Origin of the sequence: Streptococcus mitis SK1080, from assembly GCF_000220085.1 — a bacterium.
In the GTDB taxonomy this organism is placed as follows: Bacteria; Bacillota; Bacilli; order Lactobacillales; family Streptococcaceae; genus Streptococcus; species Streptococcus mitis_K.
Map to the genome: position 1 here is coordinate 1 of NZ_AFQV01000019.1, position 56,687 is coordinate 56,687.

The window sequence follows — 56,687 nt, forward strand, 5'->3', positions numbered from 1 at the left end:
ATACCATCTATAGCTTTAATATTTTCAAAAATATCTTCTGTAAGTGAGTAATTATTAGATACTAAAGCTAACATATGTGAAAATTCTTCCCAATAAGCAAGAGGTGCTTCTTTAATCTTAGCATACTCTTCATTTTTTTCCTTTGAACTATTAAATAATCCGTTAATAACTTTTTTATAAAAACTCATATTTTTCTCCTTTTAAAACATAAAATATCACTGTGAATACATCACAATAATTGGGTAGTTTTAATTGTTTTTTACACTGAATCATTTACGCCTGAGTTATAAAATAAAATGAAACAATAAACAGCATTATTTTTGTTAAAATTGTTTCATCAACCTTATTTAACAAAGAGCTTGTTGAAATCTATATTTTTAAGGACGTTTTCATCTCATTTTTTATTTAAAGTGCTATTTCACGCTACTTCACAATATGGCATGCCCAGCCATCATATTCCCCGTCAAATTCTTCTGCTAGATCCATAAGATACCAGACAGTTTCATCAATATCTTCAAAAGCATCTTCCCTGCCTATGACAAGTTCATATGGATGTTCCTTATCTATAGCTTCATTGTTGCTCAGATTTTCTGATGAAAGTTTTATAAAACCTTCTTCCATCACTTTGGCTAAAAAGGCTTCTCCATTTTCTTCTGTTGTAAAGCACAGGCAATGTTCGAGTACTCTCGGCACCATACTATCACCATTACTTTTAATATTCTCAATAAGCCTCATATTCATAATGCTTTGATATTCATATCTGTCAGGATACAGTCCATGAAAATACATGACCCAGTCCTTATCTTCAAATACTGCCAATGTATAGGCATAATCAGGGAAGTTTTCTGACATCATCTCAGAAATTTCATCGTAGTACCCCAACTCATTCTTAACATACGCAAAAATATGTGCCCGCTCATCGCATTTCACAACGCCTGCTAACATGTCTCCATGTTGTTCAATAATCTCTACTACAGCGTCTTCTATATCATATAAATATTCCCCTTCTTCTTTTGTGGGAAACCCGTTGTCATTAGCATTCTTATATAATATTTGTAAATGTAATCTTTTTGGGTAGTTTACAGTGAATTCAAAATCCCTAAGAGCTAAATTGGTTCGAACCACAGCCGGCAAGTCGTAAGCAAATGCATTGCATAGATAAATGCACCAGTCTTCGTCAATTTCGGCAGTTTCTTGATTGATTACTTTATCAGTAGCCACATTGGCTCTGAATGCTCTTTTTTCAATTTCTTCTTTACACTCTTTTACTACTTCCAACGCATTCTGTTCCTCAGGATCTAACTCCGCCCAACGCAAGGCATAAGGAATAGCTCTTTCTTCCTCATGAGTCAAATATTGATAGGCATACGCCATACGCATATTCCATTCAGCCTTATCTTTCCCCTCTTCTCTAACCGAATTCAAAATATCTATAGATTTTAATAAAAATTTATCGCCAATAAAACTAGGTGTTCCTTTATCATCATTGCCGACAATCACAAAGTTTTGATAGGCACGAGCAAGCTGATACCATACTTTGTAATCCCGTTCTTCCATAGGGATGTTTTCCAACGCTGTGATACATTCTGTATATTTATCTTCATCTATAAGCTTTTCTATATACGCAAAAAATTCTTTCCTGTTTTCTTTTTGATATTTCATAATTTACTCCTTATTTATCTTATTTTTACCAATTTCCTCAGTTTTCAAAAATATATTTTAACTCGTTAAAAATTAACGCATTTATGAACTGTCCATTGCTGTTTCTATTCTAGATTTTAAATATTTTTTGAGTTCTTGCATGTATTCTTTATAATTCTTTTCGGTAAAAATTAAAACTTATTTTTCTATTTCAATACCATTCAAATATGCAAATTTAATCATAATAGCTCCGGAAAATTCTGAATAATTCAAGTTAATGTTTTCTGGAGGTAGCATTTTCAATGATTCATAAAAGCTGATATACCTATTTCTTAATTTATTTTCCTTAAGAATTTTATTAAAATATTGCTGTGCTTTATTTTTTCCGCCAAAATAAAATATATAGTATAGCAAACTATCTGACATATAACTTCCCGATATAATTCTATCAATATTTACTTGGGTGTCCTCGAAATAATCAAATATTGGAATAATGTGTATTTTGATAAGCTCGCTTACTTCTTCCACAGTATATTTATAGCTTGCACCTGCAAGTTGCCACCACTCATACGGTTTTCTTGAGCTTAGTGAGCCTAAATCTCCACCATAGATAAAACCATTATTGATACCGGCCTTTTTCATTGATTTGGAGTAAATACCAATATGTGGAATAAATTCTACGCTGCACTTATAATTACGTCTGTTTGCTTGAAAAGATATTTCAAAGAAAATATCTTTATCTTTCGTAACTCTCTTTAATTTTTGACCTTTTGAAAGCACCTTAAAATCTGGGAAATGACTTGCTATTTCTTGCCAAGCCTCTTGACATAATTTTCTAGGATCCATAATTCTCTTTAACCTCTATCCTATCGTTTATCCAACATTAAAAATACAACACCACAAATTACAAGTAACAGTCCACATATTCCTATAAAGACTCTATATCCTTTCTCACCCCACACTTCAAAAATAAATGCGTGTCTTGCTTTATCTCCGCCTGTAGCTTGATACACCCATTTCCAATCTCTTATTGCACCGATTAAAAATATTAATCCGCCTGCTATCAGCACATACTGATAATATGCTTTTAACCATTCAAATACTTCATCCATATCGTTTGTCTATTTCCTCCATCAAGCATTTCTCTAATGATTTCTCTTTTTCACATGCTAAAGATTCTTCACTTAAGCACCTCTCAATTTTTTAGAATATTTTTTCTTTTTTAGCGCCGATTGTAAAAGCTCTCGTATTCTCCTTCAAATACAAACTTTTCAGGATGAGATTTGATGTAGTTTAGTTCGTTTTCTTCACCTTCATAATCGTAAATGAAATCATCGGCTTCACCTAAAATCTTAAAAAATTCCTCTCCGTATTTTTCTTCCAATATTTCTAGCATATGGTATCTTTCTTCTTTACCAAAAGATATTGTCCCACCACAATAGTCTACAACTTTTTGAAAATTACCTGCATATTCGTTCATTCCAAAATGTTTGAAACCTTTTATCGCATCTTCCCAAACTATCCCTGTAGGATTATATAAAAACTGGTAATGACCTCCATTACTTACTTCTGCAAAATACCAAGTAATGGCTAATAAATATCTTTGCTCTAAAGTGAAAGTCTGAGCTGATTGAATATACTCATCATATCCATCATAAATATTAATTGTTTCCCACATTGGATCAACAACATCAAAATAAAAGTTTTCATCTAAACTTTTAATATTTTCTATGGTAATCTTTACGTATGTTAATTTCTTTTCTGTTTCACCCATTTCAGTTGTCTCCTCTATATTTTCAAAATTCTTCTTTCGTTGGTTTCATATTTTACCTCTCGTAATTAATAAAATTATGCAAGTTCTAAGTCACAGATAACTCTTTTGGTATCCAGTTCGTCTATAGCAGTAATTTTTATATAATCAAATCCATTTCTCTTCACTTCTTCAAAAGAAACTTTTTCTTCGTTAATAGTTTCTGTGAAGTCATCTTCATCAAATTCAAAATCTTCTTTCTCTTCATCAAAATCAATGCTATAGGCAAAATCTATTTCAATTTTAGAGTTTGGAATTTCTAATTTAGAAAGTGGACGTTTTTTGATATCTTCTAAATTTATCTCATCACAGAACATAGGGTTGTATCCATATTTAGCTTCATCATAGAGTAAAATTTCTTTTCCTGTATGTATACATTTTGCTACTATCATGCAAGGATTGCTAATCTCATTTTTTTCATCATACATACCACAAATCATATGTTCTTCAAAAAGTGAACCAAAAAAATAAATTTCATACAGTTCGTTGGTATCTCCACTTTCTAAGTTGTTGCAAATACTAATACTTGTGAATGTATCATCTATATTTATTATGTTATGATTTTCTTCTTTAATATAAGTTGGTACTCTCATTTTGATTTCTCTCTTAATTTTACAATCGGCATTTTCTACTATTTCAATACTATCCCATTATTACTTATTCATCTTTCTTATAGTAACTGGGGTATAGAGGGTGTTCAAATAAACCATCATCAATCATTTTTTCAATCTTCGCCGGCAAATCAACTTTATATACTTTTTTATAAATAGCTGTGCTTAAACATTCAAATCCGCCTCCCGAAGAAGCATCGCCTAAAAAATTTTGAATTGATTCTATATCGGGATAATGATCAGGATTATGTAGATAACGCATATATTCCTCTAAAACTCGTCTAATGTATAGAAAGTCTTTCAGGTTCATTGTTATTTTTTCCTTATCAGAAATAGTATCTAATCCATATTCAACGATATCTTTTATATTTGTATATTTTATCATCTTTAAATTCAATACCTCTTTTTCTCCAAATAATTATCATATAAAATTGTTGTTTTAAATCGTTTATTTTTTTTACGTTATACACCATATCTCCGCTGTTCCAAACATACATAATTGCCGTCACTGGTCGTTTCCCATCTTCCCTCAGCCATCCTGTATATGTAGTTGTGTTGCCATAATAGCCTTCAATAATGATTTCAAATTCTGAGTTTGTATAATTGGTTGAGTTTGGAATAGTACGCTGTAGCTACTAAAACGTTTCTAGAAATTAATTTGACTTTCCTAATAGAGTTGTTCATATCTTATTTCAATCTACTATATATTCATCCATAAATTGTTGTAAACCAATAGACTTTCCATTGAAAGATCCTTCACCCAAGGTTTTGTTAAATATCAATACATCGCACATGTCAATATCACATTTTTTAAAACATATTTCACCAGGGTATGATTTTCTTTCACCTTCCACAAATTCATATATTTTATTAGACTTCCTACAAAACTAAAATCCTAGTTCACAGTTGATAATAGCAGCAACTAAATTCATTCGTAATCCGAAGCGTTTACGTCGATTTCGATAGGTTGTCGAAAACATTTTAAACGTTTTTACTTTGGCAAAAATATTCTCAACCTTGATTCTTTCTTTAGATAGCACATGATTATAGGATTTATCTTCAAGAGTTAGTTGCTTAAATTTGCTTGATTTTCTCGGAGTTTGCGCTTGTGAATACATCTTCATGAGCCCTTGATAACCACTGTCAGCCAAGATTTTACCAGCTTGTCCGATATTTCTACGACTCATTTTGAACAACTTCATATCGTGGCAATAGTTCACCGCAATATCCAAAGAAACAATTCCCCCTTGGCTTGTGACAATCGCCTGAACCTTCATAGCATGGCATTTCTTTTTACCAGAATAATTCTCTAATTGTTTTTTTAGGACGATTGATTTTTACCTCTGTTGCATCCACAATCACCGTATCCTCAGCACTAAGATGAGTTTTTGAAATCGTAAAGCCACTTTGAATAAGAGTTGCTTCAACCCATTGACTCCGACGGGTTAAGTTGCTTTCGTGAATGCCAAAATCAGCCACAATTTGTTCATAAGTGCGGTATTCTCGCGTGTATTGAAGAGTGGCCATAAGAATGTCTTCTAGGCTTAATTTAGGTTTTCGTCCACCTTTTTCGTGTTTAAGTTGATAAGCTGTTTTTAACACAGCTAACATCTCTTCAAAAGTAGTACGCTGAACACCAACAAGGCGCTTAAACCGAACATCAGTTAATTGTTTACTTGCTTCATAATTCTATTGTAACATATTTTTGTTTCGCAGGAAGTCTAGTGGATGAATGCCTTTTTAGAAGAGCTTTCACAAGTTTATCCAGATGATTATCTTTTACTTGTCATGGACAATGCTATATGGCATAAATCAAGTACCTTAAAGATTCCGAGTAATATTGGCTTTGCATTTATTCCTCCATACACACCAGAGATGAACCCCATTGAACAAGTGTGGAAAGAGATTCATAAACGTGGATTTAAGAATAAAGCCTTTCGAACTTTGGAAGATGTCATGAATCAACTTCAAGATGTCATACAAGGACTGGAGAAGGAAATGATAAAGTCCATCGTTAATCGGCGATGGACTAGAATGCTTTTTGAAAACAGATGAGTATAAGTTAGAACAAGGAAAACATTACAATGTAGCCATCCATTCACCTTGCAAAAAAACTTATCAGAATGCTGTTTTATCTTCTCAAAAACGAGCTACCCTTTGACGAACAAAAAGTGATGTAACTTCTGAATTTGACACAGGATTACCTTTGAAAAAATGGATTTTTTCAAAGGATTTTTGACGTGCTCTAAAATCAGCAAATTTGAAACAAGAAATATTTTAGATAAAACTATTGACTTTTCTTATAGTTTGTCTTTTTTAATCTTATATCTAAAATTTAATATTCATTTCTGCCATTTCAGATATATCTATTGAAAATACACTCTCTTCAGCGAATTTTCTCTTATTTTCTATCCAATGTCCGAAGTGCTGCCTGATAAGTTTGCTCCATTAGCATGGTAATGGTCATAGGACCTACACCTCCAGGAACTGGCGTAATATGGCTAGCAAGTGGGGCAACTGCCTCATAATCCACATCCCCACAGAGCTTACCATTTTCATCACGATTCATCCCAACGTCAATGACTACCGCACTAGGTTTCACAAAGTCAGCAGTCACAAACTTGGCGCGGCCGATTGCTACTACAAGAATATCTGCTTTAGCAGCCACCTTGGCAAGATTATGAGTTCGTGAGTGAGTCAAGGTCACTGTTGCATTCTTGGCCAAAAGAAGCTGGGCCATGGGTTTTCCAACGATATTGGAACGACCGATAACGACCGCATTTTTACCTTCCAAGTCAATCCCATATTCATGAAACATTTCCATAATTCCTGCAGGTGTTGATGGAATCATGACTGGATGTCCAGACCAAAGGCGTCCCATATTTAGAGGATGGAAACCATCCACATCCTTTTCTGGGTCAATAGCCAATAAAACCGCCTCTTCATCGATATGTTTTGGTAATGGTAACTGAACCAAAATCCCATGCCAAGCTGGATCTTGATTGTATTTGGCAATCAAGTCTAATAATTCCGCTTGGGTAATGGTATCTGGAACTCGCACTACTTCGCTACGGAAACCAGCCGCAAGAGCTGACCTCTCCTTGTTGCGAACGTAGACTTGGCTGGCTTGATTGTCCCCAACCAAAATCACTACCAAACCAGGCACTAGACCTGTTTCTTCCTTTAATTTTGTAGTCTTTTCAGCCAGCTGTCCTTGTAACTTAGCTGCCAGAGCCTTCCCATCAATAATCTGTGTCATATCACTTCTCTTTTCTTTCAAATATCTTCCATTATACCAAAAACTGCTAGTCCCCTCTAACACTTCTTTCCTAGGCTATCCTATAGTTTCAAACTATAAGAAAAAGCTCTGGTGGAGCTTTTCACTAATCTTGTCTTGAAATTTTAAAATAGATTATAAAACCTTACTCAAGAAGTCTTTAGTCCGTTGTTCTTGGGTTTGTTCAAAAATCTGCTCAGGTGTCCCATCTTCAACAACCACACCGTCGGCCATAAAGATAACACGGTCTGCCACCTCACGCGCAAATCCCATCTCATGTGTTACGATAACCATGGTCATTCCTGATTTGGCAAGGTCTTGCATAACAGCCAGCACCTCACCTACCATTTCAGGGTCCAGGGCTGAAGTCGGCTCGTCAAAAAGCAAAACATCTGGTTCCATAGCCAACCCACGCGCGATGGCAATCCGTTGTTGCTGGCCACCTGACAAACTCTGTGGATAAGCATCTGCCTTATCTGGCAAACCAACTTTTTCCAAAAGCTCTTGGGCTCTCTTCTCAGCAACAGCCTTGCTTTCACCTTTGGTCTTGATAGGTGACAAGGTGATATTTTCCATCACAGTCATATTAGGAAAGAGATTGAATTGTTGGAAAACCATCCCCATCTTCTCACGCATGGCAAACAGGTCATTCTTCTTGTCCGTAATATCGACTCCCTCAAAGATAACCTTCCCCTTGGTTGCTTCTTCCAACAAATTCATAGAGCGAAGCAAGGTAGATTTCCCGCTCCCTGAAGGACCGATGATAACGACAACTTCTCCTCTTTTAATCTCGAGGTTGATGCCCTTCAATACTTCATTCTTTCCAAATGATTTATGTAAATTTTCAATTTTTATCAAGGTTTCTGTCATTATTTCTTATCTCCTTGTCCCATACGTTTTTCAAAAGCTTTCAAGGCTACGGTCAAAATAGAGGTCATAATCAAGTAATAAAAGGCTGCAAATAAAAGTGGTGTTAAAGGTAGATAGGTTGTTGTAGAAACTGTTGTAGCCCCGTTCCACAACTCCATAACACCAATAGCTGATAAGAGGGAACTATCCTTGATAATAGTGATAAATTCGTTCCCCAATGCTGGCAAAATATTTTTGATTGCTTGTGGCAAAATCACATATCTCATAGCATTTTTAGGACGAATCCCTAGCGAATAAGCCGCTTCTAGCTGACCTTTTGGAACCGCATTGATTCCGGCACGAACAGTCTCAGAAACATAAGCACCACTGTTCATAGAGATAATCAAAATCCCTGGAATCAGACGAGAAAGATCAACACCTAAAATTCCAACCTGAATAGTCGGAGCATTGATGTGCATAAGAGCAAAGGCAATCATAATCTGAACCATCATCGGTGTCCCACGGAAAATCCAAACGTACAAGTTGGCGAGCCAAACAAGCGGTTTAAACTTTGAACGTTGCCCAAAAGCCAAGACAACACCCAAAATAGTTCCCAAAAAGACAACACAGATAGAAATGAGAACCGTCACAACAGCCCCATAGTTAAAATAAGGTAAATACTTAGGTAAAAAAGAAAAATTCATAGTCACACTGCTTTCTAAAATAGAGTACTGTATGATTATAACATGCATTGAATTAAAATTCAAATCTTTTATCCAATTTATTTAAAAATCTTTAAACTAGCAGAATTAGCGAGAAATCTTAGTTTTTTCTAGTCAAGTTGGCATCCTTTATGGTAAAATAGTAACGATAAGAAATGAAGGAGAATCAAAATGGAATCACATTTGGTTAGAATCATCAACCGCCTTGAAGCAATGGCAAAAGACGGCGGAAATTTAAAACGTAATTTTGAACGCGAAGGAGTTGTTGTTGCAGAAGTTGCATACAGCCACGACGAAGAAAACGGCTCAATCTTTACCCTTCGTGATGTCGAAGCTCGCGAAACTTATACGTTTGACAGCATTGACTTGATTGCAATGGAGATTTACGAACTCCTTTACTAATACAAAACAAGCTGGGATTACACCCTGCATGTCTAACCAAAATCCTTTTTGTCTCACAAATAGGATTTTTTTATAGTCCAAATTCAAAAAAATTTTCATTGTAACAACTTCTCAAAGCTGCAATCTTTTTACTTGCTTTACACCCCAATCCTGTTATAATGAGAGTATAGAAATTTGACTATTTTTGACCTTTAAACAGGTCAAGCTAAAGAAAGAAATGAGGTAGATGTATGCTTTGTCAAAACTGTAAAATCAACGACTCAACAATTCATCTTTACACCAATCTCAATGGAAAACAAAAACAAATTGACCTCTGTCAAAACTGCTACAAGATTATCAAAACAGATCCTAACAATAGTCTCTTTAAAGGCATGACGGATCTGAACAATCGTGACTTTGATCCCTTTGGCGATTTCTTCAATGACCTAAACAATTTCAGACCTTCTAACAACACTCCTCCTATTCCCCCAACCCAATCAGGTGGAGGTTACGGTGGAAACGGCGGTTATGGTTCCCAAAATCGTGGATCCGCTCAAACTCCGCCACCTAGCCAAGAAAAAGGGCTGCTGGAAGAATTTGGTATCAACGTAACTGAGATTGCCCGTCGTGGCGATATCGACCCCGTTATTGGGCGCGACGATGAGATTATCCGTGTCATCGAAATTCTCAATCGCAGAACCAAGAATAATCCTGTCCTTATCGGTGAACCAGGTGTCGGAAAAACTGCTGTTGTCGAAGGCCTAGCTCAGAAAATCGTCGATGGCGATGTTCCACATAAACTCCAAGGTAAACAAGTCATCCGTCTGGATGTGGTTAGCTTGGTGCAAGGAACGGGTATTCGTGGACAATTTGAAGAACGCATGCAAAAACTCATGGAAGAAATTCGCAAACGTGAGGACATTATCCTCTTTATCGATGAAATCCATGAAATTGTTGGTGCTGGTTCTGCGAGTGATGGTAATATGGACGCAGGAAATATCCTCAAGCCAGCCCTTGCTCGTGGGGAACTGCAACTGGTCGGCGCTACTACCCTCAATGAATACCGTATCATTGAAAAGGATGCTGCCCTAGAGCGTCGTATGCAGCCTGTTAAAGTCGATGAACCAACGGTGGACGAAACAATCACTATCCTCAAAGGGATTCAAAAGAAATACGAAGACTACCACCACGTTCAATATACCGATGCTGCGATTGAAGCAGCTGCAACTCTTTCCAATCGCTATATCCAAGATCGCTTCTTACCTGACAAGGCCATTGACCTCCTAGATGAAGCTGGTTCTAAGATGAACTTGACCTTGAATTTTGTCGATCCTAAAGTGATTGATCAACGCTTGATTGAGGCTGAAAATCTCAAGTCTCAAGCTACACGAGAAGAAGATTTTGAAAAAGCCGCCTACTTCCGTGACCAGATTGCCAAGTATAAGGAAATGCAAAAGAAAAAGGTCACAGACCAGGATACTCCAATCATCAGTGAGAAAACTATTGAGCACATTATCGAGCAGAAAACCAATATCCCTGTTGGTGATTTAAAAGAGAAAGAACAATCTCAACTCATCCATCTAGCCGAAGATCTCAAGTCTCATGTTATTGGACAGGACGATGCAGTCGATAAGATAGCTAAGGCTATTCGCCGTAATCGGGTTGGACTTGGTACCCCTAACCGCCCAATCGGAAGCTTCCTCTTCGTTGGGCCAACTGGTGTCGGTAAGACAGAACTTTCCAAACAACTAGCTATCGAACTCTTTGGTTCTGCTGATAGTATGATTCGCTTTGATATGAGTGAATACATGGAAAAACACAGTGTGGCTAAGTTGGTCGGCGCTCCTCCAGGTTATGTTGGCTATGACGAGGCTGGTCAATTAACTGAAAAAGTTCGCCGCAATCCATATTCTCTCATCCTTCTCGATGAAGTGGAAAAAGCTCACCCAGATGTTATGCACATGTTCCTTCAAGTCTTGGACGATGGTCGTTTGACAGATGGGCAAGGGCGTACCGTTAGCTTCAAGGATGCCATCATCATCATGACCTCAAATGCAGGTACAGGTAAAGCAGAAGCCAGCGTTGGATTTGGGGCTGCTAGAGAAGGACGTACCAACTCTGTTCTCGGTGAACTCGGTAACTTCTTTAGCCCAGAGTTTATGAACCGTTTTGATGGTATTATCGAATTTAAGGCTCTCAGCAAAGATAACCTCCTTCAGATTGTCGAGCTCATGCTAGCTGATGTTAACAAGCGCCTCTCTAGCAATAACATTCATTTAGATGTAACTGACAAGGTCAAGGAAAAGTTAGTTGACCTCGGTTATGATCCAAAAATGGGAGCACGCCCACTTCGCCGCACTATTCAAGACTATATTGAGGACGCAATCACTGACTACTACCTTGAAAATCCAAGCGAAAAAGACCTCAAGGCAGTTATGACCAGCAAGGGCAAGATTCAAATTAAATCTGCCAAAAAAGCTGAAGTAAAGACTTCTGAAAAAGAAGTATAAATCCTATAGAAAGGGAGTAGAAAATGAAAATTTTCTGCTCCTTTTTTACTAAAATAACTGTAATTTCTTGACAGCTTGCTCTTTGTCCATTATGATAATAATAACGATACTAGATAATGAGGAAAATGCAATGGCAAACCCAACTTTCGGAGAAAAAAAAGCGAATACAGACTATGTTGCACGCTATGGAGTGTATGCAGTTATCCCTGACGCTGAACAAAAACAAATAGTTTTAGTTCAAGCTCCTAATGGTGCTTGGTTCTTACCAGGTGGCGAAATTGAATCAGGTGAAAATCATCAGGAAGCTCTAAAGCGTGAATTGATTGAAGAGCTTGGTTTCACAGCTGAAATTGGTACTTATTACGGACAAGCTGACGAATATTTCTACTCTCGTCATCGTGACACCTACTACTACAATCCTGCCTACCTCTATGAAGCGACTTCTTTCAAAGAAGTTCAAAAACCACTAGAAGACTTTAATCATATTGCTTGGTTCCCTATTGATGAGGCTATTGAAAATCTCAAACGTGGTAGCCATAAATGGGCCATCCAATCTTGGAAAAAACAGCATAAGATTGGCTAATACTCTTCGAAAATCTCTTCAAACCACGTCAGCGTCGCTTTACCGTAGATATGGTCACTGACTTCGTCAGTCTTATCTACAACCTCAAAACTGTGTTTTGAGCAGCCTACGGCTAGCTTACTAGTTTGCTCTTTGATTTTCATTGAGTATAAATCAAGCGACTTTATTCAAAAAGTGCTATAATAGAATTAGAAAATCGGAGGAAATATTATGAAGCTTATCAATACGACAAACTCACACTCGCAACTTGTAAAAAGTCAGCTAGAAAGTACCGATGCAACCCTTGTTGAGGTTTATTCTGCGGGGAATACAGATGTTATTTTTACCCAAGCGCCGCTTCACTATGAAATCCTCATCTCAAACAAACACCGTGCTATTCGTGAACCTGAAATCGAAACCATTCAAGAGTTTTTCTTGAAACGTAAAATTGATAAGGACTCTATTGATGAAGCCAATATCAAGACACTCTACTCAGAGAAATTAATTGGGATTTCTATTCCAATCAAATAAAGAAGTTGAGTAAAAACTCGATTTGAGAAAAAATCCAGTAAGTCTTTCCACAATAAAACGCATAGTATCAAGTTTTTCATGAACTGCTATTATGCGTTTTTATCATTTTGAATCCTTTTGCTCACGATATTACTATAGAAAAAGATTTGATTCTGCTTTTCACACAATCAAATCTTTTTCTTTTATTAAAAACGAATCGTTTCACGTGTTTTCTCATATGAGGTAACAAAGCGATTGGTTACACCAGGCTCTGCCACTTCTAATGCTTGAGAAATCTTGTCAAATGAAGCGTGATAATCAAATTCTTTTTCAAAAATCTCTAAAGCTTCGTTAAATGCTTCTTGAATGCGTTCATCAAATGAGCGATAGCGGTTAGAATATTGTAATAATTGCTCTGTCAAGGTTGCATATTGTACAATATTATAAGTTTCCGTTTCTAAAGCTTCCATATCATTCGTTGCAATTTCAAGAACTCGGGTAACAGATTCAATGTTAATCATTTTCTGTTCTAACTCAACCATTAAATCCTCGGTATTATTGCTTGCCGTAAAGAATAACTTCAAGAAAGTTTGTGGAATACCTGGCAGATTGCGTTTTTCCATGTATCGCTTGATAGTATGGAGACGATTGACATAAACATTTGCCTTTTGACGTGCATTGATATCATCTTTCTCAATTTGTGTCAGGCGCTCACTAACTGAAATTTGCTCATCTTCAATATCTTTTAGTTGAGTTTGTAAATCCTCAAGATTTTCTTCAAGAACTGAATAAGCTTGGGTTGGTTCTTCTTGATTTGAAGTTACCTCAACAATAGCTGCCTCAAAACTCTCTAATTCTGTCTGAATACGACGAACATGGCTTGCAGCTGTCTCAGGAAGTAAATAGGTCTTGCTCAAACGTGCAATATCTTCTCCCAATAAAGTATTATTCTCTTTCATATGTTGAAGGTAAGTTGGAAGAGTTGCAAGTAGATTCTCCACTACTTTCTGAGCAGCAATTTCTCGAGTAAAAATATCATACAAGGCATTGATTTCCTCTTGTGCCTGTCCATTCTCATATTCGGCATTATCCAATTCCAACTGACGAATATTCTCTTGGTTTTTCTTGAATGCTTCATAAAGCAAGTGGAAACGCGCTTCAATATCCGTTTCAACAAAATGATAATTAGCATCTAAGAGCTTACGATAACCATCTTCTAAATCTTCTAGTTGATCTGGTAGCTCTTTAGATAATGTTGTTACAATTGCTGGTATACGATCAACAATATGTGTCAAAGCCAAGATATGATTTTCAGCATTATCCAAAATCACAGCAGCTTCTACTGGGTCACCCGATGAATTCAAGGTTACAAATTGTGAAAATTCAGATTGGATATTTTCTAATTGTTTTTCAATTTCATCCGAGGCTTGACCATACTGTTCTGAATTTTCAGCAACTCTATGCTGAAGTTCCTCAAATAAATCCAAAGCATGAAGAACACGACCACTATTTTTAGATTCTTGCTTCTCTAAGTCTGCCAAAGCATTGCGAATTTCAGTAATATCTTCTTCAATCAAAGTAATTTGACTCTCAATTTGATCAATTTGATGACTGGCCTTGAGAAAACGAAATGAATGGTTATAGCCTTCTGCTTCAAAGAGATTATTTTCAATATCGGCAAAAGAGTTGAGAGATAAATCGACCCATTTTTGATTCCATTCACGGAAAGCCACTTGACTTTGTCCAATCAAGTGCATATTTTTTACAGCTTCTACTTCATCATTTACTGGAAGATTGTATAGTTCTTCTTTTCTTTCTTCTAGCGCCTCTAATCTTCCCTCGTTTCGCTTACGTAGAAAGATCGCCACTACATAAGCCAGAACTAAAACGACTGCAATTGCAACCATTAAATAAATTAGTTGTCCATTAGACATATCAAACTCCTTTTTTACTTGAAACAATCGTAATGATTATATCATATTTTTTAGACCAAGGGAACTACTTCTCCCGATTTTTTAGACATCAAGTGTACTATAGACGGCATTTTCTTCGATAAACTCACGACGAGGTTCTACTCGATCCCCCATCAACATGTCAAAGATTTTATCTGCTTCTGCAGCATCGTCCACAGAAACTCTAGCCATCAAGCGATGTTCGGGATCCATGGTTGTTTCCCACAACTGATGATCATCCATTTCACCTAGCCCCTTATAACGCTGAATAGTCGGTTTGGTACGACCTTCACTATAACGGGCTAAAGCTTCTTGGAGTTTGATTTCTTGATCTGCACCCGGCTGAATATATTCTTTAATCTCGCTTCCAACCTTGACACCATAGATTGGTGGTTGGGCAATATAAACATAACCAGCTTCTAGGATTGGTTTCATATAACGATAAATCAAGGTCAAAAGAAGGGTACGAATGTGGGCTCCATCGACATCGGCATCGGTCATCAAAACGAGTTTTTGGTAACGGGCTTTCGAAACATCAAATTCTGCGCCAAATCCTGTTCCCATGGCTGTGAAAAGACTACGAATTTCTTCGTTAGCAAGAATCTTATCCATGCTAGCTTTTTCAACGTTCAAAATTTTACCGCGAATTGGAAGGATAGCCTGAAACTCACGGTTACGACCAGATTTAGCTGATCCACCAGCTGAATCTCCTTCAACGATGAAGAGTTCTGTTTCAGCAGGATTGTTAGAAGAACAGTCTGCTAGTTTCCCTGGAAGGTTGGAAATTTCCAAACCAGATTTTTTACGAGTGACTTCACGCGCACGCTTGGCAGCCACACGAGCTTTGGCAGCCAAAATCCCTTTTTCCACGATACGTTTGGCAATCTGTGGATTTTCCATGAGGAAATCGGAGAAGGCATCACTGAAGAGGCGATTGGTAATCTTGACCACTTCGCTATTCCCCAGTTTGGTCTTAGTTTGTCCTTCAAACTGTGGATTTGGGTGTTTAACTGAGATAACTGCAGTTAATCCTTCGCGAACATCTTCCCCTGTCAGGTTGTCTTCATTGTCTTTTAGTAACTTATTCTTACGAGCATAATCGTTGATAACACGTGTCAAGGCTGTACGGAAACCTTGTTCATGCGTTCCACCTTCATGAGTATGAATATTGTTAGCGAAACTCATGACATTTTCATGGTAACCAGTTGTGTACTGCATGGCTACCTCAACTGTGATATCATCCATCTCACCATCTGTATAGATTGGTGTATCAAAGATAACATCCTTATTCTCATTGATATATTCAACGTAACTAGCAATCCCACCTTCATAGTGATAGTGTTTGGTTTGTTCCAAACCTTGGCGCTTATCAGTGATAGAAATTTGAAGACCGCGATTTAGAAAGGCCAACTCTTGAATGCGTTTATTTAATTTATCGAAATCAAAGGTTGTTGTTTCGGTGAAGATTTCTGGATCTGGTGTGAAATGAACCGTTGTTCCAGTTCTATCTGTATCCCCAACCACCTCAAGGTCTGCGACAACATGACCACGACGGTATTCTTGGTAATGAATCTTACCGTTTTTGTGGACATGGACGTCTAATTGAGTGGAAAGAGCATTAACGACTGATGATCCTACTCCGTGAAGACCACCTGAAACCTTGTATCCGCCACCGCCGAACTTTCCTCCAGCGTGAAGGACTGTAAAGACGGTCTCAACAGCAGGACGGCCTGTTTTTTCCTGAATATCGACTGGGATACCACGCCCATCATCGACAACAGTAATCGAATCATCTGGCTCAATAAAAACTTGAATATGGCTGGCAAATCCTGCCAGGGCCTCATCAATTGAGTTATCAACAATTTCCCAGACTAGATGGTGAAGACCTTCTTTTGAGGTTGATCCAATGTACATCCCTGGACGCATACGAACAGCCTCTAAGCCCTCTAAAACTTGAATTTGACTGGCATCATAATCCTGTGCCTGCAGATTTTTGATTTCTTCTGTCATCTTATTCCTTTTTCTTATATGTCTAATACTTGTCTTAAATTCACGATACTGGTAAACAAGTGGGTATCGAGTCTTGCAGCTTGACCTGCTTCGATATCAATCGGTCGATCACCAATGACAAGACCAGAGCCAATCTGATATTTTTCTCTTAAATAAATCATAGACTCAGGATTTGGCTTTCTCTTAAAACCTGAGCTAGAAGTCACTACTTCCGTAAAATAGGTTGCTATAGAAGTTTTTTCTAAAATTTCTAAGACCTGATTATTTCGATGAGAGACCAAAAAATGACAGCCACCTTGATTTGAAATGTCTTCCAATAATTCAGAAACTCCTTCAAACAAAATCGGGTGTTCAAGCTCTCTGGCTTCATTTTCCTTGTATTTTTCTAAAAAATTCTCTAAATTGGGAGCGAATGTCTCAATCGCAAAATCAGTAGAAACCTTTAAAGCTTGATAGACACTGTCATGGTCTTGTGTGATGCCATACAGTGCCAATGTTTCAACAAATGCAGCTGTTGACGTTTCATAATTATCCAGTAAAGTTCCACCTAAATCCCAGATATAATCGTGATATTTCATACCCTTCATTATAGCATTTTTTTATGAAAAAAGCGATGATTTCCCTGATTTTTCCACATAAAAAACGAGAGTTTGACTCCCGTTTTACTGATTTTTACAAAAGACATCTCGATAGAGCATTCCTGTTCGTAAACTCTCTGCGTCTCCTCCTAGTTGGTCCACCAACTCGTAGGCAAAGGCAAGGGCTGTAGAGGGACCTCGACTAGTTATCAATTGACCATCTACCACTACTGTTTCCTTGATATATTGACCATCAAAGATTTGCTCTTGAACACCGTCATAACAAGTGTATTCCTTGTTTTTCAATAGCCCTGCTTGATTGAGCGCAATTGGCGCCGCACAAATGGCCGCCAGTTTCTTCCCTTCTTGTTCGAAGTTTTGCAATTCTTGAATCAAGGCCTGATTATCACGTAAATGTGCAGAACCAGGCATCCCTCCAGGAAGGACAATCATGTCATAGTCTGATAAATCACCATCAAAGACACGATCTGCTCTTACTTGGATTGCGTGCGAGCCTGTCACTTGCTCTTCAAATCCTACCATATCACAAGTAATATTTGCACGACGCAAAACATCCACAACTGTCAAAGCTTCAATTTCTTCAAAGCCCTGAGCTAACATAACGGCTACTTTAACCATGATTTTCTCCTTATTTGATTCGTTTTAATACAACCTTTTTCCTCTTGAATCGGACTTTTCCACTCTTTTCTTCAGCTAGATTGGTTTGATAACTCATCGATAAAAGCAAGCCAACACCGATCAAATTACTGATAATAGCCGATCCTCCTTGCGAAATAAAAGGCAAGGGAATCCCCGTCAAAGGAAGTAGGCCAGTCACAGCACCGATATTCTCAAAGATGTGGAAGAGTAACATCATAATCAAACCAGTGGAAATATAGGTGTAGAACTGATTATTTGATTTAAGAGTAATCTTCAACATACGATAAATCAACATGAGATAAATGGCAATAACAAGGACAGAGCCAATAAAGCCAAAATCTTCTGCAATGACCGTGAAAATCATATCTGACTCACGAACTGGAATAAGCAGATTCGAAGCATTAAAACCTTGACCAAACAAGCCACCACTCCCAATGGCAATCTGTCCTTGAGCCTGTTGGTAAGTGGTTGTTTGGGCAAAATCAAAAGGATTGAGCCAAGCCAAAATACGGTTGATTTGGTAGGTCGGCATTCCCAGTTGATGGAGAAAAGCCCGGCCGTCCTTGCTGATAAAAATAGCTAAGAAACCAGCAATTCCTGTTACAGCAGTCACAAATACTGGGATAATAATTTTCCAAGAAACTCCTGATAGCAAGACGATTCCTGAGAAAATGGCTACAAAAACCAAAGCCGTCCCTAAGTCACTTTGAAGTGCCAAAAGAACTAGGACTGGAATGGTAAAGAGAATCATCCAGAAAATCAACAAGAAGTCCAGCGGAACTGTGCGTCTCCATTCCTTATGTTTTTTGGTAAACTGGACAATCACACGGGCCAACATGAGGATATAGGATATCTTCATAAATTCTGACGGCTGAAACAAGGTAACACCATTTACCGATACCCAGTTTTTGGCACCCGTTGATGCAACTAAGCTTGGATTATAAAAGACAATCGGCAAGACCATAAGTCCCAAGCCTAACATATATAGAAAAGGGGTCACTTTCCAAAGAAATTCTGTATTAAAGAGCATGACGATAAAACCAATCACAAGCCCCAAGGCTATCCAGGCTACCTGCTGCCCTAAAATGGGAAGAATATTGTTTGGATAATCATGACTAACAGCTATATAGATAGCCACCACGCCAATAACCAGTAGAAAAAATACTGGCAATAGCAAACTATAATCGACTCTAGAGTCGAGAGAACGTTTCATATACACTAACCTTATACTTTCATACAATACTATTTATCAAAGTTCATTTAAAAATTTATCAACAGCTTCATCAACTTCGGATCGAGAGACGGTTTTAACAGTCGCTTCTTTTGCTAGAGAAGTTACAATTTGTTTGCCATATCGCTTTCCGACAATTCTCCTATCCAAAATAAGAGTTAAGGAACGTTGGTGTTCACGTCTCATACTTCTTCCCAAAGCCTGTTTTAAACGAATAATAGCCATTGGCAATTGATAATCATAAAAGGCATTTTTCCCTTCTTGATTCAGTTCCTGATTGATCTTTTTCGTCAAGGGCTCTTGAGGATTTTGGAAAGGAAGTCTTGGTACAACTTGAATCACAAAAGGATGACTTGAAAAATCAACTCCCTCCCAGAAACTTGCTGCACCAAGCAGGATTTGTTGTTCACCTTTTTCAAAGCGTTTCTTTAGCTGATGAACATCACCATTTTTATACTGGGCCAAGTGACTTACAGGGAGTAAATCCGATACTGCTAGAAGCATGTCTTTAGCAGTAAAGAGAACCAAAATCGGTTGTTGGAAATCTTTAACTTCCATCAGCAATTCAGCTACCTCTTTGGCATAGACTTCTAAGGAAGTTTCTGTTACTAGAGGAAAATCTTTGACCAAGACCACTTCTTGATCCTGTTTTTTACCAGCTTCAATCTTAACAAATTTAGCTTCAGGATAACCCAAAAGGTCTGCCAAAGAAACTCTCTGACTAATCTCAAGAGTGGCCGACACTCCCAAAACTTGACATGAATTAGGTACTAAAGAAGATAGGAGAATACGTCCTGATTTCGTAGAAGAAATTTGAACTTTCTTTTGACTCGTTTCAATTGCTTCAAGCCAATAATCTCGGTCAGCTGTAAAATAGCGAACCAGCTCCTCAAAGCCTTCTACCTCGAATTCTGAAAAATACTGATGGAGATTGGTCAGAGAATCCAAGATATTTTTCCTAGATTTTCCAGACTGAAATTGTTCAATCAAGTAAAGGCACTCAAAGCGAATACTTTCTAGTATTCGTTGCTGGACCTTATTTTGCTCCTCCAGTAAAGCCTTATCAAGCAAATCGATAATAGACTGGATATCGTAGGTCTCTTGAAGCAGATTTTCTAGAGCTAACAAAATCTTTTGAACTTCATCAATAATCAATAAACGGTCACTGACAAATTCAGGATTATCTTCCAGTCTAGTTACAAGATAGGCATGATTGGTCACTAAAAGTTTGCAGGTTTGTGCCCTTTCTTGACTACGTTTCCAAAAATCTTCCGTCACAAATAAGCTTTGAGATGATAAATTCCCGTCATGACGAAGGTCTGTTAGAAAATGTTGGTAACGGTAGAGTTGCCCAATTTCATCCAAATCCCCCGTTTCTGTCTCTGTCAACCAGACCAAGAGTTGCATTTTAAAGCGTCTAAATAAGCGATTTTCATCATTTTCCTGCAAGGAACGATAAAAGGCATCCAACTTCAAATAATTGTGTGGTCCCTTTAAAGAATGAATATCTGTATGAAATACTTCCTTGAGACGTTTAGCTTCTTCTTCCATGATCTGATTTTGAAGAATCTTTGTCGGAACACTAAGAACAATCTGACGATTTTTCACTTGGGATAAAGCTGGTAAGAGATAGCCATAAGTTTTCCCAATCCCTGTCGGTGCTTGAATCAGAGATACAGACTCATCTTTTAATAGCAAGCCAACCTCTTTAGCAAAACTTTCTTGTTCCTCCCTCACTTCAAGGTTCAATAGAGAAATATTTTTAGAAAAATCTTGAGATAGTTTTCGTAGCTCCAGGGGAGCTGCAGTTTTCTTGAAATACAGTCCTTGAACTTGGACCAAGTCTGGTGAACTCAGGATAGATTGACTTCGATAAATTTCTTCAATAACCAAGTAGGACTCATATAAGAGGGCGTCAGCCATTTCCAGCAAGCGTTCCAAGAGACCTTTAGGAAGCTGAGCCATCTTTTTCCGTAGAAATAAGAGTAATTCCGCTGTAGCTTGGGCATCTGAAAGGGCTGTGTGAGCGTGTTTAAGAGGAATTCCTAATTCTCGACACAATATCGGCAAGCTATATTTTTCCAGTTCAGGGAAAAAGACCTGGGCCAATTCGACCGTATCAACACGAGGGTTTCTTAGCTCATAACCTTCAAAAAATAAGTTTTCCGCCAAGAGATTGGCATCAAACTGAACATTATGGGCTACAAAAATCCCATCCTCCACCAAGTCAAAGATTTTTCTGGCAACCTGCGAAAAATCAGGTGCTTGCGCCAGACGTTGGTCAGTCAGCCCTGTCAGTTCTTTGATATGAGCATCCAAAGGTTCGTGTGGATTGACATCTGTCGTATAGTGATCGACGATTTTCCCATCCTCAATCACGACAATTCCCACTTGGATAATTTTAGCCTTACTACCTGTGCTAGTTGCCTCTAAATCCACCACAACATAGCGATTACCAATCATTTTCATTATAAAAAATTATACCAAAAAAAGGGCCATTTGGCACCTGCAAACATGGGATAATTTTCAAACTCAAGAAGGTTACTTGTGTTAAAAATCCCAGCAAACAGAGCATCCTAGCCTACTTATTTTTTGAAAATATTGGAGAATAAGAAAAATTGAGAGAAGAAATGTTTGCGTCTTCCTTCTCTCAACGAATCATTTGCTTTATTTAACCATATCAGGATCGTAATCATAAAATCCTGTATCAAGGAAACGGTTTTTAGGGTGTAACTTGCGTACTTCCTCATCCAGCAAGAAGGCTTGGTCATGGCTAAAGTTGCCCTCTTGGATCAAGCTACGCGCTTGGATAAAGAGTTTTGCAATCTCAACAAAGTTCTGACCAGGTGTATAGAGACCTTCTAGTTTCCAGTGAGTGAAACCATGCTCTACCAATTCTATCAATTTTGTCATCAAATCAAGGTCATTGTTGGCAAAGATGTGGGTACCATGATTGTCTTCAAAAATGGAATAGTGGCTCTCTGGGTCACTCGGCTCAGCCAAGAAGAGATCACGCTTGCGCGTCTTTTCATCATCGATATGCGTAAAGTTATAATAGTTTTGCAAGAGTGGACGTTTAGAATGATGGATGACACTAGCACCGTAAACCAAAACTTCAGCAGGAATTTCCAAAATCTCTGGCATTTTAAAGAGTTCAGCAGATGGAATTTCACGCGCCAAAACAGCCTCAGATGCGCCAGCCTTTTGTCCCCAGAAGTTAATCTGACGACTGCTTGTCACCATAGTTGAAGCATCGTAGATAGTCTTAAAGGAGTAACCATCGCGGTTGACTACGTAAAAGACACCTGCATCCCCAATCGTAATGTAGTCTATCTTGATTTCTTCCAAAAAGTCTAAGAAAGGCTTGATACGGTCCATCATATCTTGGTGCATGAGGGCGTTAACCGCAACAATCAATTCCTTACCAGCATCATGAACCAGCTTAGCGATTTCACGCAATTGATCATGACTAAAGGTTGTTGGCAGACGAAGGCCAAAATCTTTCTCACCGACATAGATACGGTCTACGCCAGCTTCGAGCAGTTGTTCAACTTGTTCAATACTTTCAGCAGTTGCTGTAATGATAATCTTTTCCATAAGAAAAATTATACCACATTTCTGGAAAATCAGCTATTCTTTGAAAATGAAAAGGGACTTTATTCTTTTTGTAACCTTTCTGTAATAATTCTCTGCTGAAAAAATGATAAAATAGGTATGTACTGTTAAGGAGAGAATAATGCCCGTAAGAAAATTACAATCCTATGAGGTAGACTATCAAGAAGAATTAAACCAACAACTTCCTCATTATCAAGCTTATACACCTGAAGCACAAACTGATAGCAATCTCAAAGAAATTTTATTTTTTGTCAATATCGCTGTTTTTTGTATCTGCATTGCCATCTTTAGTTTTATCTTTTTATCATTAAAATTAACAACTGTGCTCGCCTTACCTGCAGCAATAGTATCCAGCTTACTTGTTTTAAAAATCCAACGCTCTATTATCAAACGAAAACTTAAAAAATAAACATATCGCCCCATCCGGAGCGATATGTTTATTTTTTCTTTTTCGATGGTGTGTGGATAGCAATCTTCACTTCAAAGATTGTTCCCTTGGGTTTATTATCTTTAACAGTAATGGTTCCTTTTAGGGCATCTACAATTTGCTTGGCCAGAGATAATCCTAAACCAAAACCACCTTTTTGACGGGTTCTAGCCTTGTCGACTCGATAAAAACGATCAAAAATTTTCTTCTTATCTTCTGTCGAAATACCGACTCCATTATCGGAAACTAGCAAATACAGATTACGATCGGTCGCCGAGATAAGAAAATCAATCTCACCATCCTCTTCAGTATACTTGACAGCATTATCGAAGAGAATCGTCATCAACTGCTTCAAGAGCAGTTGATCCGTCACAATCGTGCGATGGATCCGATTTTCAAAACGGAAGACACGATCATTTTCCGAAGCAATCATCTCATAGTTTGTGAAAGTTGTATTAAAAAAGCTAGTTGGAACTTCTGCAAGTTCTGGCTTAATCCCATCATCTCTACGAGCTAAGTTCAGCAAGTTTGTCGTCAAAAAACGCATATTTCGGACTTCTTCCAAGCTCGATGCAATGCTTTCACTCACATCCATAATGGTAGCTTCTGGCTTACGAAAAAGGGTCTCTAAGCGATTTTGCAAAACTGCGAGTGGAGTTCGTAACTCATGACTGGCATTTTCCACAAAGGACTGTTGCTTCTGCATGCTCTCAAGCAGGGGCCTAACACTAACCCTAGCTAGATAGAGACTGGCAAGCAAAGACAAAATCCAGAAACTTGCCATCACAATCACAATCAATTTCTCATGCTTTTGACTGGCCTGCTCTAACTGACTGGTATTTATCAAGACAGCAGCATACTTGATATTGGTTGAAACCGAACTAATATTGGTTTCCATCAAAATCATACGATAGATTTCTTCCTGCCCATAGCTATTAAAAACCTGAATCTGATAGATATGGCCTAGTTCTTTCTTTTCTAACTTAATCTTATCCAAGCCCAAAAATCGATTTCCAGAAAGAAGTTGAGTAAAGTTCTTATCAAAGAGAATGACTTCCGTATTGGAACTGACATTGGGTTTTATCTCAGTCTTGCTAGTATCTGTAGCGGCATTTTCTAAATCTTTAATCTCTTCTGTTGCCCTATTTACTGCCAGCTGAATAACTGCTTGAGGATTTTCACTCAGTCCGTGGAGCTTATCATCCACCGAAGTATAAAGACTCGAATGCATGACTTGTAAAATAATCAGAGTCATGGTAGAGAAAATCAGAGTGAAGACACCAAAGTTGCGGATAAAATAACTAAAGTCATCCGCATACCATGTTTTTTTTAGTTTACTGAACATCTTTTAAAATATACCCAACACTACGCAAGGTTTGCAAATTCTCTGCAAAAGTGGTTCCTTTTAATTTCTTACGGACTTTTGAAACATAAACTTCGACAACTGAAATCGTTGTGTCACTATCAAATCCCCATAGACGATCAAAAATCTGCGTCTTAGGCAAAATAACATTTTGATTTTGAAGGAAATAAACCAGTAAATCGAACTCTTTCCCCAGCAATTCGACAGTAGTATCTTCAACCTTAACGGTATTTGTTGATAAATTGATGAGAATATCTCCATAAGATAGCGTATTTTCATTAAACTTGCCTGAACGTTTGAGAAGGGCTTGAATCCGCATTTTGAGTTCTTCTAAATAGAAAGGTTTAGTCAGATAATCATCCGCTCCCAGTTCAAATCCATGTCCCTTGTCATCCAAACTTTCCTTGGCAGTCATAATCAGAACTGGTGTCGTAATTCCCTTTTCACGCAATTCTTTCAAGACTTGGAAGCCATTTTTTTCAGGCAGCATCAAATCAAGCAAAATCAAGTCATAGACACCACTTTCAGCTTCGTAGAGACCTTCTTCCCCATCAAATACCTGCATGACATCCGCAAAATCGTCTAAAAAGTCAAATACTGAATTTGACAGGCCTAGGTCATCCTCAACCAATAAGATTTTTATCATGAGAAACTCCTCCTTATTAAAACCATTATACCAAATTTGCCTTAAAAAAACTCAACTCCCTCTCACTTTAAGAGAGAAAGTTGAGTTTTTATTATTTTACGAATGTTTAAGCTTTCTCATATTGAAGAACGACTGCTTCCACTGCAGCTTTTTCACGGTTAATCAAGTCAACACGCGCTGCAATTTCCTTGATTCCCATACCGATGTTACGGCTAAGAGCAAGGTCAGAAAGTTGTGGCTCAAAGAATTCCTTGTACTCTGCCAAGCGTTGCTGAGTCTTAAATACGTGTGCAGGAAGGATAACAAAGCTATCAAAGCTCATATCTCCACCAAGAGCTGCCTTAATCCAAGCCCAGTTTTCACGCGCCCAAGACCAAGCTGTTTCCTGAGTTGCTTTGTGAGCTAGGAATTGGTAATACCAAGCAGACAAGTCTTGTGGTTTGACCACAAATTTGTCCTTCCAAGCAGCAATCAAGGTTTGGATATTGTCCGCATCTGTACTGTAGGCAAGAGCTGCTGCCAACTGACGTTTAAAGACAGCATCTGTTGCGTGAGTATAAGTATCAAGATAAAGTGCTAACAAGTCTTTAGTCTCATGATGTTTCATCTCATTGATCAGAACTTGTGAGCGAATTGCTGCTGGAAGTCCTGCAAGATTCTCCTTGTGAGCCGCGAAGATTTGGCTAGCGACTTGACTCGCTTCTGCATCATTTGAGCGAATCATCATAGAAATGGCTAACTGACGAACCAATTCATCCTCATCTGATTCTCCATCTTTAGCTTCAAAACCAAGACGGTCATAGTTGTGACGAGCCAATTTAGCAACCAAGGCTTTGAAGGCTCTTTCAGCTTCTGTTCCTTCATCGATAAAGCGCTCAAGAGCAGAAATTACTTCAGAAACAGCTGAAACGACAAGGTAAGATTCTTCCTTAGCAAGTTTATCAAGAACTGGGAGCAAGTCAGCATAAGAAATGTGCCCTGCCTCAGCAAGCAAACGACGTTCTTGGACGATTTGAAGTTTACTTGTGTTATCAAGATTAACTAGGTCAGCAAGAACTGCATCCAACAAGTCTCCTTGATAGTCGGTAATGTAGTGGGCTGTATTTTCAGTGTTGAGACGAAGTGCTGTTTTGTTTTCAGCAAGAAGAGCTGCGTAGCCAGGGATTTCGATACTTTCTGTTTCAAGTGTATCAGGCAAGCCTTTCCAGTTACTATTCAGCGGCACAACCCAGAGACGGTTCTTGTCTTCGTGCTCACCGATGAAGAATTGTTTTTGTGAAATCTTCAAAACATCATTTTCAACTTCAACAGTGAGAACTGGATAACCAGGCTGTTCTAACCAAGAATCCATAAAGGCTGCGACATCACGTCCTGACGCTTGACCAAGGGCATCCCAAAGGTCACGACCAATTGTATTGCTGTACTGATGTTTTTCAAAGTAGGCATGCAAACCTTTGGCAAAATCAGCATCTCCTAGCCAACGGCGAAGCATGTGCATGAGACGGCTTCCTTTGGCATAGACGATAGCGCCATCAAAGAGCGTATTGATTTCATCTGGGTGTTTGACTTCGACGTGAACAGACTGAACACCATCAGTTGCGTCACGTTCAAGAGCGTGAGGCACTCCACCTGTTTGGAAATCTTCAAAGATATTCCAGCTTGGTTCAATAGCATCCACACAGACGTACTCCATCATGTTAGCAAAGCTTTCATTGAGCCAAAGGTCATCCCACCATTTCATAGTCACGAGGTTCCCAAACCATTGGTGAGCCAATTCATGGGCTACAACAAGGGCAACTTGTTGACGGCTGGCAAATGTAGAGTTCTCATCGACAACCAAGTAAACTTCACGGTAGGTCACAAGACCCCAGTTTTCCATAGCTCCAGCTGAAAAGTCGGGAAGGGCGATGTGGAGAGATTGAGGGATTGGATACTTGACTCCGTAGTAATCCTCGTAAAACTCGATAGAGCGAACAGCGATATCCAGTGAGAAATCAAGGTTAGATAGTGGGTGGGCTTTGGTTGAGTAGACACCTACGAGGGTACCGTTTTTAGTTTTAGCCGTCACACCTTGCAAATCACCCGCAACAAAGGCTAACAAGTAAGAAGACATGCGAGGTGTTGTCTCAAACTTCCAGATACCTGTTTCCTTACGGTTTTCAACATCGATTTCTGGCATGTTTGACAAGGCCAATTCACCTTCTGCTTGGTCAAAACGTAGAGAGAGGTCAAAAGTTGCTTTGGCTTCAGGCTCATCCACACATGGGAAGGCTTCGCGCGCAAAATGGCTCTCAAACTGAGTAGACAAGACCTCCTTCTTGACTCCATCAACTGTATAGTAAGAAGGGTAGATCCCTGTCATGTTATCTGTAATTTTTCCTGAGAAAGCGATAACCACTTCAACTTGACCTGCTTCCGCAAGTTCAAAATGAAGGGCTTCATTTTCATGGTCAACTGTAAATGGACGAGCTTGACCTGCAACTTCTATAGAAGCGATTTCCAAGTCTTTTTGATGAAGGGAAATACGGTCACTATGTGCTTGACCATTGATGGTCACCTTACCAGAAAACGTCTTGGTCTCACGACTCAAGTCTAAAAATAAATCATAATGTTCAGGAACAAATTGCTTAATAAAATGTTCAACTGCTTGCATAGTTTTCTCCTATTCTAAGTTTAAGAGCTGCTGCTCTTCTTCAAACAAACTTATTATATCATGTTTTGTCTAAGAAAAAAGGATTGGACAGCGATTTCCAAAACTTTCTTCCGTCTAACAGTCTACAGAGGGTAGACCTTGCGAAATTCTTCTAAAACAACCTTGCTGTCAGGTGTAAAAATCTGTCCTGCCTCCCTCATCCACTCGGTGAAAAAGTCCTCATGAACCTGACGCCAATAGGCTAAAGATTTGTCACCTTCCCCTTCCTTAAAGGCATGGTCAGCAGAAACTTGATTGAAGGATTCAACAGAAACCTTTGTAATTTCGACAATGCAGACAGCCTGATTTTGACTATCTAAAATGATGTCAAAGGTGCCTTCTTGCGGAAGGGGTTCATCTTCTAGTGCATAGAGGTCGTAGGCTGAAGCTGTTGCAGTCTTTTCGCCTCTTAAAACCAAATCTGCTAAAAGGTCTGGTTCCACTCCAAAAGCCCAAGCATCTATCTCATCTCCAATTGAGGGATTGATTTGCTTGTAGGCATTCCACATTTCTTGCGGTGTCATGGGTTGCTCCTTTGTAATTTATACTCACTTCTTTTACACGTTTGAGGTGGTCTGGATAGTCAATCTCTAAATCAAAAATCTCTGGAATAGAACTGTAGTGGATAATGCACTTGATACCCATCAGATTCATTTTTTGTATGAAGGAAGCATTCAGATAACCTGCCACAGCAAAGTCAATCTTTTTCGTCCTTGCTTTATCCTGCATCTGTCTCAGCATATCTAACATTATTGGACTTTCCATATCATGCCATTGACTGTTTCTCACAGTCGCAAAAACAAAAGAAGTCAAATCATTCATTCCAACTATAATCTTTGAAATACTAGTTTCCAGTATCCTGTCCAAGTCAAAATAAGCTGACGGTAATTCAATCATTGTGGCGACTTTTCCAGTAAAACCATGCTGACGTAATACTGTGATAGCTTGCTTTAACTGCTCAGCATCATTGACAAAAGGAAAAATAACAGACAGATTAGGATTGGTTTGATAAACTTCTGTAACGACATTTGCCTCAGCCTGAAATTCATCTGGACACACCAGTAAACGCCTGGTCCCTCTATAACCAAACAAAGGATGCCCTTCGTCAAAATGCTCTTTAGTTCCCTCTAAACAATTGGCTTCTATATTCGTTAATTCAGAAAAACGATACCAGATCTCCTCATCTGAGTACAAGGAACAGATAGTCTCTAGATAATCTTTTACAAATTGCTGACAACTTGGTAGTAGTATGTTTTGGTTGAGTTCTCTCAACAAGTATTCCCCACGAATCATGCCAACATGATGAAATAGTTGTGGGTAAACTTTTTCATCAAGTTTTTCGCCACTAAGAGCCAGTTGGTTTTTCATAGCTATTCACCTCGTCTTAAAAGATACAATATCATATATAATTATGTGAAATTTCCCTCTAGTTCAAAAGCTTCATAAGGTTCAGCTAACTCATATCCTAAAAATTCTGCTACTTTTTTGGAAGCCTCGTTATGAGCATCCCAAAGTGGAAACATATCTCTATTTAAACTCTCTAGAATCATTGCAGCACCAAGCTTTTTAGCAAATCCATTTCCTTGTTCGTTTGGTCTAGTTGCAACTTCCACTTCAACCGCTTCACAGTAAACTAACCCTGAGGAAATCCCAGCAATCAGTTCATTATTTTTAAGAATCACAAAGCCAAATCCACCTTTTAAAACAAAATCCTGATAGGACTCAAAATCCCCCTGTAAATCCTGTGACCATTCTTCCTCAGAAAAGCAGTTATAAATATGATTATCAATAGGCACAATATTGTAACCTTCCTCTAAATGAGTAACTAGATTATTTAAAAATTCAACCTGAAAATTTGCCTTATCTTTAAAAGAATAGCGAGTAAAAGAATTTAACCCCACTTTCCGATGCAGAAAATCTTGCCAATTGGTATTTTCTGAAATAATAATCTTATAATCTAAACCATATTTCCTAACAAAATCTTCCCAAAATCTGGAATCCAACTCCCCTGCTAGGTATAGAAAATTCCCAACATCATAAAAGCTTGTTGTCCTATCACTGTTTCGGTAGACAGTTCCGATTTGAGATTTAAGACCATAGAGAACCATATTTTTCTTCCATGTTTTAAATAGTTCCATTATCCCCCCTACTTCACCTTCCAATTCATATACAAGGTCTTGTCCAATTCTGGAAATCCTAATAATTCAGACTTAACCTTCAAGACTAATGGCGATGCATTTTCTTCTGTGATCTCTTGAATATCCATCCAACTCCACCTACTTCAAAGACCAGCCACCATCAATAGTCAGAATTTGTCCTTGCATGGCCCTTGCTTTTTCACTTGCTAAGAAAAGACTAAGCTCTGCTACTTCCTCTGGCTCGATCCAGCGCTTGATTGGTGTTTCACTAGCAACCCAGTCAGCCAATCCACCTGGCTCAAAATCCGCAGCGGTCATACCCGTCTTGACTGCTCCTGGAGCAATCCCAAAGACCTGAATCCCAGCTTCTGCATAGTCTAAAGCTAGCTGCTTGGTGAAGCCAGCCAAAGCATGCTTAGATGAAGTATAGGCGTGTCCACCGCCACCTGCTAGGCTCGAAGCAATGGAGCACATATTGATAATGATTCCTTTTTTATTCTCCAACATTTGTGTCAAATAATGCCGAGTCAACTCAACAGGAGTCACATAATTGATTTCAAAAATCTCTTGAATTTCCTGTGCTGTCTGTTCCAAAAGCGGTTTGTAAGCATCCAAAACTCCAGCAGTATTGCACAAAACATCAACCTGAGGACACCAGTCAAAAATAGGCTCCAAGTCCAAGGTCAAATCTCTCTGTAAAAAATGGAAATCACCCTGTAGGAATGGATTTTCACCTTGGTCCACTCCATAAACTTGATAGCCCTTCTCTAAAAAAAGTCGAGCCTGCGCCAATCCAATGCCTGAACTCACACCTGTAACGAGTACACGTTTAGTCATGCACTTCTACCCAATCCGTCGCCAAAACATCACAAGGTGTCGGGCTCCACATTGAAAATCCTTCTCCTTCGCCAGAAACGTTAATCAAAAAATAAGGAGTTACCTCTAAAGCCACACCATTTTGCTCGATGGTATCAAAGAGTTGGACATAGTTTTCAGCACCTCCCCAACCAGTACGTACATATTTTTTCTTAGCCTTTAACCCAGGTAGAATTTCTTCAAATGTCATGTTTATCTCCTTTAATATCAATAATTCTTCCCTTCATTATAACAAAAAAACCGCTTTAAAACGGCTTTTTGACTGTGATTTATTTACATCTGCTTCTACTTACGGCAAATTATTTCCTGCAGCAAGATAAATTTCATACCATTCTTTTCTTGTTAAATTAAAGTTTGTCGCTTGGCTAGCTTCTATCAAATGCTTAGGATTTGTTGTACCTACGACTGCCTGCATTTTGGCTGGGTAGCGTAATATCCAAGAAATGGCAATAGTTGAAGAAGTTACTCCATATTTAATAGCTAAACGCTCAAGTACTTGATTTAAAGCTTGAAATTTCTCATTGCCAACAAAATTCCCTCTAAAATACCCGAATTGTAAGACAGACCATGCTTGAATGACCACATCGTGTAATTTGCAATATTCAAAAATGCTGCCATCTCGCATAGCTGCTTGACTATCTTCCATATTAACATGAAAACCTGATTCGAATCCTGGAGTAAAAGCCGCACTCAATTGTAGCTGATTAACAGCTAACGGCTGCTTGACATCTTTTTTAAGCAACTCCATCATCATGGGATTTTGATTAGAAACTCCAAAATTTCGAACCTTACCTTGTTTATAAAGGAGATCAAAGGCTTCTGCTACTTGGTCAGATTCCATCAAAGCATCTGGTCGATGAAGAAGCAAGCTGTCCAGATGATCAATCTTCAATCTTTGCAAAATACCGTCTACTGATTTTATAATATAGTCCTTAGAAAAATCAAAATAGGTAAATTCTTCTATGCGAATGCCACATTTGGACTGAATCCACATCTTTTCTCTTAAATCTGGACGATTTTTTAGGACAAGACCTAACAGTTCTTCACAACGACCACGACCATATATATCAGCCAAGTCGAAAGCATTGATTCCAACAGAAAGTGCTGTTTCTACAAGCTCTTCAACTTCTTTTACAGACTTATCTTTTATTCTCATCATTCCGAGAACAATTTCTGATAATTCTTTGTCATCTTGACCAAGAGTTATGTATCTCATCAAATTTTTCTCCTTTAATTTCTAACATTCTTCCCTTCATTATAACAAAAAACCGCTTTGCAACGGCTTTTTGACTATATTTCACTCCATTTTATCTTCTTAAACCCACGGAACAAGAGAAAAATGCCAATAAAAAGAACAGCTAAAGGAATGAATTTTGTAAGGAAAACATTTGAAATGCCCATCCACGCATAATAACGGAGCAGAGACCCTACCACAAGATGGGCAACAATCATACTGACAAAGGGACGAAAAATCGCTTCTTTCCAATTCCAAATACTGATGACTAGGGAAATCGTAAAGACAGATAAACTATCCCAGGGAGCAGGAAGATAAAAGGCTCCTTCTTGTATGAAACTTGCCATTCCTACATATCCTAGAACGACTAACAGAACAAGAATTCCAACGACAATATAAGTGCCAATTTTCATTTTAGGAGAATCTTGGACTAGCCCCCAACGTAAGATTGTGGCCACAAGTCCAAATCCAATCAGAAAAAGAAGAAGTTGCCCTAAAAATGTGAGCAAATTGACTGTTAAGAGAGGACCTTTAGAAAAATCACCCAGTAGATGATAGTAACGTAATATCGCTAGGACAAAAATTGGTGTCAAAAGGGACTCCTTGATAGAACTGCGTGGTGCTTCCTTGAGAATCTCTTTCATTATTTTTTTAGGATTCTTACCTAAATAATCCTCTGCACTCATGCCATCTCGTTCTGCTTCTGAGAAATCTAACATCATCAAATAAATCTGCTCTCTGAGATAGTCTTCATCATAGAGAAATCCAGCAAGATTAAAACTATCCCACAGCTCCTCAAAATACTTTTGATTCTCCTCAGAAAACTCATGCAGCAAAGCGCTTGTTTCTTCGTAATACTTCATTTTCTTCATGGTTTACCCCCCATTCTTAATCCCTTCAACTTTTTGACTTAAATCGTCCCATTGTTGCCAAAAGACCGAGACACGCTCTTCTCCTTCTTTAGTTAACGAAAAATACTTCCGATCTGGACCATCTGGCGACGGGCGCATGTCGCCTCTTATCCATTGATTTTTTTCTAACTTTTGCAACAAAGGATAAATAGTTCCTGGAACGATAGTATCAAATCCAGCCTCTCGCAAAGTCTGAACCAACTCATAACCATATCGCTCTTTTTGACCAATCATATCCAAGACACAACCTTCAAGAACACCTTTTAATAGCTGAGTTTCCTTCATCCCTTCCTCCTTCTAATCTATTTTGTAATACCTACTAGTAGCTCCACCTATAGTATACTACTTCTACACTAGTTTGTAAAGCATAATAGTTAATACTCTTCGAAAATCTCTTCAAACAACGTCAGCGTCGCCTTACTGTAGATATGGTTACTGACTTCGTCAGTTCTATCTACAACCTCAAAACAGTGTTTTGAGCTGACTTCGTCAGTTTCATCTACAACCTCAAAGCAGTGTTTTGAGCTGACTTCGTCAGTTCTATCCACAACCTCAAAACAGTGTTTTGAGCTGACTTCGTCAGTTTCATCTACAACCTCAAAGCAGTGCTTTGAGCAACCTGCGGCTAGTTTCCTAGTTTGCTCTTTGATTTTCATTGAGTGTAAATAAAAAAACAGAACTAGCATGAACTAGTCCTGTCCATTGTTACCCAATCACACTTCCGTTTGGTACAGCTGGATCAACTGTAAGAAGGGTTAATTGTCCATCATGTTCAGCTGATAGGATCATCCCTTGGCTGACATATTTTTTCATCATTTTACGTGGTTTGAGGTTGGCAACAATTTGAACTTTCTTGCCGACCAATTCTTGTTCATTTGGATAGTATTTTGCAATTCCTGAGAGGATTTGACGGTCTTCACCATCACCAGCATCCAAGCGGAATTGAAGCAACTTATCTGAACCTTCTACTTTAGACACTTCTTTGACTTCTGCGACACGGATTTCAACCTTGTCAAAGTCTTCAAACTTGATTTCTTCCTTGTTTAGTTTGAGTTCAACTTCGTCTGGGTTCCACTCTGTTTCGACTGCTGGTTTGTTGCCTTCCATTTGTTCCTTGATATAGGCGATTTCTTCTTCCATATCCAGGCGTGGGAAGATTGGTGTTCCTTTAGCAACTACAGTCACACCTGCAGGGAAATCAACCAAGCTCAAGTTCTCAAGGCTAGCAACTTCTGATAAACCAAGTTGAGTCAAAACTGCACGACTGGTTTCCATCATAAACGGCTCAATCAAGTGAGCGACGACACGAAGGCTAGCTGCCAAGTGGCTCATGACACTTGCCAATTGGTTACGAAGAGCTTCATCCTTGGCCAAGACCCATGGAGCTGTCTCGTCGATGTATTTATTAGTACGAGAGATGAGGGTCCAGACTGCTTCAAGGGCACGTGGGTAGTCAACTGCTTCCATGTATGTATGGTAGTCAGCAATTGATTGTTCTGCAACATCAGCAAGAGCATTGTCAAATTCAGTCACCCCTTCTACATAGGCAGGAATTTGTCCATCAAAGTACTTGTTAATCATAGAAACCGTACGATTGAGGAGGTTTCCAAGGTCATTGGCCAATTCATAGTTGATACGGCCTACATAGTCTTCAGGAGTGAAGGTTCCGTCTGAACCAACTGGAAGGCTACGCATGAGGTAGTAACGAAGTGGATCTAGTCCAAAACGCTCTATCAACATTTCAGGATAGACAACATTCCCTTTAGACTTAGACATCTTACCGTCTTTCATGACAAACCAACCATGACCAATCAAACGTTCTGGCAATTTGATATCCAACATCATAAGAAGGATTGGCCAGTAGATAGAGTGAAAACGAAGGATGTCTTTTCCAACCATGTGGAAGACTGTTCCGTTCCAGAACTTGTCAAAGTTAGCGTGTTCGTCTTGATCGTAGCCAAGAGCTGTCACATAGTTGAGCAGAGCATCAAACCAAACATAGACAACGTGTTTAGGATTTGATGGTACTGGAACACCCCAGGTAAAGGTTGTACGAGAAACTGCCAAATCCTCTAAACCTGGCTCGATGAAGTTGCGAAGCATTTCATTCAGACGACCATCTGGAGTGATAAATTCAGGATGGGACTTGAAAAATTCAACCAAACGATCTTGGTATTTGCTGAGGCGAAGGAAGTATGATTCTTCAGAAACCCATTCCACTTCGTGACCTGATGGAGCGATTCCACCAGTTACATTTCCAGCTTCATCACGGAAAACTTCCGCAAGCTGGCTTTCTGTAAAGAATTCCTCATCTGAAACTGAATACCAACCAGAGTATTCACCCAAATAGATATCATCTTGAGCCAGCAAGCGCTCAAAGACCTGTGCGACAACTTTTTCATGGTAGTCATCCGTTGTACGGATGAATTTATCGTATGAGATATCGAGTAATTGCCAGAGTTCTTTGACTCCAACTGCCATTCCATCAACATAGGCTTGTGGTGTAATGCCAGCCTCTTCTGCTTTTTGTTGAATCTTTTGACCATGCTCATCAAGACCTGTCAAATAAAAGACATCGTAGCCCATCAGACGTTTGTAACGTGCTAGGACATCACAGGCGATTGTTGTGTAGGCAGAACCGATATGAAGTTTACCAGATGGATAGTAAATCGGTGTTGTAATATAAAAATTCTTTTCAGACATAATTTTTCCTTTCCAGGCAAATGAAACCTGTTTTTCTAACACTTCATTATATCACATTTTTAAGGATTTTCGATAGGGAAATCTATATAAAAACAAGATAGACGAGTGTCCATCTTGTTTATTCTATTCATAACGAAGAGCTTCAATTGGATCAAGTTTCGATGCCTTGTTGGCTGGCAAGACTCCAAAAACGATACCTACGCTAGCCGAAACTGCAAGACTAAATAGGGCAACTGGGATCGATACTCCCACTTCTATACCCGCAATCAAGCCTTGCAATAGCAAACCTGCTAAGGCAGTTAAACCACTTGCAATTGTCAATCCAATCAAGCCACCTAACAAGGTCAAAATCATGGATTCAATCAAAAACTGGATTAAAATATTAGCACGTGTTGCACCCAAAGCCTTACGGAGACCAATTTCACGGGTACGCTCTGTCACCGAAACCAGCATGATATTCATAACACCAGTTCCTCCAACAAAGAGAGAAATACCTGCAATGGCACTAATAATCGTCGTCATAAAACTAAACGTTTGTTGAACTTCTGCAAATGCAGCTGACTCATCTGCCACTTGATATTCTCCCTGTTGCAAGCCAGCAAGCTCTGTCATTTTTCGTGCTAATTCTGGACCCAGAGTTTGAGTCAAGCTTGTGTCATTCACTCGAAAGACAATATTAGCTATTTCATCTACATTAAAATTCGCAGCAAGGGAAGTATTTGTGGTAATGGGCAAGCCACCAAAACCATATATTTTTGAACGTTTAGCCTCTGGACTAGTATAAACCCCAATAACCCGGTAACTAAATCCATTGACTTCTACAATCTTGTTAATAGCCTCTTGAGGAGAGCCAAATAAACTAATGGATAATTCTTCATCAAGCAAAATGACACTTGCAAATTCTTTGAAATCTTGTTCTCTCAGACTACGTCCCGCAAGAATTTCATTATTAACAGCCTCCATATAAGTTCTGTTTCCACCTGTCAAATTAGCATTTTCAACCTTTTTATCTTTATAAGTCAAAATGGCGTTCGTTGAGTTGGTTACATAGTAGTTATCCACTCCCTTGAGTTTGGCTGCCTCCTTGACCCAAGATTCTTGCGGTTTTGGTGGTTCAACATGAACTTCCTCTTCTTTTCCAGAAACCGTAAAAGCTGATTGTTTCTGAGTAAAAGACCCATCTTTACTTTTTTTAGAAGAGAAAAAGACACTAATATTCTTCTGAGATTTGGTCATATCTTTGTTGAGTTGACGAGATAGGGAGTCACCTAGAGCCATAATCACAACAACTGATGAAACACCGATAATAATCCCAATCATGGTAAGCAAAGAACGCATCTTGTGAGCCATAATAGATGAAAAGGCAAATTTCAGATTCTGCATCTTAGTTTTCCTCCTTTTCTAACTGAGCACTATCAGATGAAATAACTCCATCGCGAATGACAATCTGACGTTTGGCATAAGCAGCTATTTCAGGCTCATGCGTTACCATGATAATGGTTTTTCCTTCTTTGTTCAAGTCAACCAATAGCTGCATGATTTGATTACCTGTTTTGGTATCCAAGGCTCCTGTCGGTTCGTCTGCTAGAATAATAGAAGGATTGTTTACCAAGGCACGCGCAATAGCTACACGTTGCTTTTGACCACCAGATAATTCTGAAGGTAAATGGTGACTACGCTCAGTCAATTCAACCTTATCCAGATATTCCTCAGCTAACTTGCGCCGTTTTGAAGCCGAAACTCCTGCGTAAATCAAGGGCAATTCTACATTTTGCAGAGCATTGAGTTTAGATAGAAGAAAGAACTGTTGAAAGACAAATCCGATTTGTTTGTTGCGAACCTTAGCTAGTTGTTTTTCACCCAATCCAGCCACTTCTTGACCTTCAAGATAATACTCTCCACTACTTGGTGTATCCAACATACCAATCGTATTCATGAGAGTAGACTTACCTGAACCAGATGGTCCCATGATGGCAACAAATTCACCCTCATTCACTTCTAGGTTGATATTTTTGAGAACCTGCAGTTCTTGGTCACCGTTACGGTAACTTCTGCAGATATTTTTTAGACTAATTAGTTGCTTCATCAGCCTTCACCTCTTTTCCTTCTTCCAAGGAAGATGTTGGATTACTGATGACCTTGACTCCATTTGTCAGACCTGAAGTGATTTCTTGGTTGTCTGCATCAGCATTGCCCAAACCAACTTCCACTTTCTTGGCCTTTTTCTGCTCGTCAAGTACCCAGACATAGTTCTTATCATTTTCAGTCACAACACTTGTTAGAGGAACCAAAATGGCTTTACTCTTATTCTTGACCTCAACACTTACTGAGAATCCTTGTTTCAAATCACCGATTTCACTTGTAACATCGATGGTATATGGATATTTAGAACCAGAATTACCACCTGCTGCGGCAGCTGGACTAGCTGCTTCACCATTGTTTTTAGGATAGTCAGAAATATAGCTTAATTTCCCAGTCCATTTTTTATCAGGATACACTTTAGAAGTAAAGCTTACTTCTTGACCTACAGATAGGTTGGCGAGGTTATATTCAGATAGTTCTCCCTTAACTTGCAAGTTTTCATTACTTACGACATGAACGACTACTTGGCTAGCTCCTGTTGGAGATTTAGAAACATTGTGGTTGACTTCGACCACAGTTCCCTCTAGGGTACTGAGAACCGTCATTGCATCTAACTGACTTTGAGCCTTACTTAATTGTGCTGCTGCATCTGCACGAGCATCACGGGCATCACCCAACTGAGCGTCAATAGAAGCAACAGAATTTCCAGCCACTGGAGTTGGGCTTTGCACCGTTGCATCTTCTCCTCCTGCTGGCGCAGAGGCTTGAGGAGCCGGAGCTGAAGCGGCTTCATTTCGTGCTTGATTGAGTTCATTGATATGACGATCTGCCTTAGCTACTGCCCGACTCGCTGAATCATAGGCCGCCTGGGCTTCTGAACTACTGTACTTGACTAAAGCCTGCCCTTCACTGACTTTATCACCCACAGAAACAAGGATTTCATCTAAATCTCCCTTACTAGCATCAAAATAAACATATTGTTCATTTTTTGCTGTTACTGTCCCTGACAATAAAACAGAGGATGCCACGCTTCCTTCCTTGGCAACAACAAGATGAGTAGCCTCATCTTTTACAGCAGTCTGAGATGGTTGTCTAAAGAGCAAAATCCCCCCAGCACCTAATACAACTACACTCGCAGCACCAATTGCTGCATACAATTGCCACTTTTTAGCTTTACCATTCTTTTTCATAATGAAACTCCTTTTTGATTTAAAGTTCTTAACAATATTATACAAAAATTATCAATTTGAAACAATAACATTTCAGAACGAAATAATGACATTTCAGGATTTAATTATTGTTCGGAATTCATTTTACAATCATTGTACTAGTTATATCATACACTTTATTTTTCTTTTTTGCAAGCCTTTTCTTGAATTTTTTTGTACGTAGCAGATTTTTGCAATCAAATCAAAAAAAAGATAGAATATGACTATCAAAAAATGACACTCGACTATTTAAAAGAGTACAAAGGAGTTTTCAATGAGAGAATACGATATCATCGCTATCGGTGGAGGTAGCGGAGGAATTGCTACCATGAACCGTGCTGGTGAACACGGAGCTAAAGCAGCCGTTATTGAGGAAAAGAAATTAGGTGGAACCTGTGTTAACGTCGGTTGTGTTCCGAAAAAAATCATGTGGTACGGGGCGCAAATCGCTGAGACTTTCCATCAATTTGGAGAAGACTACGGCTTTAAGACTACTAATCTTAACTTTGACTTTGCAACCCTACGTCGCAATCGTGAAGCCTACATTGATCGCGCTCGTTCTTCTTATGATGGCAGTTTTAAACGTAACGGTGTAGACTTGATTGAAGGCCATGCTGAATTTGTAGATTCTCATACTGTCAGCGTAAATGGTGAACTGATTCGTGCTAAACATATCGTGATTGCTACAGGTGCCCATCCAAGTATTCCAAATATTCCTGGTGCTGAGCTAGGTGGCTCTTCTGATGATGTATTTGCCTGGGAAGAACTTCCAGAGTCAGTTGCCATTCTAGGCGCTGGTTATATCGCTGTGGAATTGGCTGGCGTACTCCACACTTTTGGTGTCAAGACAGACCTCTTTGTTCGCCGTGATCGCCCTTTACGTGGTTTTGACTCTTACATCGTTGAAGGTTTGGTCAAGGAAATGGAAAGAACCAACTTACCACTTCATACTCACAAAGTCCCTGCCAAGTTAGAAAAAACTGCTGAAGGCATTACTATTCATTTCGAAGATGGTACCAGTCACACAGCTAGCCAAGTTATCTGGGCTACTGGTCGCCGTCCAAACGTTAAGGGATTGCAACTTGAAAAAGCTGGAGTAACCCTGAACGAACGTGGCTTTATCCAAGTGGATGAATACCAAAATACTGTTGTTGAAGGAATCTACGCTCTAGGTGATGTAACAGGTGAAAAAGAACTGACTCCAGTTGCTATCAAGGCTGGGCGTACCCTATCTGAACGTCTCTTTAACGGAAAAACAACTGCTAAAATGGACTACTCAACTATTCCAACCGTTGTCTTTTCACACCCTGCTATCGGAACGGTTGGATTGACCGAAGAGCAAGCTATTAAAGAATACGGTCAAGACCAAATCAAGGTTTACAAATCAAGCTTTGCATCTATGTACTCTGCCGTTACTAGCAATAGACAAGAATCCCGTTTCAAATTGATCACAGCTGGTTCAGAAGAAAAAGTTGTCGGACTTCATGGAATTGGCTATGGTGTTGATGAAATGATTCAAGGCTTTGCTGTTGCTATCAAAATGGGAGCAACCAAGGCTGACTTTGATGCAACTGTGGCAATTCACCCAACTGCATCTGAAGAATTTGTAACCATGCGTTAATCGAAATAAAAGAAGCTGATACAACTGTGTCTGCTTCTTTTTTGATGTTTTCGAATCAACAAAACAATTATCCAACTTCTCTTGTGAATCAAATCGGCCGTTACAGTTTTTGTTATCTTGTTTTTAAAAATTGGTTGACAATGATTACTCTACGAGTATAATAGTTACTATACATTATAAAAGAGGTTAACTATTTTGAAAAAAGCTCACGTTTATGCCATCCCAGCTATTGGGGCTGCTCTCATTGCTGTTTTGGCACAAATCAGTCTTCCAATTGGACCCGTCCCCTTCACTCTGCAAAACTTTGCAATCGGCTTGATTGCTACTGTCTTTAGACCCAGAGAGGCTGTACTTTCTGTTGGACTTTATCTTCTTCTAGGTGCCATCGGTCTTCCTGTTTTTGCAGGAGGTGGAGCAGGATTGCAGGCGTTGGTTGGTCCTACTGCGGGTTATCTTTGGTTTTATCTTGTATACTCTGGACTTACTTCCTCCCTAACTAGCAGCGATAGTGGTGTTGTCAAGATTTTTCTTGCAAACCTCTTGGGTGATGCCCTTGTCTTTGTCGGCGGGATTCTCAGCTTGCATTTTCTAGCTGGAATGGCATTTGAAAAAGCTCTTGTTGTGGGGGTCATTCCCTTTATCATTCCAGACCTTGGTAAACTTCTGGCTATTAGTTTTATTAGCCGTCCACTACTTCAACGCCTTAAAAATCAGGCTTACTTTGCTAACTAAAAAAGGATATCGAGTTGTCATGACTCAATATCCTTTTCTTTCATTTTGAAAACTTAGTTGCCTTTAAAAGCATCCACCATTGTTTGAAATTCTTCATTGGAGAGAGTAATCCCCTTGCCCATTTTAGTATGATCTGGACTCCAAGCACGAATATCAAACTTTGCAGGGGCACCATTAAAGCTCACACGGTTGATTTCCTTGGTCCAACCTTTTTCGTTTTCAGAAAGAGTCAACAAGTGCTCTTCAATTTCAAATGTAAATTCTGCCATTTTCTTCTCCTTTTTTAGCTTTCATTTGATTATTCGTAAAATCTTGTAGATTTTACGAAAATTTTATATAATATTGATATAAAAGAAGGGAGGCCACTATGAGACATAAATTCCAGCAAGTTTTAGATAAAATACATGACTTTTTAAATGGACATGACCAACCTGACCATACTGAAAGCAACTCCCTTACAGCCACTATTGAAGAGGCTATCCAGAAACAAACTGCTGTTCACCTTATCTTGTCTGAGACAAGCTTTACAGGTGATATCATCAAATACGATCAGCAACGCCAGCAAATTATCGTGAAAAATTTTGCCAAAAATGTGACCCGTATTATCCGCATAAGCGATATTCAACGCCTGCGATTTGTGCCTTCAACCATCCAAACAGCCCAAAAAAATAGATTTAAGAAAGAGTGAGATGTAGTTGCTTCATCCCACTCTTTTTTCTTAGCGAATTTGTTCAAAATGTAAATGAACTGCGATATGATCTCCATAACCACTTCTTTCCAAGTCACGTTGTAAACGATAGGAAATGTAGTGTTCTGCGATGGTAATGTAACCTGCTCCCAGTAAACGATGTTCAACCATAGACTGAATCATGCTAATGGTAGCACGTTCCACCTTGGCTTCTTCCAAATCCAAAACCACTTTCTTAGTGACTTGTGCAAGGTTTTGACGCAAATCATCTGTCAATACATAGACAGTCTGAGCTGCCTTTAAGATAGCTTGGTAAATCTTATCTGGATTAAATTCAGCAATTTCTCCATCACGTTTGATTACTTGCATAGGTTTCTCCTTTATTCTTTGTTTTCTTTGATTTCTGCCAGCATTTTTTCTTCTTCTGCTGTCAGTTGATAATGTTCAAGCAAATCCGGTCTGCGTTTATAGGTTTTCTTTAGACTCTCATACAGGCGCCACTGACGAATCTTTTCATGGTGCCCGCTCATCAGAATATCCGGTACAACCATGCCTCGATAATCATAGGGACGTGTGTATTGAGGATATTCGAGAAGGCCAGAAGAAAAACTATCATCTTGGTGGCTAGACTCCTTACCAATCACTTCTGGAATCAGGCGTACCGTAGCATCAATCATAGTCATGGCCGCCAATTCCCCACCAGTCAAGACATAGTCGCCCAGGGAAATCTCATCTGTCACCAAGGTCTTAATACGCTCATCATAACCCTCATAGTGCCCACAGATAAAGATTAGCTCTTCCTCTTGAGCCAAATCCTCAGCATAAGCTTGATCAAACTGCTTTCCAGCAGGATCGAGGAGAATGACGCGCGGATTTTTCTTTTCAATAGCATCAAAGGCATCGAAAATGGGTTGAGCTCGGAGCAACATCCCCTGACCGCCTCCGTAGGGCTCATCGTCGACATGGCGAGCCTTTTCAGCATATTCTCGAAAATTATGATACTGGATATCCAAGAGCCCTTTTTCACGTGCCTTTCCAACGATGGAGTGTTCTAGCGGAGAAAACATCTCTGGAAAAAGGGTTAAAATATCAATCTTCATCGTCTAACCCTTCTAAGATTTCCACATCGACTCGGTTATTTGGAATATCAACATTGAGAACCACGGGTGGGATATAAGGCAATAACAAATCACGCTTGCCTTTTCGCTTGACCACCCAGACATCGTTGGCACCTGGTTGCAGGATTTCTTTGATGGTTCCAATCAAGTTATCACCCTCATAGACTTCCAAACCGATAATCTCGTGATAATAAAATTCACCGTCGTCTAAATCATTCAAATCTTCCTCAGCAACCTTGAGACTGTACCCCTTATACTTTTCGATAGCGTTGATATGGTACATATCTTTGAATTTAATAATGTCAAAGTTCTTCTGTTTACGGTGGCTAGCAATGGTCACTGTTTGAACAAACTGATCTTTTTCATCAAACAAGGCCAGCTCAGCCCCTTTTTTAAACCGTTCTTCTGCAAAATCTGTCACAGACAAGACTCGCATCTCACCCTGCAACCCTTGCGTATTGACGATTTTCCCAACATTAAAGTAGTTCATCTTGTCTCCTGTATCTATTTCTATCCTTTATTTTATCACGTTCCAAGGATTTTCACAAGTTGGAGGAAGGGGACAACAACTCTCGTACCCCTTCAAACATCTTTCCAAATCTCGTTCATGCTGATATTTGATAGCCGCCTTTTTGTCTTTTTCAAAAATGGTCTTGGTTAGATCTATGTCGTTGATGGCCGCAATTGCGACGGTGTAGTGAATGATATCAGCCAGTTCTTTTGCTAGTTCCTCATTTGAGTCCTTGATACCCTCTTTTCTACCAGAACGACCATTCAAAACCTCAGCTACTTCTCCGACTTCCTCCACTAACTTCATAAAGAGACCTTCCTCAGTTCGAGACTACTGGTAATGTTCGAGTAATACTCTTCGAAAATCAAATTCAAACTACGTCAGCTTCACCTTGCCGTACTCCAGTACAGCCTGCGGCTAGCTTCCTAGTTTGCTCTTTGATTTTCATTGAGTATAACTAGTCTTGTAATTGTCTAAACGTTAAATCCTTCATATCCTGCTCCTTGCAAAAAAAGCGAGACATCCGTCCCGCTCTTCTTATTTTTCGTCAATAACGATTCTTACTTTTTTGTCTTCAGTTGGGACAGAGTAGACAATCGTTCTTATCGCAGAAATAGTGCGACCCTTACGACCGATTACACGACCCACATCGCTTTGATCAAGATCCAAATGATATTCCAAAAATTCTGGTGTATCTTCAATCTTGATAGTTAAGGCATCTGGTTGTGAAATTAAGGGTTTCACAATCGCAATAATGAGATTTTCAATCGTATCCATCTGTCAACCTACTTTAAACTTATTTTGAGAATTTAGAATCGTGGAATTTCTTCAATACACCTTCTTTTGAAAGGATGTTGCGAACTGTATCTGAAGGTTGAGCTCCATCAGCCAACCATGCAAGAACGCGGTCTTCTTTCAAAGTTACTTGGTTTTCAGCAACAAGTGGGTTGTATGTTCCAACTGTTTCGATGAAACGTCCGTCACGTGGTGAACGTGAATCTGCTACGTTGATACGGTAGAAAGGTTTTTTCTTAGAACCCATACGAGTCAAACGGATTTTAACTGCCATTTTTAAAGTCTCTTTTCTTATTTTTTATTTCGGTGAAATAGCTGAGCTATTTAGCACATGTTCTATTATAGCAGATTTCTAACAGGTGTCAAGAAAAAAACTTGACAGACTATAAAATTTTTAAACCATTTATAAATTTGTTAGAAGTAGGAAATAAATGTTTGAAAGAGGCTATCAGTGAATACTATTTTAGAAAAATGTGATAAAAACCACCAAGTTAAGCCCTTCATCTCACCTGAACGTGATTTGAATGCTTGACTCCTAAATCCCAAGCGAAATATCAAGGATTTTAAGAATGATATCTACTAATTAATTCATAAAATATGAATCAATAGATTCTAAATAGGGGAATAGTTTAGTTCTGTAAAAATTAACTTCTACACCTACAAAGCTTATTCTGAGAGAGTTTATAACAGTCTAAGAAAAAAGTAGAGATTCATACAGTATCTAGATTTTCCAAAAATTCTTTATCATCAAATATTATTAACGAAACTATCCAAATCAAATCCGATGCATTGCTTCAAAGAATTCTTTAGTTGTTTGACTATCGAGGGCTTTTATTAAAAAAATTTTTCAAATAATTGCCACCTTGGCACATAAATTCTTGCTTTCCAGATTTAAATGTGATATATTTATAACATAAAATTTAAGTGTTATATATTTATAACATAAAAAAGGAGTCTATCATGAAAAAAAGTCAAAAAATGCGTGGCCTCATTGCAGTGATTGCCGTAGCTCTCTTTATTGATTTTACTGTTTTATTTGGTTCTAATCTTAGTTGGGGACCCAAGTTAGTTATTACTGGTATTTCAGTGTTAGGTCAAATTGTAGCTATTTGGGGCTGGCTACATAGGAAACCACGGCCTCATAAGAGGCAGAAAGGTAAGGGAAAGATTATTTTTGACTTGTCTGCTAAGCTTTACGCGATACTTGTGTTTGCAGCAAGCATTTTTTATACAGTAGGAATTTGGGTTGCGAACCCAAGCGAAAGTTCTGGTATTAAAGAATGGATTTTAGGAATTGGCCTCGTTATTGAAGTGATTGTATTTGTTTTTTTCTCCTTGAAAAATGTCAAGGAAACTCCGGACGAACGCTTTTATGCTAATTTAGCCAAGGCAGCTAGCTTGATGTTTGTTTTTATACTAGGCGCACTGATGATACTAGCAGTTATCATTGGGTATATGGGGTCTCTCACTCTTTACATGGGACAGATATTTATTAGCATAGCTGCCTTGATTTTCATCTTTGCGGTTGTCTATTTTATCTTGGAACGTAGAGGATAAGCATGGCCAAAGAAAGCAAGATTATTACTAATCTCAAATCTGTTCGTGAGTCCACAGGCATGACCCAGCAGGAGTTAGCCGACCTCATCGGCATGCGACGCGAGACAATTCTGCACTTGGAAAATAACCGTTACAATCCTTCGCTGGAAATGGCTCTTAAAATTGCTCAAGTTTTTAATCTGAAAGTAGAAGACCTCTTTGAACTCAGACAGAAAGAGGACGCATAATTCTTTTCGAGACCTAGTATTAAGCTCATTGATTAATTAGGAATTGAAGGTAAAAGAAAAATCCTTTGAAAATGTGCTCTTTTAAAATATAGTAATTCTTTCGAATTAACGTTTACTAATTGTGATACTTTACGAGCTTTCTTAAGATCTGGTTTCCTAAATACTTCGAGTACACTTATGGCATTGATGCCCCTAAGCAAGCGACTTTCTGGTTGGCTTCCTCTTAAACTGTCTTGTCACTAATATTTGAAATCCACTTCCTTTTAGGGTACAATGGTAGAAATGAATTTTTGAGAGGAATAGAATGAAAAAACTAGCAACCCTTCTTTTACTATCAACTATTGCCCTAGCTGGATGTAGCAGCATCCAACGTAGTTTGCGTGGTGATGACTATGTAGATTCTAGCTTGGCCGCTGAAGAAAGCTCCAAAGCAGCAGCACAATCTGCCAAGGAGTTAAACGATGCTTTAACAAACGAAAACGCCAATTTCCCACAACTATCTAAAGAAGTTGCTGAAGACGAGGCTGAAGTGATTCTCCACACAAGTCAAGGTGATATCCGCATTAAACTCTTCCCTAAACTCGCTCCTCTAGCAGTTGAAAACTTCCTCACTCATGCCAAAGAAGGCTACTATAACGGCATTACCTTCCACCGTGTCATCGATGGCTTCATGGTTCAAACTGGGGATCCAAAAGGAGACGGTACAGGTGGTCAGTCCATCTGGCATGACAAGGATAAGACTAAAGACAAGGGAACTGGTTTCAAAAACGAGATTACTCCTTATCTCTATAACATCCGTGGTGCTCTTTCTATGGCTAATACTGGTCAACCAAACACCAATGGCAGCCAATTCTTCATCAACCAAAACTCTACAGATACCTCTGCTAAACTCCCTACAAGCAAGTATCCAAAGAAAATCATCGAAGCCTATAAAGAAGGGGGAAACCCTAGTCTAGATGGCAAACACCCAGTTTTTGGTCAAGTGATTGACGGTATGGATGTAGTAGATAAAATTGCTAAAGCCGAAAAAGATGAAAAAGACAAGCCAACGACTGCTATTACTATCGATAGCATCGAAGTGGTGAAAGACTACGATTTTAAATCTTAAAAACCTAAAAAATACAGTACCCACATTCGGTACTGTATTTCTCTTATATTCATTTTAAGTTAGCTTGTTAAAATCCCATATTTGATCCATCCAGCCTTCATAAAAGTCTGGTTCGTGGCAGACCATAAGAATAGATCCCTTGTATTCTTTGAGAGCACGTTTGAGTTCATCCTTGGCATCCACATCCAAGTGGTTGGTCGGCTCGTCCAGCACTAAAACGTTGTTTTCACGATTCATCAAGAGACAGAAACGAACCTTGGCTTGTTCCCCACCTGACAAGACCTGAATTTGGCTTTCAATATGCTTGGTTGTCAAGCCACAACGGGCAAGGGCTGCACGAACTTCTGCTTGGTTAAGTGCAGGAAAGGCATTCCAGACAGCCTCTAGTGGTGTTTGACGATTGCCACCTTCTACTTCCTGCTCAAAATAACCAAGTTCTAGGTAGTCACCGCGTTCAACCTCCCCAGCGATTGGCGGGATAATTCCCAATAGAGACTTCAAGAGAGTTGTTTTCCCGATACCATTTGCCCCGATAATAGCAACCTTTTGATTACGTTCAAAAGTCAGATTTAAAGGCTTGGTCAGAGGACGGACATAACCAATTTGCAAATCCTTGGCTTGGAAAATAAAGCGCCCTGGTGTACGAGCCGGTTTGAAATCAAAGGATGGTTTTGGTTTCTCACTTTGCAGTTCGATAATATCCATCTTATCCAATTTCTTCTGACGGGACATGGCCATGTTTCGTGTTGCAACACGCGCTTTGTTTCGAGCCACGAAATCCTTGAGATCCGCAATTTCTTTTTGCTGACGTTCGTAGGCAGCCTCTAGCTGAGATTTCTTCATGGCATAGACTTCTTGGAACTGGTAGTAGTCACCAGAGTATCGCGTCAGCTGTTGATTCTCCACATGATAGACGATATTGATAACGTCATTTAGGAATGGAATATCGTGTGAAATAAGAACAAAGGCATTCTCATAGTTTTGGAGATAGCGCTTGAGCCAATCAATATGCTCAGCATCCAAGTAGTTGGTCGGCTCATCCAAAAGCAAGATATCGGGCTTTTCAAGGAGGAGTTTTGCCAACAGCACCTTGGTTCTTTGCCCACCTGACAAAGAGGTTACATCTGTATCCATGCCAAAGTCCATGACACCAAGGGCACGCGCTACTTCATCAATCTTAGCATCCAAGGTATAGAAATCACGACTCTCCAGACGGTCTTGAAGTTCTCCCACTTCTTCCATGAGAGCATCAACATCCGCTCCGTCTTCAGCCATTTCCATATAAAGGTCATTGATACGGACTTCCGCCTTGAAAAGCTCATCAAAAGCCGTACGGAGAACATCGCGCACCGACTGCCCTTCAGCAAGGACAGAGTGCTGATCCAAGTAACCGGCAGTCACATATTTGGACCACTCAACCTTCCCTTCATCTGGCAGCATCTTACCAGTCACAATGCTCATAAAGGTTGATTTTCCTTCACCATTGGCACCAACCAGACCGATATGTTCCCCCTTGAGGAGACGGAAGGACACATCTTCAAAAATTGCACGGTCACCAAAACCGTGACTCAGATTTTTAACTTCTAAAATACTCATTTTAATTCCTTATCTTGTTTTTATGTAATCGTTTATAAAGTAGCCAAGCCAGATAGCCACCCAAGGTATTGGTCCACAAATCATCAATTTCAAAGACGCGATTAAAATCAAAGAAAAAGTCCAAGACTAACTGTGTACACTCGATTCCAAGACTCACTAGAAAACTAAAAAAGAGCACTTTTCTTGTTTTCCGCAAATTTGGAAGGAGATAAAGGAGTTGGAACATCAGAGGAAAAAGCAAGAAGACATTGAGGACATTTTGTAGAAAAAGCCAACATAATTGTCCTATGTCACTCACTTCGCCCAGTTTCCAGAAAGAATTGAAAGGAGTCAAAAGAAAAACCAGGCGTCCAAGATGCTGAATACCTGGAGTTTCCACTCCCACGGGAGAATGTTCTTGAGGAGTAAAGCAAAAGTAAACGATACAAATACTATAGAAAATGACTCCCCAGACCAAAACATGATTATAACTCTTCTTCATCATTAAGGATTGACTGCTGCGACTGCTTTCTGGCGGTCACGTTTCATTGTATTGGAACGCAATTGTCCACAAGCTGCATCAATATCTGTTCCGTGCTCTTGACGAACCACACAGTTAACCCCTTTTTTCTTAAGCGTATCATAGAAGGCCAGGACGCGCTCTTTAGGACTACGGCTATATTGGTCATGCTCACTAACTGGGTTGTAAGGAATCAAGTTTACATAAGACAATTTCTTGATGTTCTTGAGCAATTCAGCCAATTCCAAGGCTTGTTCTACACCATCATTGACTTCATTGAGCATGATGTATTCAAAGGTCACACGGCGATTAGTTGTTTCGATATAGTACTCAATAGCAGCGAAAAGTTTTTCAATCGGAAAGGCGCGGTTAATCTTCATAATACTTGAGCGCAACTCATTGTTAGGTGCGTGAAGAGAAACGGCAAGATTGACCTGAACACCCTCATTAGCAAAATCACGAATTTTATGGGCCAAACCTGAGGTTGAAACCGTAATGTGACGAGCACCGATGGCCATTCCCTTGTCATCATTGATAGTACGAACGAAATTCAAGACATTGTTGTAGTTATCAAAGGGCTCACCGATTCCCATGACAACGATATGGCTGACGCGTTCGTCCTGACCACGCTCATCAAAGTATTTCTGAACCAGCATGATTTGCGCTACGATTTCACCGTTATTGAGGTCACGTTGTTTCTTAATCAAACCAGAAGCACAGAAGGTACAACCGATATTACAGCCGACCTGAGTGGTCACACAGACTGACAAACCATAGTGTTGACGCATGAGTACTGTCTCAATCAACATACCATCTGGCAATTCAAAAAGATATTTAACTGTCCCATCAGCAGACTCTTGAACGATACGTTGTTTCAAGGGATTGACCACAAACTGGTCATTAAGCTTAGCAATCAAATCCTTGGAAAGGTTGGTCATTTCTTCAAATGACTGGACACGTTTACGGTAAAGCCATTCCCAGATTTGATCTGCACGGAATTTCTTTTCTCCTTGCTCCAAAACCCATTCCTGCATGGTTTGACGTGTTAAACTATAAATTGACGGTTTCATTTCTTCTCCTTATTCTATACTCACTTCTGACGAATGACAAAATGACGTTGCCCCTTGTCCTCTTTCTGAGAATGCTGGTCCTTCTGACGACGTCTATTTTTCTTATCTGCATTCGGTTTTCGTTTGGTTTGAACCGGTTTCTTTCCTTTTCTAGAAGGCTGCTCTTCTTCCTTTTTACGCATTTTCTTGTCAAATGATGCTCGCTTAGGGGCTTCATTTTCTAAGACAAAATAGGCACAACCATAACTACAATACTCTAAAAGATAGTCTTGTAAACGACTGATTTTTTCAAGTTTTTCTTCTGTTCGATCATCCTTATAAAAACCTCGTAGACGAAGCTGTTCGTTGCTCCAGTCTCCCACGATATAATCAAACTTGGTTAAGACTTCTGAAAAACGCTGATTAAAAGCCGTCACATCGAAGGCATCCTTGATGTTTTCCACCAAGGAAAAAGCTATCCCTTCCGTTTCAACCTTGTCCCCGTGTAAATGAAACTCAGGACCAGGAAACTTGTTATAGTTGTATAATTCAGGTGCAATTTCTTTTCGCATAGATATCCTTTTTTCACGATTACTTAATACTTTATTCTACCATAATTTCTAGCAGTTAGCACGTTTCTCATAAAAATGAAAAAAGTCTGACGATTTTGTCAGACTCGAATCATATAACCTTAAAAAGAGAAGAACAATTCTTCCCTCCAACTATCATTATTTAGCAGCTGCGTACAATTCATCTACTTTGTTCCAGTTGATCACTGAGAAGAAAGCTTTGATGTAGTCAGGACGCACGTTGCGGTATTTCACATAGTAAGCATGTTCCCAAACGTCCAAGCCCAAGATTGGTTTTTTACCTTCTGAGATTGGTGTGTCTTGGTTTGCTGTTGAAGTCACTTCAAGTTTACCTTCTTTGTTAACAACCAACCATGCCCATCCAGAACCGAAACGAGTTGTTGCTGCTGCAGTGAAGGCTGCTTGGAATTCTTCAAATGAACCAAATGTTGCATCGATTGCTGCTGCCAGTTCTGCTGAAGGAGCTGTTTTTTCAGGAGTCATCAATTCCCAGAAAAGAGCGTGGTTCAAGTGTCCACCACCGTTGTTGATAAGTGCTTGACGGATATCAGCTGGGATAGATTCTACATCAGCAAGCAAGGCTTCAAGGTCTTCACCAATTTCAGGGTGTTTTTCAAGAGCTGCATTAGCATTGTTGACATAAGTTTGATGGTGTTTGTCATGGTGCAAGTGCATTGTTTCCGCATCGATGTATGGTTCCAAAGCGTCGTATGCATATGGAAGTTCTGGTAAGATAATAGCCATCTGTAATACCTCTTTTTCTTTCTATATGAAAATGATAACGCAAACATTCACTTTTTTCAAGTTTTTTGCTTATAGATAAGGAAATCACTGAGATACTTTCTAACTAATACTCTTCGAAAATCTCTTCAAACTGCGTCAACATCGCCTTAGGGTATATATGTGACTGACTTCGTCAGTCTTATCTACAACCTCAAAACAGTGTTTTGAGCTGACTTCGTCAGTTCTATCCGCAACCTCAAAAACATGTTTTGAGCTGACTTCGTCAGTTCTATCCACAACCTCAAAACAGTGCTTTGAGCAACCTGCGGCTAGTTTCCTAGTTTACTCTTTGATTTTCATTGAGTATAAAGCAAGAAACCCACGACAAGCTAATCCTGACGCGGGTTGTAGTTTCAAAACAAGTATCAATTGACCTGACTAGCAATCTGCAAGAGTGCCTTTTCAAAAAGGAAACCTTTTTCATAAAGACCTGTCTTAATCTGATAGTCTGTCTCAATCAAATAGGAAATAGCTTGCTTCAAAAAACTCAAGGAAAGTGCTCGCGAATCTCTCAGCGCAAACTTGATTTGATAGGGATTGGGAGTGCGTCCTAGATAACTACCTAAACTACTTGCAATCTGTGATTCTGTTTGCCCAGACTCCGCCAAAATCTTCACCTGAGTAAAAGTCCGAAACTGTCCTAACATGACTGCAATCAACTTGATTTCATCTTCACCTTGCAAGGTCAAGTCTCTAACTAATTCGCGCGCCTGGTCCATCTTTTTAGTCAGAATAAACTGAGTTAAATCAAAAATATTGTCCTGCAAGGTCTTGGGAATAGCATTGACAATATCCTCTTCCTCGATAACAGAATCTGCCTTATAGGACTGTAAAAAGAGCAGATTTTTCTGGATTTCGCTAAATTGAAAACCAGATTTGATAAGTAGATTTTCAAAGGATTGCCCCAAAAACTGCAGACCTTGTTTCTGGCTCCACTTTTGGAAATACTGGCGCAATTCTTGTTCTTTGGCTTCTACTGCATCAAAAACCTTGGCATCACGCTTAAGTAATTTAACCAGCCGTCTCTTACTATCCAGTTTTCCTTCCGCAAAGATCAACAACTTGGTTGTTGGCGAAGGGTTATCAAGGTATTCTTCAAACGACTTGAGCTCATCATCTGTTAAAAAGCGTTTCTTGGCTGTTGTGATATCAACAAAATGGTCTAATATCACGATTTTCTCATCCGCAAAGAAAGGAAGGCTGACCAACTCCAGTTCCACATCCTTGTAGACCGCTTCTTTCATATCAAAGTAGGCAAAGTTGAGGTCGGCAGAATCATACCCAATCTGTTTCAACACTTGACTCTTCATCACTTCAAACTGGCCCTGATCTATGCCTGTAAAAAGGCTCAGGCTAGGTAAATTTGATAAAGTCAACTTCTGGCTTTCTTCAATAGCTAGCATCTTCTCTCCTTTCTTCTGATTTTTCGATTTAATTTAGTCAATATAGCGCAATTTTCCACGGAAATCTTCTAGGCTCTCGTACCCTTTTTCCGCCATGATTGCTTTTAGTTCATTGGTAATACGTTCGAAGGCACCGACACCTTCTTTGTGAAGGGTGGTTCCCACCTGTACCATACTAGCACCACAGAGGATGTGTTCAAAGGCATCTCGACCAGTCAGAACGCCACCTGTTCCGATGATTTGGATTTGAGGATTTAAGCGTTGGTAGAAGGCGTGAACATTGGCTAGAGCAGTCGGTTTGATGTACTCTCCCCCAATCCCACCAAAACCATTCTTAGGACGAATCACGACAGATTCATCTTCTATATAGAGGCCGTTTCCGATAGAGTTAACACAGTTGACAAACTTGAGCGGGTATTTGTTGAAAATCGCTGCTGCTTGGTCAAAGTGAACAATGTCAAAATATGGTGGCAATTTAATTCCAAGTGGTTTGGTAAAGTAGGCAAATACTTCTGCCAAAATTCGGTCTGTCGTCTCAAAATCATAGGCAATCTGAGGTTTACCTGGCACATTTGGACAGGAGAGATTTAGCTCAGTCAGACCACGAAAATCACTCTCTTGGACTTTTTTCAAGATAGTATGGGTTTCCTCTGGAGACATTCCGACCAGAGATAAGAAGAAAGTTCGGTTCGGCTCTTTTTCCTGCAAATCCAAAAGATAATCCAAATAATAGTCTAAGCCATTATTTGGCAAGCCCATAGAGTTGATGGAACCAAGTGGAACATCTTGGTAGCGTGGTTCAGGATTTCCCTGACGAAAGTCCAAGGTCGCTGTCTTAGTGACAAAGGTTCCTGCCACTGAGTTTTTAACCCCTTCCAGCTCCTCTATCGTCATGCAAGCCACACCTGCTGCATTCATCAAGCAATTGTCAAACGCAAAACCAGCAATTTGTGTTTTCGTTGATACCATGATTCTGATCCTCCAGATTCCTTTTATTGCTAATATTATACCATATTTTCACAATTTCTCTTTGAGAAAGATATTTCAAAGAAAAAGGTTCGTATTTTATAAATTAAAGAAAAATCTGAACTAAATTGATAGAATTTTTAGAAAATTTTTGTTTTTCTCTTTACAGTTAAAAAAAATTCTGCTATAATGACACACATAATTAAATTAGAATTTAAGGAGAACGATATGACATCTGCTAAAGAATATATCCAAAGCGTGTTTGAAACTGTAAAAGCTCGTAACGGGCACGAGGCTGAATTCCTCCAAGCTGTTGAAGAATTTTTCAACACTTTGGAACCTGTATTTGAAAAACACCCTGAGTATATCGAAGAAAATATCTTGGCACGTATTACCGAGCCAGAGCGCGTGATTTCTTTCCGTGTTCCTTGGGTTGACCGTGATGGAAACATTCAAGTAAACCGTGGTTACCGTGTTCAATTCAACTCAGCTGTTGGACCATACAAAGGTGGACTTCGTTTCCACCCAACTGTAAACCAAGGGATTTTGAAATTCCTCGGATTTGAACAAATCTTCAAAAACGTCTTGACTGGACTTCCAATCGGTGGAGGTAAAGGTGGATCAGACTTCGATCCTAAAGGTAAAACAGATGCTGAAGTGATGCGCTTCTGCCAAAGCTTCATGACTGAATTGCAAAAACACATCGGACCATCACTTGACGTACCTGCTGGTGATATCGGTGTTGGTGGACGTGAAATTGGTTACCTTTATGGTCAATACAAACGCCTTAACCAATTTGATGCCGGTGTCTTGACTGGTAAACCTCTTGGATTTGGTGGTAGCTTGATTCGTCCAGAAGCAACTGGTTACGGTTTGGTTTACTACACTGAAGAAATGCTTAAAGCTAACAGCAACAGCTTTGCTGGTAAGAAAGTGGTTATTTCAGGTTCAGGTAATGTAGCTCAATACGCTCTTCAAAAAGCAACTGAACTTGGTGCAACTGTTATCTCTGTTTCTGACTCAAATGGTTATGTCATCGATGAAAATGGTATCGACTTCGATCTTTTGGTTGATGTTAAAGAAAAACGTCGCGCTCGTTTGACTGAGTATGCCGCTGAAAAAGCAACTGCAAGCTACCACGAAGGTTCTGTATGGACTTACGCAGGAAACTATGACATCGCTCTTCCATGTGCTACTCAAAACGAAATCAACGGTGAAGCAGCTAAACGTTTGGTTGCTCAAGGCGTTATCTGTGTATCTGAAGGTGCTAACATGCCAAGTAACCTTGATGCCATCAAAGTTTACAAAGAAAATGGTATCTTCTACGGACCTGCAAAAGCTGCCAACGCTGGTGGTGTAGCCGTTTCAGCCCTTGAAATGAGCCAAAATAGCCTTCGTCTCTCATGGACTCGTGAAGAAGTTGATGGACGTCTCAAAGACATCATGACAAACATCTTCAACACAGCTAAAACAACTTCAGAAACATACGGTCTTGATAAAGACTACCTTGCAGGAGCTAATATTGCTGCCTTTGAAAATGTAGCAAATGCTATGATTGCACAAGGTATTGTGTAAGATTCATTTGCTTAATCCTCAATCGCTATGATTGGGGATTTTTATGTTGAGTTAAACAGTTGGTATATTTACTTATTACATAAAGATGATGCCCCCTTTTGCCCCTTCTTGAACAAAAAGAAAAACCGCTACTCCTAAGAATAGCGGTTCAATCATGTTTTTAAGCTACTAATGTAGTCGCTCTATTATTTAAGAGTAACTGAAGCTCCAGCTTCTTCCAATTTAGCTTTGATTTCTTCAGCTTCTGCAGTTGCAACGCCTTCTTTAACAAGTGCTGGTGCACCGTCAACAAGTTCTTTAGCTTCTTTAAGACCAAGACCTGTGATTTCACGTACAACTTTGATAACGCCAACTTTTTTGTCGCCTGCAGATGTCAATTCAACGTCGAATGAATCTTTAGCAGCACCAGCGTCAGCAGCACCAGCTGCAGCAACAGCTACAGGAGCAGCTGCAGTTACACCAAATTCTTCTTCGATAGCTTTTACAAGGTCGTTCAATTCAAGGATTGAAGCTTCTTTAATTTCAGCAATAATGTTTTCAATGTTCAATGCCATTGTTATTTCCTCCAAATATGTTTTTAAATTTATAATATTTTTTGTAGCTAGGCTACGCTGCGTAGCTTAAGATTAAGCTGCGTCTTCTTTGTTGTCTGCAACCGCTTTGACTGCAA

The 56,687-nt window shown here is 39.2% G+C and carries 61 protein-coding genes and 3 pseudogenes (1 of these 64 running past the window's edge); 13 read left to right on the forward strand and 51 right to left on the reverse strand.

Going from position 1 to position 56,687, the window contains the following annotated elements:
- From HMPREF9957_RS07555 to HMPREF9957_RS12650, 8 genes and pseudogenes are all read right to left on the reverse strand, one after another.
- Positions 1-188 (reverse strand): hypothetical protein (locus tag HMPREF9957_RS07555; RefSeq protein ID WP_000011712.1); only part of this gene is annotated, 188 nt, incomplete at its 3' end.
- Between the two features lie 235 nt (positions 189-423).
- Positions 424-1,662 carry a DUF695 domain-containing protein gene (locus tag HMPREF9957_RS07560; protein WP_000877070.1) on the reverse strand — a complete coding sequence of 413 codons (1,239 nt, stop codon included), beginning with the start codon at positions 1,660-1,662 and terminating at the stop codon, positions 424-426.
- Between the two features lie 177 nt (positions 1,663-1,839).
- A complete protein-coding gene (locus HMPREF9957_RS07565; RefSeq protein WP_000371471.1) occupies positions 1,840-2,487 on the reverse strand; it encodes a DUF4304 domain-containing protein in 648 nt (215 codons plus the stop codon).
- Positions 2,488-2,507: 20 nt separating this feature from the next.
- Positions 2,508-2,753 carry an immunity 17 family protein gene (locus HMPREF9957_RS0102420; RefSeq protein ID WP_000344631.1) on the reverse strand — a complete coding sequence of 82 codons (246 nt, stop codon included), beginning with the start codon at positions 2,751-2,753 and terminating at the stop codon, positions 2,508-2,510.
- A 110-nt stretch (positions 2,754-2,863) separates the two neighbouring features.
- Complete coding sequence (locus HMPREF9957_RS07570) at positions 2,864-3,415, reverse strand: DMP19 family protein (protein WP_004242428.1); 552 nt, start codon at positions 3,413-3,415, stop codon at positions 2,864-2,866.
- Positions 3,416-3,489: 74 nt separating this feature from the next.
- The gene (locus tag HMPREF9957_RS07575; RefSeq protein WP_001265860.1) at positions 3,490-4,044 is read right to left on the reverse strand and encodes a hypothetical protein; all 555 of its coding nucleotides are present in this window, start codon (positions 4,042-4,044) and stop codon (positions 3,490-3,492) included.
- A gap of 64 nt (positions 4,045-4,108) precedes the next feature.
- Entirely contained in the window at positions 4,109-4,447 is a 339-nt protein-coding gene (locus HMPREF9957_RS07580; RefSeq protein WP_000599123.1) for a hypothetical protein, read from the reverse strand.
- Between the two features lie 502 nt (positions 4,448-4,949).
- Positions 4,950-5,751: pseudogene (locus HMPREF9957_RS12650) on the reverse strand (IS5 family transposase); the annotation flags it as partial.
- Between the two features lie 36 nt (positions 5,752-5,787).
- Between HMPREF9957_RS12650 and HMPREF9957_RS07595 the strand changes: the two are divergent.
- A pseudogene (locus tag HMPREF9957_RS07595) lies at positions 5,788-6,117 on the forward strand (transposase); the annotation flags it as partial.
- 346 nt (positions 6,118-6,463) lie between these two features.
- Here HMPREF9957_RS07595 and HMPREF9957_RS07605 read toward each other — a convergent pair.
- The 3 genes from HMPREF9957_RS07605 to HMPREF9957_RS07615 form a co-directional block, all read right to left on the reverse strand.
- A complete protein-coding gene (locus HMPREF9957_RS07605; protein ID WP_000192105.1) occupies positions 6,464-7,321 on the reverse strand; it encodes a bifunctional methylenetetrahydrofolate dehydrogenase/methenyltetrahydrofolate cyclohydrolase in 858 nt (285 codons plus the stop codon).
- Positions 7,322-7,474: 153 nt separating this feature from the next.
- On the reverse strand, positions 7,475-8,209 hold the full coding sequence (locus HMPREF9957_RS07610; RefSeq protein WP_000140954.1) for an amino acid ABC transporter ATP-binding protein: 735 nt from the start codon (positions 8,207-8,209) through the stop codon (positions 7,475-7,477).
- Positions 8,209-8,892 (reverse strand): amino acid ABC transporter permease, encoded by a 684-nt coding sequence (locus HMPREF9957_RS07615; protein ID WP_001011642.1) that lies wholly within the window; start codon positions 8,890-8,892, stop codon positions 8,209-8,211. Before HMPREF9957_RS07615 ends, HMPREF9957_RS07610 begins: the two co-directional genes overlap by 1 nt.
- A gap of 189 nt (positions 8,893-9,081) precedes the next feature.
- Here HMPREF9957_RS07615 and HMPREF9957_RS07620 point away from each other — a divergent pair, with 189 nt between their 5' ends.
- From HMPREF9957_RS07620 to HMPREF9957_RS07630, 3 genes are all read left to right on the forward strand, one after another.
- The gene (locus tag HMPREF9957_RS07620; protein WP_000443570.1) at positions 9,082-9,312 is read left to right on the forward strand and encodes a DUF1797 family protein; all 231 of its coding nucleotides are present in this window, start codon (positions 9,082-9,084) and stop codon (positions 9,310-9,312) included.
- Between the two features lie 230 nt (positions 9,313-9,542).
- The gene (locus tag HMPREF9957_RS07625) at positions 9,543-11,801 is read left to right on the forward strand and encodes an ATP-dependent Clp protease ATP-binding subunit (RefSeq protein WP_000882500.1); all 2,259 of its coding nucleotides are present in this window, start codon (positions 9,543-9,545) and stop codon (positions 11,799-11,801) included.
- A 130-nt stretch (positions 11,802-11,931) separates the two neighbouring features.
- Positions 11,932-12,384, forward strand: coding sequence for an NUDIX hydrolase (locus HMPREF9957_RS07630; protein WP_000013080.1), 453 nt, complete (start codon positions 11,932-11,934; stop codon positions 12,382-12,384).
- On the opposite strand, the gene HMPREF9957_RS13580 is transcribed toward HMPREF9957_RS07630, so the two are convergent.
- Complete coding sequence (locus HMPREF9957_RS13580; RefSeq protein ID WP_000693565.1) at positions 12,381-12,527, reverse strand: hypothetical protein; 147 nt, start codon at positions 12,525-12,527, stop codon at positions 12,381-12,383. The two genes, HMPREF9957_RS07630 and HMPREF9957_RS13580, sit on opposite strands and share 4 nt — an antisense overlap.
- Positions 12,528-12,594: 67 nt before the next feature.
- Here HMPREF9957_RS13580 and HMPREF9957_RS07640 point away from each other — a divergent pair, with 67 nt between their 5' ends.
- Entirely contained in the window at positions 12,595-12,894 is a 300-nt protein-coding gene (locus HMPREF9957_RS07640; protein WP_000767194.1) for a DUF1827 family protein, read from the forward strand.
- A gap of 185 nt (positions 12,895-13,079) precedes the next feature.
- Here HMPREF9957_RS07640 and ezrA read toward each other — a convergent pair whose 3' ends face one another.
- The 7 genes from ezrA to HMPREF9957_RS07675 all read right to left on the reverse strand — a co-directional run bounded on the left by ezrA (position 13,080) and on the right by HMPREF9957_RS07675 (position 22,901).
- A complete protein-coding gene (ezrA, locus tag HMPREF9957_RS07645) occupies positions 13,080-14,807 on the reverse strand; it encodes a septation ring formation regulator EzrA (RefSeq protein WP_000064837.1) in 1,728 nt (575 codons plus the stop codon).
- A gap of 81 nt (positions 14,808-14,888) precedes the next feature.
- The gene (gene gyrB, locus HMPREF9957_RS07650) at positions 14,889-16,835 is read right to left on the reverse strand and encodes a DNA topoisomerase (ATP-hydrolyzing) subunit B (protein ID WP_000134049.1); all 1,947 of its coding nucleotides are present in this window, start codon (positions 16,833-16,835) and stop codon (positions 14,889-14,891) included.
- A gap of 14 nt (positions 16,836-16,849) precedes the next feature.
- On the reverse strand, positions 16,850-17,413 hold the full coding sequence (locus HMPREF9957_RS07655; RefSeq protein WP_004242432.1) for an HAD family hydrolase: 564 nt from the start codon (positions 17,411-17,413) through the stop codon (positions 16,850-16,852).
- An 84-nt stretch (positions 17,414-17,497) separates the two neighbouring features.
- Entirely contained in the window at positions 17,498-18,052 is a 555-nt protein-coding gene (locus HMPREF9957_RS07660; RefSeq protein ID WP_000241402.1) for a DJ-1 family glyoxalase III, read from the reverse strand.
- 10 nt (positions 18,053-18,062) lie between these two features.
- A complete protein-coding gene (locus HMPREF9957_RS07665) occupies positions 18,063-19,286 on the reverse strand; it encodes an FtsW/RodA/SpoVE family cell cycle protein (RefSeq protein WP_000830652.1) in 1,224 nt (407 codons plus the stop codon).
- A 36-nt stretch (positions 19,287-19,322) separates the two neighbouring features.
- Positions 19,323-21,773, reverse strand: coding sequence for a bifunctional DnaQ family exonuclease/ATP-dependent helicase (locus HMPREF9957_RS07670; protein ID WP_025170704.1), 2,451 nt, complete (start codon positions 21,771-21,773; stop codon positions 19,323-19,325).
- A gap of 198 nt (positions 21,774-21,971) precedes the next feature.
- Positions 21,972-22,901, reverse strand: coding sequence for a peptidase U32 family protein (locus tag HMPREF9957_RS07675; RefSeq protein ID WP_000411168.1), 930 nt, complete (start codon positions 22,899-22,901; stop codon positions 21,972-21,974).
- A gap of 139 nt (positions 22,902-23,040) precedes the next feature.
- Between HMPREF9957_RS07675 and HMPREF9957_RS07680 the strand changes: the two genes are divergently transcribed.
- Positions 23,041-23,328 (forward strand): DUF3270 domain-containing protein, encoded by a 288-nt coding sequence (locus HMPREF9957_RS07680; RefSeq protein ID WP_001145227.1) that lies wholly within the window; start codon positions 23,041-23,043, stop codon positions 23,326-23,328.
- Positions 23,329-23,356: 28 nt separating this feature from the next.
- Here the strand turns inward: HMPREF9957_RS07680 and ciaH are convergent, their stop codons facing one another.
- The 16 genes from ciaH to HMPREF9957_RS07755 all read right to left on the reverse strand — a co-directional run bounded on the left by ciaH (position 23,357) and on the right by HMPREF9957_RS07755 (position 39,184).
- On the reverse strand, positions 23,357-24,691 hold the full coding sequence (gene ciaH / locus HMPREF9957_RS07685; protein ID WP_000491798.1) for a two-component system sensor histidine kinase CiaH: 1,335 nt from the start codon (positions 24,689-24,691) through the stop codon (positions 23,357-23,359).
- Positions 24,681-25,355, reverse strand: coding sequence for a two-component system response regulator CiaR (ciaR, locus tag HMPREF9957_RS07690; RefSeq protein ID WP_000590628.1), 675 nt, complete (start codon positions 25,353-25,355; stop codon positions 24,681-24,683). Before ciaR ends, ciaH begins: the two co-directional genes overlap by 11 nt.
- A 106-nt stretch (positions 25,356-25,461) precedes the next feature.
- Positions 25,462-28,008, reverse strand: coding sequence for a M1 family metallopeptidase (locus HMPREF9957_RS07695; RefSeq protein WP_001149090.1), 2,547 nt, complete (start codon positions 28,006-28,008; stop codon positions 25,462-25,464).
- A gap of 122 nt (positions 28,009-28,130) precedes the next feature.
- Positions 28,131-28,571, reverse strand: a complete 441-nt coding sequence (locus HMPREF9957_RS07700; protein WP_025170705.1) for an ASCH domain-containing protein — start codon at positions 28,569-28,571, stop codon at positions 28,131-28,133.
- Complete coding sequence (locus HMPREF9957_RS07705; protein ID WP_000795802.1) at positions 28,513-29,415, reverse strand: putative PEP-binding protein; 903 nt, start codon at positions 29,413-29,415, stop codon at positions 28,513-28,515. The genes HMPREF9957_RS07700 and HMPREF9957_RS07705 overlap by 59 nt, the downstream gene beginning before the upstream one ends.
- Before the next feature lie 41 nt (positions 29,416-29,456).
- A complete protein-coding gene (locus HMPREF9957_RS07710; RefSeq protein ID WP_000418698.1) occupies positions 29,457-30,185 on the reverse strand; it encodes a GNAT family N-acetyltransferase in 729 nt (242 codons plus the stop codon).
- A 138-nt stretch (positions 30,186-30,323) separates the two neighbouring features.
- On the reverse strand, positions 30,324-31,022 hold the full coding sequence (locus HMPREF9957_RS07715; RefSeq protein ID WP_000167124.1) for a 3-oxoacyl-ACP reductase: 699 nt from the start codon (positions 31,020-31,022) through the stop codon (positions 30,324-30,326).
- Entirely contained in the window at positions 31,015-31,251 is a 237-nt protein-coding gene (locus tag HMPREF9957_RS07720; protein ID WP_000141913.1) for a DUF2829 domain-containing protein, read from the reverse strand. The genes HMPREF9957_RS07715 and HMPREF9957_RS07720 overlap by 8 nt, the downstream gene beginning before the upstream one ends.
- A 99-nt stretch (positions 31,252-31,350) precedes the next feature.
- Complete coding sequence (locus HMPREF9957_RS07725; protein WP_001269467.1) at positions 31,351-32,277, reverse strand: aldo/keto reductase; 927 nt, start codon at positions 32,275-32,277, stop codon at positions 31,351-31,353.
- A gap of 74 nt (positions 32,278-32,351) precedes the next feature.
- The gene (locus HMPREF9957_RS07730; protein ID WP_000738386.1) at positions 32,352-33,167 is read right to left on the reverse strand and encodes a hypothetical protein; all 816 of its coding nucleotides are present in this window, start codon (positions 33,165-33,167) and stop codon (positions 32,352-32,354) included.
- Between the two features lie 3 nt (positions 33,168-33,170).
- Positions 33,171-33,491, reverse strand: coding sequence for a PadR family transcriptional regulator (locus HMPREF9957_RS07735; RefSeq protein ID WP_000665422.1), 321 nt, complete (start codon positions 33,489-33,491; stop codon positions 33,171-33,173).
- Between the two features lie 89 nt (positions 33,492-33,580).
- Complete coding sequence (locus HMPREF9957_RS13585) at positions 33,581-33,892, reverse strand: hypothetical protein (RefSeq protein ID WP_000960634.1); 312 nt, start codon at positions 33,890-33,892, stop codon at positions 33,581-33,583.
- Positions 33,893-33,911: 19 nt separating this feature from the next.
- Positions 33,912-35,909 carry a methionine--tRNA ligase gene (gene metG, locus HMPREF9957_RS07740; protein ID WP_001291393.1) on the reverse strand — a complete coding sequence of 666 codons (1,998 nt, stop codon included), beginning with the start codon at positions 35,907-35,909 and terminating at the stop codon, positions 33,912-33,914.
- 123 nt (positions 35,910-36,032) lie between these two features.
- Positions 36,033-37,292, reverse strand: coding sequence for an ABC transporter permease (locus tag HMPREF9957_RS07745; protein ID WP_001180414.1), 1,260 nt, complete (start codon positions 37,290-37,292; stop codon positions 36,033-36,035).
- A 1-nt stretch (position 37,293) separates the two neighbouring features.
- Positions 37,294-37,995 carry an ABC transporter ATP-binding protein gene (locus HMPREF9957_RS07750; protein WP_000811468.1) on the reverse strand — a complete coding sequence of 234 codons (702 nt, stop codon included), beginning with the start codon at positions 37,993-37,995 and terminating at the stop codon, positions 37,294-37,296.
- On the reverse strand, positions 37,979-39,184 hold the full coding sequence (locus HMPREF9957_RS07755; RefSeq protein WP_025170707.1) for an efflux RND transporter periplasmic adaptor subunit: 1,206 nt from the start codon (positions 39,182-39,184) through the stop codon (positions 37,979-37,981). Before HMPREF9957_RS07755 ends, HMPREF9957_RS07750 begins: the two co-directional genes overlap by 17 nt.
- Positions 39,185-39,473: 289 nt before the next feature.
- Between HMPREF9957_RS07755 and gor the strand changes: the two genes are divergently transcribed.
- Both gor and HMPREF9957_RS07765 read left to right on the forward strand, forming a co-directional pair.
- On the forward strand, positions 39,474-40,820 hold the full coding sequence (gene gor, locus HMPREF9957_RS07760; protein WP_001209600.1) for a glutathione-disulfide reductase: 1,347 nt from the start codon (positions 39,474-39,476) through the stop codon (positions 40,818-40,820).
- Between the two features lie 195 nt (positions 40,821-41,015).
- Positions 41,016-41,552, forward strand: a complete 537-nt coding sequence (locus tag HMPREF9957_RS07765) for a biotin transporter BioY (protein WP_000709043.1) — start codon at positions 41,016-41,018, stop codon at positions 41,550-41,552.
- 53 nt (positions 41,553-41,605) lie between these two features.
- Here HMPREF9957_RS07765 and HMPREF9957_RS07770 read toward each other — a convergent pair whose 3' ends face one another.
- Complete coding sequence (locus HMPREF9957_RS07770) at positions 41,606-41,821, reverse strand: YdbC family protein (RefSeq protein ID WP_000807422.1); 216 nt, start codon at positions 41,819-41,821, stop codon at positions 41,606-41,608.
- A 98-nt stretch (positions 41,822-41,919) separates the two neighbouring features.
- On the opposite strand from HMPREF9957_RS07770, the gene HMPREF9957_RS07775 reads away from it, so the two are divergent.
- Positions 41,920-42,240, forward strand: coding sequence for a hypothetical protein (locus tag HMPREF9957_RS07775; protein ID WP_001216095.1), 321 nt, complete (start codon positions 41,920-41,922; stop codon positions 42,238-42,240).
- A 30-nt stretch (positions 42,241-42,270) separates the two neighbouring features.
- Here HMPREF9957_RS07775 and HMPREF9957_RS07780 read toward each other — a convergent pair whose 3' ends face one another.
- The 6 genes and pseudogenes from HMPREF9957_RS07780 to rpsP all read right to left on the reverse strand — a co-directional run bounded on the left by HMPREF9957_RS07780 (position 42,271) and on the right by rpsP (position 44,938).
- On the reverse strand, positions 42,271-42,609 hold the full coding sequence (locus tag HMPREF9957_RS07780) for an ATP cone domain-containing protein (RefSeq protein ID WP_001196040.1): 339 nt from the start codon (positions 42,607-42,609) through the stop codon (positions 42,271-42,273).
- An 11-nt stretch (positions 42,610-42,620) separates the two neighbouring features.
- Positions 42,621-43,340, reverse strand: a complete 720-nt coding sequence (gene trmD / locus HMPREF9957_RS07785) for a tRNA (guanosine(37)-N1)-methyltransferase TrmD (RefSeq protein WP_000686932.1) — start codon at positions 43,338-43,340, stop codon at positions 42,621-42,623.
- Entirely contained in the window at positions 43,330-43,848 is a 519-nt protein-coding gene (gene rimM / locus HMPREF9957_RS07790; RefSeq protein WP_001105892.1) for a ribosome maturation factor RimM, read from the reverse strand. Before rimM ends, trmD begins: the two co-directional genes overlap by 11 nt.
- A gap of 27 nt (positions 43,849-43,875) precedes the next feature.
- Positions 43,876-44,220: pseudogene (locus HMPREF9957_RS07795) on the reverse strand (MazG nucleotide pyrophosphohydrolase domain-containing protein); the annotation flags it as partial.
- 186 nt (positions 44,221-44,406) lie between these two features.
- Complete coding sequence (gene kphA, locus HMPREF9957_RS07800) at positions 44,407-44,646, reverse strand: RNA-binding protein KphA (protein ID WP_000379617.1); 240 nt, start codon at positions 44,644-44,646, stop codon at positions 44,407-44,409.
- Positions 44,647-44,665: 19 nt separating this feature from the next.
- The gene (gene rpsP / locus HMPREF9957_RS07805; protein ID WP_000268760.1) at positions 44,666-44,938 is read right to left on the reverse strand and encodes a 30S ribosomal protein S16; all 273 of its coding nucleotides are present in this window, start codon (positions 44,936-44,938) and stop codon (positions 44,666-44,668) included.
- Between the two features lie 686 nt (positions 44,939-45,624).
- Between rpsP and HMPREF9957_RS07810 the strand changes: the two genes are divergently transcribed.
- The 3 genes from HMPREF9957_RS07810 to HMPREF9957_RS07820 all read left to right on the forward strand — a co-directional run bounded on the left by HMPREF9957_RS07810 (position 45,625) and on the right by HMPREF9957_RS07820 (position 47,556).
- Entirely contained in the window at positions 45,625-46,221 is a 597-nt protein-coding gene (locus HMPREF9957_RS07810) for a hypothetical protein (RefSeq protein WP_000749561.1), read from the forward strand.
- A gap of 2 nt (positions 46,222-46,223) precedes the next feature.
- Positions 46,224-46,448, forward strand: coding sequence for a helix-turn-helix transcriptional regulator (locus tag HMPREF9957_RS07815; protein ID WP_001041096.1), 225 nt, complete (start codon positions 46,224-46,226; stop codon positions 46,446-46,448).
- Between the two features lie 304 nt (positions 46,449-46,752).
- Positions 46,753-47,556, forward strand: coding sequence for a peptidylprolyl isomerase (locus HMPREF9957_RS07820; protein ID WP_000731898.1), 804 nt, complete (start codon positions 46,753-46,755; stop codon positions 47,554-47,556).
- Between the two features lie 54 nt (positions 47,557-47,610).
- Here HMPREF9957_RS07820 and HMPREF9957_RS07825 read toward each other — a convergent pair whose 3' ends face one another.
- The 7 genes from HMPREF9957_RS07825 to HMPREF9957_RS07860 form a co-directional block, all read right to left on the reverse strand.
- Positions 47,611-49,152, reverse strand: a complete 1,542-nt coding sequence (locus HMPREF9957_RS07825) for an ABC-F family ATP-binding cassette domain-containing protein (protein WP_000025384.1) — start codon at positions 49,150-49,152, stop codon at positions 47,611-47,613.
- Position 49,153: 1 nt separating this feature from the next.
- Positions 49,154-49,636: a VanZ family protein gene (locus tag HMPREF9957_RS07830; RefSeq protein ID WP_000976571.1), complete on the reverse strand. Its 483-nt coding sequence runs from the start codon at positions 49,634-49,636 to the stop codon at positions 49,154-49,156.
- Entirely contained in the window at positions 49,636-50,721 is a 1,086-nt protein-coding gene (rlmN, locus tag HMPREF9957_RS07835; RefSeq protein WP_000804760.1) for a dual-specificity RNA methyltransferase RlmN, read from the reverse strand. The genes HMPREF9957_RS07830 and rlmN overlap by 1 nt, the downstream gene beginning before the upstream one ends.
- Positions 50,722-50,741: 20 nt before the next feature.
- Positions 50,742-51,272 (reverse strand): YutD family protein, encoded by a 531-nt coding sequence (locus HMPREF9957_RS07840; protein WP_001224344.1) that lies wholly within the window; start codon positions 51,270-51,272, stop codon positions 50,742-50,744.
- 156 nt (positions 51,273-51,428) lie between these two features.
- Complete coding sequence (sodA, locus tag HMPREF9957_RS07845) at positions 51,429-52,034, reverse strand: superoxide dismutase SodA (RefSeq protein ID WP_000974746.1); 606 nt, start codon at positions 52,032-52,034, stop codon at positions 51,429-51,431.
- 404 nt (positions 52,035-52,438) lie between these two features.
- Positions 52,439-53,476 (reverse strand): DNA polymerase III subunit delta, encoded by a 1,038-nt coding sequence (holA, locus tag HMPREF9957_RS07855; protein WP_000879637.1) that lies wholly within the window; start codon positions 53,474-53,476, stop codon positions 52,439-52,441.
- Positions 53,477-53,509: 33 nt separating this feature from the next.
- Positions 53,510-54,445: a dihydroorotate oxidase gene (locus tag HMPREF9957_RS07860; protein ID WP_000255152.1), complete on the reverse strand. Its 936-nt coding sequence runs from the start codon at positions 54,443-54,445 to the stop codon at positions 53,510-53,512.
- Between the two features lie 225 nt (positions 54,446-54,670).
- Here HMPREF9957_RS07860 and gdhA point away from each other — a divergent pair, with 225 nt between their 5' ends.
- Positions 54,671-56,017, forward strand: a complete 1,347-nt coding sequence (gdhA, locus tag HMPREF9957_RS07865; RefSeq protein ID WP_000199547.1) for an NADP-specific glutamate dehydrogenase — start codon at positions 54,671-54,673, stop codon at positions 56,015-56,017.
- A 185-nt stretch (positions 56,018-56,202) separates the two neighbouring features.
- Here gdhA and rplL read toward each other — a convergent pair whose 3' ends face one another.
- Positions 56,203-56,571 carry a 50S ribosomal protein L7/L12 gene (gene rplL / locus HMPREF9957_RS07870; RefSeq protein WP_001196965.1) on the reverse strand — a complete coding sequence of 123 codons (369 nt, stop codon included), beginning with the start codon at positions 56,569-56,571 and terminating at the stop codon, positions 56,203-56,205.
- 72 nt (positions 56,572-56,643) lie between these two features.
- A protein-coding gene (rplJ, locus tag HMPREF9957_RS07875) for a 50S ribosomal protein L10 (RefSeq protein WP_001287281.1) crosses the window boundary here: on the reverse strand, positions 56,644-56,687 show its 3' end. Its footprint extends 457 nt past the window's final position; 44 of the gene's 501 nt are visible here — the last part of the coding sequence; its start codon lies off the right edge, out of view — the gene reads right to left on this strand; its stop codon occupies positions 56,644-56,646.

Bases quoted from the DNA above. Each gene is read 5' to 3' on its own strand.
- HMPREF9957_RS07860 (WP_000255152.1), bottom strand. From the start codon at position 54,445: ATGGTATCAACGAAAACACAAATTGCTGGTTTTGCGTTTGACAATTGC.
- HMPREF9957_RS07675 (WP_000411168.1), bottom strand. From the start codon at position 22,901: ATGGAAAAGATTATCATTACAGCAACTGCTGAAAGTATTGAACAAGTT.
- ciaR (WP_000590628.1), bottom strand. From the start codon at position 25,355: ATGATAAAAATCTTATTGGTTGAGGATGACCTAGGCCTGTCAAATTCA.
- HMPREF9957_RS13585 (WP_000960634.1), bottom strand. From the start codon at position 33,892: ATGCTAGTTCTGTTTTTTTATTTACACTCAATGAAAATCAAAGAGCAA.
- trmD (WP_000686932.1), bottom strand. From the start codon at position 43,340: ATGAAGATTGATATTTTAACCCTTTTTCCAGAGATGTTTTCTCCGCTA.
- gor (WP_001209600.1), top strand. From the start codon at position 39,474: ATGAGAGAATACGATATCATCGCTATCGGTGGAGGTAGCGGAGGAATT.
- HMPREF9957_RS07780 (WP_001196040.1), bottom strand. From the start codon at position 42,609: ATGCAAGTAATCAAACGTGATGGAGAAATTGCTGAATTTAATCCAGAT.
- HMPREF9957_RS07840 (WP_001224344.1), bottom strand. From the start codon at position 51,272: ATGCGAAAAGAAATTGCACCTGAATTATACAACTATAACAAGTTTCCT.
- HMPREF9957_RS07830 (WP_000976571.1), bottom strand. From the start codon at position 49,636: ATGATGAAGAAGAGTTATAATCATGTTTTGGTCTGGGGAGTCATTTTC.
- HMPREF9957_RS07605 (WP_000192105.1), bottom strand. From the start codon at position 7,321: ATGACACAGATTATTGATGGGAAGGCTCTGGCAGCTAAGTTACAAGGA.
- HMPREF9957_RS07750 (WP_000811468.1), bottom strand. From the start codon at position 37,995: ATGAAGCAACTAATTAGTCTAAAAAATATCTGCAGAAGTTACCGTAAC.
- HMPREF9957_RS07825 (WP_000025384.1), bottom strand. From the start codon at position 49,152: ATGAGTATTTTAGAAGTTAAAAATCTGAGTCACGGTTTTGGTGACCGT.
- HMPREF9957_RS07655 (WP_004242432.1), bottom strand. From the start codon at position 17,413: ATGAAATATCACGATTATATCTGGGATTTAGGTGGAACTTTACTGGAT.
- rimM (WP_001105892.1), bottom strand. From the start codon at position 43,848: ATGAACTACTTTAATGTTGGGAAAATCGTCAATACGCAAGGGTTGCAG.
- HMPREF9957_RS07770 (WP_000807422.1), bottom strand. From the start codon at position 41,821: ATGGCAGAATTTACATTTGAAATTGAAGAGCACTTGTTGACTCTTTCT.
- HMPREF9957_RS07670 (WP_025170704.1), bottom strand. From the start codon at position 21,773: ATGAAAATGATTGGTAATCGCTATGTTGTGGTGGATTTAGAGGCAACT.
- HMPREF9957_RS07610 (WP_000140954.1), bottom strand. From the start codon at position 8,209: ATGACAGAAACCTTGATAAAAATTGAAAATTTACATAAATCATTTGGA.
- HMPREF9957_RS07810 (WP_000749561.1), top strand. From the start codon at position 45,625: ATGAAAAAAAGTCAAAAAATGCGTGGCCTCATTGCAGTGATTGCCGTA.
- HMPREF9957_RS07680 (WP_001145227.1), top strand. From the start codon at position 23,041: ATGCCCGTAAGAAAATTACAATCCTATGAGGTAGACTATCAAGAAGAA.
- metG (WP_001291393.1), bottom strand. From the start codon at position 35,909: ATGTCTGAAAAGAATTTTTATATTACAACACCGATTTACTATCCATCT.
- HMPREF9957_RS13580 (WP_000693565.1), bottom strand. From the start codon at position 12,527: ATGAAAATCAAAGAGCAAACTAGTAAGCTAGCCGTAGGCTGCTCAAAA.
- HMPREF9957_RS07735 (WP_000665422.1), bottom strand. From the start codon at position 33,491: ATGAAGGAAACTCAGCTATTAAAAGGTGTTCTTGAAGGTTGTGTCTTG.
- ciaH (WP_000491798.1), bottom strand. From the start codon at position 24,691: ATGTTCAGTAAACTAAAAAAAACATGGTATGCGGATGACTTTAGTTAT.
- HMPREF9957_RS07565 (WP_000371471.1), bottom strand. From the start codon at position 2,487: ATGGATCCTAGAAAATTATGTCAAGAGGCTTGGCAAGAAATAGCAAGT.
- HMPREF9957_RS07695 (WP_001149090.1), bottom strand. From the start codon at position 28,008: ATGCAAGCAGTTGAACATTTTATTAAGCAATTTGTTCCTGAACATTAT.
- rpsP (WP_000268760.1), bottom strand. From the start codon at position 44,938: ATGGCAGTTAAAATCCGTTTGACTCGTATGGGTTCTAAGAAAAAACCT.
- HMPREF9957_RS07630 (WP_000013080.1), top strand. From the start codon at position 11,932: ATGGCAAACCCAACTTTCGGAGAAAAAAAAGCGAATACAGACTATGTT.
- HMPREF9957_RS0102420 (WP_000344631.1), bottom strand. From the start codon at position 2,753: ATGGATGAAGTATTTGAATGGTTAAAAGCATATTATCAGTATGTGCTG.
- rplL (WP_001196965.1), bottom strand. From the start codon at position 56,571: ATGGCATTGAACATTGAAAACATTATTGCTGAAATTAAAGAAGCTTCA.
- gdhA (WP_000199547.1), top strand. From the start codon at position 54,671: ATGACATCTGCTAAAGAATATATCCAAAGCGTGTTTGAAACTGTAAAA.
- HMPREF9957_RS07720 (WP_000141913.1), bottom strand. From the start codon at position 31,251: ATGACATTTGAAGAAATTCTACCTGGGTTAAAGGCTAAGAAAAAATAT.
- HMPREF9957_RS07725 (WP_001269467.1), bottom strand. From the start codon at position 32,277: ATGAGATACATAACTCTTGGTCAAGATGACAAAGAATTATCAGAAATT.
- HMPREF9957_RS07640 (WP_000767194.1), top strand. From the start codon at position 12,595: ATGAAGCTTATCAATACGACAAACTCACACTCGCAACTTGTAAAAAGT.
- HMPREF9957_RS07660 (WP_000241402.1), bottom strand. From the start codon at position 18,052: ATGGTTAAAGTAGCCGTTATGTTAGCTCAGGGCTTTGAAGAAATTGAA.
- HMPREF9957_RS07745 (WP_001180414.1), bottom strand. From the start codon at position 37,292: ATGCAGAATCTGAAATTTGCCTTTTCATCTATTATGGCTCACAAGATG.
- HMPREF9957_RS07710 (WP_000418698.1), bottom strand. From the start codon at position 30,185: ATGGAACTATTTAAAACATGGAAGAAAAATATGGTTCTCTATGGTCTT.
- kphA (WP_000379617.1), bottom strand. From the start codon at position 44,646: ATGGATACGATTGAAAATCTCATTATTGCGATTGTGAAACCCTTAATT.
- holA (WP_000879637.1), bottom strand. From the start codon at position 53,476: ATGCTAGCTATTGAAGAAAGCCAGAAGTTGACTTTATCAAATTTACCT.
- HMPREF9957_RS07730 (WP_000738386.1), bottom strand. From the start codon at position 33,167: ATGAAGAAAATGAAGTATTACGAAGAAACAAGCGCTTTGCTGCATGAG.
- HMPREF9957_RS07700 (WP_025170705.1), bottom strand. From the start codon at position 28,571: ATGACACCGCAAGAAATGTGGAATGCCTACAAGCAAATCAATCCCTCA.
- ezrA (WP_000064837.1), bottom strand. From the start codon at position 14,807: ATGTCTAATGGACAACTAATTTATTTAATGGTTGCAATTGCAGTCGTT.
- HMPREF9957_RS07560 (WP_000877070.1), bottom strand. From the start codon at position 1,662: ATGAAATATCAAAAAGAAAACAGGAAAGAATTTTTTGCGTATATAGAA.
- rlmN (WP_000804760.1), bottom strand. From the start codon at position 50,721: ATGAAACCGTCAATTTATAGTTTAACACGTCAAACCATGCAGGAATGG.
- gyrB (WP_000134049.1), bottom strand. From the start codon at position 16,835: ATGACAGAAGAAATCAAAAATCTGCAGGCACAGGATTATGATGCCAGT.
- HMPREF9957_RS07580 (WP_000599123.1), bottom strand. From the start codon at position 4,447: ATGATAAAATATACAAATATAAAAGATATCGTTGAATATGGATTAGAT.
- HMPREF9957_RS07705 (WP_000795802.1), bottom strand. From the start codon at position 29,415: ATGAAAAACCAACTGGCTCTTAGTGGCGAAAAACTTGATGAAAAAGTT.
- HMPREF9957_RS07775 (WP_001216095.1), top strand. From the start codon at position 41,920: ATGAGACATAAATTCCAGCAAGTTTTAGATAAAATACATGACTTTTTA.
- HMPREF9957_RS07575 (WP_001265860.1), bottom strand. From the start codon at position 4,044: ATGAGAGTACCAACTTATATTAAAGAAGAAAATCATAACATAATAAAT.
- sodA (WP_000974746.1), bottom strand. From the start codon at position 52,034: ATGGCTATTATCTTACCAGAACTTCCATATGCATACGACGCTTTGGAA.
- HMPREF9957_RS07625 (WP_000882500.1), top strand. From the start codon at position 9,543: ATGCTTTGTCAAAACTGTAAAATCAACGACTCAACAATTCATCTTTAC.
- HMPREF9957_RS07665 (WP_000830652.1), bottom strand. From the start codon at position 19,286: ATGAAACGTTCTCTCGACTCTAGAGTCGATTATAGTTTGCTATTGCCA.
- HMPREF9957_RS07570 (WP_004242428.1), bottom strand. From the start codon at position 3,415: ATGGGTGAAACAGAAAAGAAATTAACATACGTAAAGATTACCATAGAA.
- HMPREF9957_RS07715 (WP_000167124.1), bottom strand. From the start codon at position 31,022: ATGACTAAACGTGTACTCGTTACAGGTGTGAGTTCAGGCATTGGATTG.
- HMPREF9957_RS07815 (WP_001041096.1), top strand. From the start codon at position 46,224: ATGGCCAAAGAAAGCAAGATTATTACTAATCTCAAATCTGTTCGTGAG.
- HMPREF9957_RS07615 (WP_001011642.1), bottom strand. From the start codon at position 8,892: ATGAATTTTTCTTTTTTACCTAAGTATTTACCTTATTTTAACTATGGG.
- HMPREF9957_RS07620 (WP_000443570.1), top strand. From the start codon at position 9,082: ATGGAATCACATTTGGTTAGAATCATCAACCGCCTTGAAGCAATGGCA.
- HMPREF9957_RS07820 (WP_000731898.1), top strand. From the start codon at position 46,753: ATGAAAAAACTAGCAACCCTTCTTTTACTATCAACTATTGCCCTAGCT.